General features: G+C 61.5%; 54 protein-coding genes and 4 pseudogenes (1 of these 58 only partly in view). 43 read left to right on the top strand and 15 right to left on the bottom strand.

The genetic code is table 11. The annotated features are described in order from the left end of the window. The 7 genes in view from IB232_RS04295 to murB are tightly spaced (at most 36 nt apart) and all read left to right on the top strand, a layout consistent with a single transcriptional unit that may run on beyond the window. Window positions 1-599 carry the 3' portion of a MotA/TolQ/ExbB proton channel family protein gene (locus IB232_RS04295; protein ID WP_192397325.1) on the top strand. It extends 73 nt beyond the left edge of the window, so 599 of the gene's 672 nt are visible here — the last part of the coding sequence; its start codon lies beyond the left edge, outside the window; its stop codon occupies window positions 597-599. Further along, entirely contained in the window at window positions 596-1,027 is a 432-nt protein-coding gene (locus IB232_RS04290; protein WP_137971805.1) for an ExbD/TolR family protein, read from the top strand. The genes IB232_RS04295 and IB232_RS04290 overlap by 4 nt, the downstream gene beginning before the upstream one ends. Continuing rightward, window positions 1,024-2,028, top strand: coding sequence for a tetraacyldisaccharide 4'-kinase (gene lpxK / locus IB232_RS04285; RefSeq protein ID WP_192397324.1), 1,005 nt, complete (start codon window positions 1,024-1,026; stop codon window positions 2,026-2,028). Before IB232_RS04290 ends, lpxK begins: the two co-directional genes overlap by 4 nt. A gap of 36 nt (window positions 2,029-2,064) precedes the next feature. Beyond that, window positions 2,065-2,250: a Trm112 family protein gene (locus tag IB232_RS04280; RefSeq protein ID WP_192397323.1), complete on the top strand. Its 186-nt coding sequence runs from the start codon at window positions 2,065-2,067 to the stop codon at window positions 2,248-2,250. Further along, window positions 2,251-3,012, top strand: coding sequence for a 3-deoxy-manno-octulosonate cytidylyltransferase (gene kdsB, locus IB232_RS04275; RefSeq protein ID WP_192397322.1), 762 nt, complete (start codon window positions 2,251-2,253; stop codon window positions 3,010-3,012). Continuing rightward, window positions 3,012-3,476, top strand: a complete 465-nt coding sequence (locus tag IB232_RS04270; RefSeq protein WP_192397321.1) for a low molecular weight protein-tyrosine-phosphatase — start codon at window positions 3,012-3,014, stop codon at window positions 3,474-3,476. The genes kdsB and IB232_RS04270 overlap by 1 nt, the downstream gene beginning before the upstream one ends. Further along, a complete protein-coding gene (gene murB / locus IB232_RS04265; RefSeq protein WP_192397320.1) occupies window positions 3,473-4,492 on the top strand; it encodes a UDP-N-acetylmuramate dehydrogenase in 1,020 nt (339 codons plus the stop codon). Before IB232_RS04270 ends, murB begins: the two co-directional genes overlap by 4 nt. Window positions 4,493-4,578: 86 nt before the next feature. On the opposite strand, the gene rne is transcribed toward murB, so the two are convergent. Next, the gene (gene rne, locus IB232_RS04260) at window positions 4,579-7,602 is read right to left on the bottom strand and encodes a ribonuclease E (protein WP_192397319.1); all 3,024 of its coding nucleotides are present in this window, start codon (window positions 7,600-7,602) and stop codon (window positions 4,579-4,581) included. 593 nt (window positions 7,603-8,195) lie between these two features. On the opposite strand from rne, the gene rluC reads away from it, so the two are divergent. From rluC to sppA, 3 genes are read left to right on the top strand one after another with little or no spacing between them, the layout of a single operon-like run. Further along, window positions 8,196-9,149 (top strand): 23S rRNA pseudouridine(955/2504/2580) synthase RluC, encoded by a 954-nt coding sequence (rluC, locus tag IB232_RS04255; RefSeq protein WP_192397318.1) that lies wholly within the window; start codon window positions 8,196-8,198, stop codon window positions 9,147-9,149. After that, window positions 9,142-9,852: an HAD-IA family hydrolase gene (locus IB232_RS04250; protein ID WP_318652231.1), complete on the top strand. Its 711-nt coding sequence runs from the start codon at window positions 9,142-9,144 to the stop codon at window positions 9,850-9,852. Before rluC ends, IB232_RS04250 begins: the two co-directional genes overlap by 8 nt. After that, window positions 9,842-10,822 (top strand): signal peptide peptidase SppA, encoded by a 981-nt coding sequence (gene sppA / locus IB232_RS04245; RefSeq protein WP_192397316.1) that lies wholly within the window; start codon window positions 9,842-9,844, stop codon window positions 10,820-10,822. The genes IB232_RS04250 and sppA overlap by 11 nt, the downstream gene beginning before the upstream one ends. 57 nt (window positions 10,823-10,879) lie before the next feature. Here the strand turns inward: sppA and IB232_RS04240 are convergent, their stop codons facing one another. Beyond that, window positions 10,880-11,458 (bottom strand): Maf family protein, encoded by a 579-nt coding sequence (locus tag IB232_RS04240; protein WP_192397315.1) that lies wholly within the window; start codon window positions 11,456-11,458, stop codon window positions 10,880-10,882. 119 nt (window positions 11,459-11,577) lie between these two features. Here IB232_RS04240 and IB232_RS04235 point away from each other — a divergent pair, with 119 nt between their 5' ends. From IB232_RS04235 to IB232_RS04175, 13 genes are all read left to right on the top strand, one after another. Beyond that, complete coding sequence (locus IB232_RS04235) at window positions 11,578-12,105, top strand: YceD family protein (protein ID WP_192397314.1); 528 nt, start codon at window positions 11,578-11,580, stop codon at window positions 12,103-12,105. A 13-nt stretch (window positions 12,106-12,118) separates the two neighbouring features. Continuing rightward, window positions 12,119-12,301 carry a 50S ribosomal protein L32 gene (rpmF, locus tag IB232_RS04230; RefSeq protein WP_013791824.1) on the top strand — a complete coding sequence of 61 codons (183 nt, stop codon included), beginning with the start codon at window positions 12,119-12,121 and terminating at the stop codon, window positions 12,299-12,301. 3 nt (window positions 12,302-12,304) lie between these two features. Beyond that, on the top strand, window positions 12,305-13,312 hold the full coding sequence (gene plsX / locus IB232_RS04225) for a phosphate acyltransferase PlsX (RefSeq protein ID WP_263863921.1): 1,008 nt from the start codon (window positions 12,305-12,307) through the stop codon (window positions 13,310-13,312). 183 nt (window positions 13,313-13,495) lie between these two features. Continuing rightward, complete coding sequence (fabD, locus tag IB232_RS04220; RefSeq protein ID WP_192397313.1) at window positions 13,496-14,434, top strand: ACP S-malonyltransferase; 939 nt, start codon at window positions 13,496-13,498, stop codon at window positions 14,432-14,434. 16 nt (window positions 14,435-14,450) lie between these two features. After that, the gene (gene fabG / locus IB232_RS04215) at window positions 14,451-15,194 is read left to right on the top strand and encodes a 3-oxoacyl-ACP reductase FabG (protein ID WP_192397312.1); all 744 of its coding nucleotides are present in this window, start codon (window positions 14,451-14,453) and stop codon (window positions 15,192-15,194) included. Between the two features lie 180 nt (window positions 15,195-15,374). Continuing rightward, window positions 15,375-15,608: an acyl carrier protein gene (gene acpP, locus IB232_RS04210; protein ID WP_068826648.1), complete on the top strand. Its 234-nt coding sequence runs from the start codon at window positions 15,375-15,377 to the stop codon at window positions 15,606-15,608. 109 nt (window positions 15,609-15,717) lie between these two features. Next, window positions 15,718-16,962: a beta-ketoacyl-ACP synthase II gene (gene fabF, locus IB232_RS04205; RefSeq protein ID WP_192397311.1), complete on the top strand. Its 1,245-nt coding sequence runs from the start codon at window positions 15,718-15,720 to the stop codon at window positions 16,960-16,962. Continuing rightward, window positions 16,962-17,777 (top strand): aminodeoxychorismate lyase, encoded by an 816-nt coding sequence (pabC, locus tag IB232_RS04200; RefSeq protein WP_192397310.1) that lies wholly within the window; start codon window positions 16,962-16,964, stop codon window positions 17,775-17,777. Before fabF ends, pabC begins: the two co-directional genes overlap by 1 nt. 3 nt (window positions 17,778-17,780) lie before the next feature. Further along, on the top strand, window positions 17,781-18,818 hold the full coding sequence (gene mltG, locus IB232_RS04195) for an endolytic transglycosylase MltG (RefSeq protein ID WP_192397309.1): 1,038 nt from the start codon (window positions 17,781-17,783) through the stop codon (window positions 18,816-18,818). 9 nt (window positions 18,819-18,827) lie between these two features. Beyond that, entirely contained in the window at window positions 18,828-19,460 is a 633-nt protein-coding gene (tmk, locus tag IB232_RS04190) for a dTMP kinase (RefSeq protein WP_192397308.1), read from the top strand. Next, complete coding sequence (locus tag IB232_RS04185) at window positions 19,453-20,439, top strand: DNA polymerase III subunit delta' (protein ID WP_192397307.1); 987 nt, start codon at window positions 19,453-19,455, stop codon at window positions 20,437-20,439. The genes tmk and IB232_RS04185 overlap by 8 nt, the downstream gene beginning before the upstream one ends. A gap of 36 nt (window positions 20,440-20,475) precedes the next feature. Beyond that, a complete protein-coding gene (locus IB232_RS04180; protein ID WP_043310025.1) occupies window positions 20,476-20,832 on the top strand; it encodes a PilZ domain-containing protein in 357 nt (118 codons plus the stop codon). Window positions 20,833-20,904: 72 nt separating this feature from the next. Then, window positions 20,905-21,687 carry a TatD family hydrolase gene (locus IB232_RS04175; RefSeq protein WP_192397306.1) on the top strand — a complete coding sequence of 261 codons (783 nt, stop codon included), beginning with the start codon at window positions 20,905-20,907 and terminating at the stop codon, window positions 21,685-21,687. Between the two features lie 353 nt (window positions 21,688-22,040). On the opposite strand, the gene IB232_RS04170 is transcribed toward IB232_RS04175, so the two are convergent. After that, complete coding sequence (locus IB232_RS04170; protein ID WP_192397305.1) at window positions 22,041-23,174, bottom strand: aminotransferase class V-fold PLP-dependent enzyme; 1,134 nt, start codon at window positions 23,172-23,174, stop codon at window positions 22,041-22,043. Between the two features lie 76 nt (window positions 23,175-23,250). On the opposite strand from IB232_RS04170, the gene IB232_RS04165 reads away from it, so the two are divergent. The 7 genes and pseudogenes from IB232_RS04165 (at window position 23,251) to gmtX (ending at window position 31,388) form a co-directional block, all read left to right on the top strand. Continuing rightward, window positions 23,251-23,889 carry a TetR/AcrR family transcriptional regulator gene (locus tag IB232_RS04165; protein WP_192397304.1) on the top strand — a complete coding sequence of 213 codons (639 nt, stop codon included), beginning with the start codon at window positions 23,251-23,253 and terminating at the stop codon, window positions 23,887-23,889. An 81-nt stretch (window positions 23,890-23,970) separates the two neighbouring features. Continuing rightward, window positions 23,971-24,939 (top strand): GTP 3',8-cyclase MoaA, encoded by a 969-nt coding sequence (locus tag IB232_RS04160; protein ID WP_192397303.1) that lies wholly within the window; start codon window positions 23,971-23,973, stop codon window positions 24,937-24,939. Between the two features lie 138 nt (window positions 24,940-25,077). Then, window positions 25,078-25,197 (top strand): annotated as a pseudogene (locus tag IB232_RS04155) (radical SAM protein); the annotation flags it as partial. A gap of 474 nt (window positions 25,198-25,671) precedes the next feature. Next, a complete protein-coding gene (gene gmtY / locus IB232_RS04150; protein WP_192397302.1) occupies window positions 25,672-27,057 on the top strand; it encodes a gamma-mobile-trio recombinase GmtY in 1,386 nt (461 codons plus the stop codon). Beyond that, window positions 27,057-27,413, top strand: coding sequence for a hypothetical protein (locus IB232_RS04145; RefSeq protein ID WP_192397301.1), 357 nt, complete (start codon window positions 27,057-27,059; stop codon window positions 27,411-27,413). Before gmtY ends, IB232_RS04145 begins: the two co-directional genes overlap by 1 nt. A gap of 5 nt (window positions 27,414-27,418) precedes the next feature. Beyond that, window positions 27,419-30,760: a VPA1269 family protein gene (locus IB232_RS04140; protein WP_192397300.1), complete on the top strand. Its 3,342-nt coding sequence runs from the start codon at window positions 27,419-27,421 to the stop codon at window positions 30,758-30,760. Continuing rightward, window positions 30,753-31,388, top strand: a complete 636-nt coding sequence (gene gmtX / locus IB232_RS04135) for a gamma-mobile-trio protein GmtX (RefSeq protein ID WP_192397299.1) — start codon at window positions 30,753-30,755, stop codon at window positions 31,386-31,388. The genes IB232_RS04140 and gmtX overlap by 8 nt, the downstream gene beginning before the upstream one ends. A gap of 53 nt (window positions 31,389-31,441) precedes the next feature. On the opposite strand, the gene IB232_RS04130 is transcribed toward gmtX, so the two are convergent. Further along, window positions 31,442-31,873 (bottom strand): antitoxin Xre-like helix-turn-helix domain-containing protein, encoded by a 432-nt coding sequence (locus IB232_RS04130; protein WP_192397298.1) that lies wholly within the window; start codon window positions 31,871-31,873, stop codon window positions 31,442-31,444. 81 nt (window positions 31,874-31,954) lie between these two features. Between IB232_RS04130 and IB232_RS23460 the strand changes: the two are divergent. Continuing rightward, window positions 31,955-32,315: pseudogene (locus IB232_RS23460) on the top strand (DNA lesion error-prone repair protein ImuA); the annotation flags it as partial. A 16-nt stretch (window positions 32,316-32,331) separates the two neighbouring features. Next, window positions 32,332-32,439 (top strand): annotated as a pseudogene (locus IB232_RS23865) (hypothetical protein); the annotation flags it as partial. A gap of 54 nt (window positions 32,440-32,493) precedes the next feature. Here IB232_RS23865 and IB232_RS04125 read toward each other — a convergent pair. The 3 genes and pseudogenes from IB232_RS04125 to IB232_RS04115 form a co-directional block, all read right to left on the bottom strand. Continuing rightward, window positions 32,494-32,697, bottom strand: coding sequence for a hypothetical protein (locus IB232_RS04125; protein WP_192397297.1), 204 nt, complete (start codon window positions 32,695-32,697; stop codon window positions 32,494-32,496). A 75-nt stretch (window positions 32,698-32,772) separates the two neighbouring features. Next, window positions 32,773-32,997, bottom strand: coding sequence for a DUF2188 domain-containing protein (locus IB232_RS04120; protein ID WP_192397296.1), 225 nt, complete (start codon window positions 32,995-32,997; stop codon window positions 32,773-32,775). Then, window positions 32,997-33,551, bottom strand: a pseudogene (locus IB232_RS04115) (DNA primase small subunit domain-containing protein); the annotation flags it as partial. The gene IB232_RS04120 and the pseudogene IB232_RS04115, both read right to left, overlap by 1 nt. 269 nt (window positions 33,552-33,820) lie before the next feature. On the opposite strand from IB232_RS04115, the gene IB232_RS04110 reads away from it, so the two are divergent. Beyond that, window positions 33,821-34,303: a hypothetical protein gene (locus tag IB232_RS04110; protein ID WP_192397295.1), complete on the top strand. Its 483-nt coding sequence runs from the start codon at window positions 33,821-33,823 to the stop codon at window positions 34,301-34,303. Between the two features lie 8 nt (window positions 34,304-34,311). Here IB232_RS04110 and IB232_RS04105 read toward each other — a convergent pair whose 3' ends face one another. Continuing rightward, a complete protein-coding gene (locus IB232_RS04105; protein WP_225592147.1) occupies window positions 34,312-35,103 on the bottom strand; it encodes an SOS response-associated peptidase family protein in 792 nt (263 codons plus the stop codon). Between IB232_RS04105 and IB232_RS04100 the strand changes: the two genes are divergently transcribed. Further along, a complete protein-coding gene (locus IB232_RS04100; protein WP_192397294.1) occupies window positions 35,092-38,181 on the top strand; it encodes an error-prone DNA polymerase in 3,090 nt (1,029 codons plus the stop codon). The genes IB232_RS04105 and IB232_RS04100 overlap by 12 nt on opposite strands. 50 nt (window positions 38,182-38,231) lie before the next feature. Here the strand turns inward: IB232_RS04100 and IB232_RS04095 are convergent, their stop codons facing one another. Both IB232_RS04095 and IB232_RS04090 read right to left on the bottom strand, forming a co-directional pair. After that, a complete protein-coding gene (locus tag IB232_RS04095) occupies window positions 38,232-39,428 on the bottom strand; it encodes an amidohydrolase family protein (RefSeq protein WP_225592146.1) in 1,197 nt (398 codons plus the stop codon). Window positions 39,429-39,460: 32 nt separating this feature from the next. Further along, window positions 39,461-40,531: an amidohydrolase family protein gene (locus IB232_RS04090; RefSeq protein WP_192397293.1), complete on the bottom strand. Its 1,071-nt coding sequence runs from the start codon at window positions 40,529-40,531 to the stop codon at window positions 39,461-39,463. 297 nt (window positions 40,532-40,828) lie between these two features. Between IB232_RS04090 and IB232_RS04085 the strand changes: the two genes are divergently transcribed. The 9 genes from IB232_RS04085 (at window position 40,829) to dmpG (ending at window position 51,531) form a co-directional block, all read left to right on the top strand. Further along, window positions 40,829-41,437: a TetR/AcrR family transcriptional regulator gene (locus IB232_RS04085; protein ID WP_192397292.1), complete on the top strand. Its 609-nt coding sequence runs from the start codon at window positions 40,829-40,831 to the stop codon at window positions 41,435-41,437. A 243-nt stretch (window positions 41,438-41,680) separates the two neighbouring features. Then, window positions 41,681-43,537 (top strand): DUF1302 domain-containing protein, encoded by a 1,857-nt coding sequence (locus IB232_RS04080; RefSeq protein ID WP_192397291.1) that lies wholly within the window; start codon window positions 41,681-41,683, stop codon window positions 43,535-43,537. Between the two features lie 14 nt (window positions 43,538-43,551). After that, window positions 43,552-44,919 carry a DUF1329 domain-containing protein gene (locus IB232_RS04075; RefSeq protein ID WP_192397290.1) on the top strand — a complete coding sequence of 456 codons (1,368 nt, stop codon included), beginning with the start codon at window positions 43,552-43,554 and terminating at the stop codon, window positions 44,917-44,919. 186 nt (window positions 44,920-45,105) lie between these two features. Continuing rightward, window positions 45,106-45,975, top strand: coding sequence for an alpha/beta fold hydrolase (locus tag IB232_RS04070; RefSeq protein ID WP_192397289.1), 870 nt, complete (start codon window positions 45,106-45,108; stop codon window positions 45,973-45,975). 15 nt (window positions 45,976-45,990) lie between these two features. Further along, entirely contained in the window at window positions 45,991-46,986 is a 996-nt protein-coding gene (locus IB232_RS04065; RefSeq protein ID WP_192397288.1) for a VOC family protein, read from the top strand. Beyond that, complete coding sequence (locus tag IB232_RS04060) at window positions 46,983-48,722, top strand: bifunctional 3-(3-hydroxy-phenyl)propionate/3-hydroxycinnamic acid hydroxylase (RefSeq protein ID WP_192397287.1); 1,740 nt, start codon at window positions 46,983-46,985, stop codon at window positions 48,720-48,722. Before IB232_RS04065 ends, IB232_RS04060 begins: the two co-directional genes overlap by 4 nt. Next, window positions 48,719-49,510, top strand: coding sequence for a 2-keto-4-pentenoate hydratase (locus IB232_RS04055; protein WP_192397286.1), 792 nt, complete (start codon window positions 48,719-48,721; stop codon window positions 49,508-49,510). The genes IB232_RS04060 and IB232_RS04055 overlap by 4 nt, the downstream gene beginning before the upstream one ends. Before the next feature lie 21 nt (window positions 49,511-49,531). Further along, window positions 49,532-50,473 carry an acetaldehyde dehydrogenase (acetylating) gene (locus IB232_RS04050; protein WP_192397285.1) on the top strand — a complete coding sequence of 314 codons (942 nt, stop codon included), beginning with the start codon at window positions 49,532-49,534 and terminating at the stop codon, window positions 50,471-50,473. Window positions 50,474-50,484: 11 nt separating this feature from the next. Beyond that, window positions 50,485-51,531, top strand: a complete 1,047-nt coding sequence (dmpG, locus tag IB232_RS04045) for a 4-hydroxy-2-oxovalerate aldolase (RefSeq protein WP_192397284.1) — start codon at window positions 50,485-50,487, stop codon at window positions 51,529-51,531. Between the two features lie 279 nt (window positions 51,532-51,810). On the opposite strand, the gene IB232_RS04040 is transcribed toward dmpG, so the two are convergent. The 5 genes from IB232_RS04040 to IB232_RS04020 form a co-directional block, all read right to left on the bottom strand. Then, on the bottom strand, window positions 51,811-52,614 hold the full coding sequence (locus IB232_RS04040) for an acyl-CoA thioesterase (protein WP_192397283.1): 804 nt from the start codon (window positions 52,612-52,614) through the stop codon (window positions 51,811-51,813). Window positions 52,615-52,855: 241 nt separating this feature from the next. Further along, complete coding sequence (locus tag IB232_RS04035; RefSeq protein WP_192397282.1) at window positions 52,856-53,299, bottom strand: DMT family transporter; 444 nt, start codon at window positions 53,297-53,299, stop codon at window positions 52,856-52,858. A gap of 125 nt (window positions 53,300-53,424) precedes the next feature. After that, complete coding sequence (locus tag IB232_RS04030; protein ID WP_318652230.1) at window positions 53,425-54,159, bottom strand: hypothetical protein; 735 nt, start codon at window positions 54,157-54,159, stop codon at window positions 53,425-53,427. A 239-nt stretch (window positions 54,160-54,398) separates the two neighbouring features. Further along, entirely contained in the window at window positions 54,399-55,760 is a 1,362-nt protein-coding gene (locus IB232_RS04025) for a DUF1329 domain-containing protein (protein WP_192397281.1), read from the bottom strand. A gap of 11 nt (window positions 55,761-55,771) precedes the next feature. After that, window positions 55,772-56,334, bottom strand: a 563-nt coding sequence (locus IB232_RS04020; protein ID WP_192397280.1) for a DUF1302 family protein, incomplete at its 5' end; no start/stop codon positions are given.

Here is a 56,334-nt window from a genome sequence, read left to right as displayed (position 1 = left end):
TCACTGCCGAACGTCTCTGGACCCTGCGCGCCAGCCGTATCGCTCCGCCCCATCTGCTGGGCCAGGTGTGGCTGTGGATCAAGGAAAAGAAGCTCACCAACGACAAGCTCAAGGAGCTGCGCGCCAACTCGCCGCTGGGGCAGATTCTCGCCGCCGGCCTGGCCAACTCCAAGCATGGTCGCGAGATCATGAAGGAGTGCATCGAGGAGGCTGCCGGTCGCGTCATCCATGATCTGGAGCGCTACCTTAATACCCTCGGCACCATCGCCGGTGTCGCGCCGCTGCTCGGCCTGCTCGGCACCGTGCTGGGCATGATCGACATCTTCAGCGCCTTCACCGGTTCCAACATGGCCAATGCCTCGGTACTCGCCGGTGGTATCGCCAAAGCCCTGATCACCACTGCGGCCGGCCTGTTCGTGGCCATTCCGGCGCTGTTCTTCCACCGCTTCCTGGTGCGCCGCGTCGACGAACTGGTGGTCGGTATGGAGCAGGAGGCGATCAAGCTGGTGGAAGTGGTGCAGGGCGACCGTGACGTCGACCTGGGCAACGGCAGCGCCCCCGCGCCGAAGGAAGCCCGCAAAGAGGGCAAGAAGGCGTGAAGTTCCGGCGCAAACAGCGGGAGAACAATGTCGAGATCAACCTGGCGTCGTTGATCGACGTGGTGTTCATCCTGCTGCTGTTCTTCGTGGTCACCACCACCTTCACCCGTGAGACCCAGCTCAAGGTCGACTTGCCCGAAGCCGCCAGCGGCACGCCGCCGGAAGACACCGCGCTGAAGCAGATGGAAGTGCTGATCAGTGCCGAGGGCAGCTACTCGCTGAATGGCCAGGCGCTGCTCAAGAGCGATCTGGACGGCCTGATGGCGGCGCTGGGCAAGGAGTCCGGCGGTGACAACAGCCTGCCGCTGTCCATCAGTGCCGACGCCAAGACCCCGCACCAGGCGGTGATCACCGCCATGGACGCCGCCGGCAAGATGGGCTTCTCCCACCTGCGCATCACCACGGTCGAGGCCGAGGCCAAGCCTTGAGCCTGGCCGACCGGCTGACCGCCGCCTGGTACCACGGCCATCCGGCCCTGATCCTGCTGCGCCCGCTGGAGTGGTTGTACCGGCGGGTGGTGCAGGGCAAGCGCCGCGCCTTCCTGGCCGGCGAGGGCGACATCTATCGCGCACCCGTGCCGGTGCTGGTAGTCGGCAACGTCACCGTTGGCGGTACCGGCAAGACCCCCATGATTCTCTGGCTGATCGAGCATTGCCGCGCCCGTGGTTTGCGCGTCGGCGTGGTCAGCCGTGGCTATGGTGCCACGCCGCCGCAGTTGCCCTGGCGAGTGCGGGCCGACGATCCGGCCAGTCACGCCGGCGACGAGCCGCTGCTGATCGTGCAGCGCAGTGGCGTGCCGCTGGTGATCGACCCGCAGCGCGCTCGCGCCGTGCAGGCCCTGCTGGAACAGGAAGAGCTGGATCTGATCCTCAGTGACGACGGCCTGCAGCATTACCGCCTGGCCCGCGATATCGAACTGGTGCTGATCGATGCCGCGCGTGGCCTCGGCAATCGCCGCTGCTTGCCGGCCGGTCCCCTGCGCGAGCCGGCGGAGCGCCTGGCCGAAGTCGATGCCGTGTTGCGCAATGGCGCCGGCTCGGACGCCGAGGAGGGCTACGCCCTGCAGCTGCGGCCGACCGCCTTGGTCAACCTGCTCAGCGGCGAGAGGGTCGGACTTGAGCATTTCGCGCCCGGCCAGCAGGTCCATGCGGTAGCCGGCATCGGCAATCCGCAGCGTTTCTTCAATACCCTCGAAGCGCTAAACTGGCGGCCGATCGCGCATCCCTTCGCCGACCACGCCAGCTACAGCCCCGAGGCCCTGCAATTCAGCCCGCCGCTGCCGCTGCTGATGACCGAGAAGGATGCGGTGAAATGCCGGGCCTTCGCCGCTGCCGACTGGTGGTACTTGGCGGTGGATGCGGCGCCGTCGGCGGCTTTCGTCGCCTGGTTCGATGCGCGCCTGGATCGCCTGCCGTCCGCCCGGCCCTGAGTTTTCGCGTTTTCCCACCTCTCCGAGGATTCCCTGATGGATACCAAACTGCTCGACATCCTGGCCTGTCCGGTATGCAAGGGCCCGCTGCAGCTCTCCGAAGACAAGACCGAGCTGATCAGCAAGGGCGCCGGCCTGGCCTATCCGATTCGCGACGGCATCCCGGTGATGCTGGAGAGTGAAGCGCGCACCCTGACCACAGACGAGCGCCTGGACAAGTAGATGACTGCCTTCACCGTTGTAATCCCCGCCCGCTATGCCTCCAGCCGTCTGCCCGGCAAGCCGCTGCAGGACATCGCCGGCAAGCCCATGGTCCAGCACGTCTGGGAGCAGGCCAAGAAGAGCAGTGCCACCCGTGTGGTGGTGGCTACCGACGATGCGCGCATTCTCGAGGCCTGCCAGGGGTTCGGCGCCGAAGTGCTGATGACCCGCGTCGACCACAACTCCGGCACCGACCGCCTGGCCGAAGTGGCCGCTCAGCTGGGCCTGGCCAACGACGCCATCGTGGTCAACGTGCAGGGCGACGAGCCGCTGATTCCGCCGAGCATCATCGACCAGGTGGCCGCCAACCTGGCCGCCAATCCTCAGGCCGGCATCGCCACCCTGGCCGAGCCGATCGAGGACGTCACCGCGCTGTTCAATCCCAATGTGGTCAAGGTGGTGACGGACAAGACCGGTCTGGCCCTGACCTTCAGTCGCGCGCCGCTGGCCTGGGCCCGCGATGCCTTCGCCAAGAGCCGCGACGTGCTGCCGGAGGGCGTGCCCTATCGCCGCCATATCGGCATCTACGCCTACCGCGCCGGTTTCCTGCATGACTTCGTGTCCTGGGGCCCGTGCTGGCTGGAAGACACCGAGTGCCTGGAGCAGCTGCGCGCGCTCTGGCATGGCGTGCGCATCCACGTGGCCGATGCCCTGGAAGCGCCGGCCGCCGGCGTCGATACCCCGGAAGACCTGGAGCGGGTTCGTCGCCTGCTGGGTGCCTGATGCGCGTTCTGTTCGTCTGCATGGGCAATATCTGCCGCTCGCCGACGGCCGAGGGCGTGTTCCGCCATCGCCTGCTGCAGGCCGGCCTGCATGAGCGGGTGACGGTGGACTCCGCCGGCACCGGCGACTGGCACGTGGGCAAGGCCCCGGATGGCCGCTCCAGCCAGGCGGCCTTGGGCCGCGGTTACGACCTGTCGAGCCTGCGTGCGCGCCAGGTGCAGCGCGAGGACTTCCAGCGTTTCGACCTGATCCTGGCCATGGATCACGACAACCTGGCTCGCCTGCAGGCCTTGCGGCCTAGCGCTGGCGGCGCCGAGCTGGACCTGCTGCTGCGCCGCTATCAGCTGGCGCTGGACGAGGTGCCCGATCCCTATTACGGCGGCGCCGACGGCTTCGAGCAGGTCCTCGACCTGATCGAGCAGGCCAGCGATGCGCTGCTCGCCGAGATCAGGGGGCGCCTGTGAGCCTGCGCTTGCAAGAGGCGGTTTCCCTCAAGCCCTTCAATACCTTCGGTGTCGATGTGCGGGGCCGGCTGTTCGCCGAGGCGCACAGCGACGCCGAAGTGCGCGAGGCCTTGGCCCTGGCCGAGCAGCGTGGCCTGCCGCTGCTGCCGGTTGGTGGTGGCAGCAACCTGCTGCTGACCGGCGATATCGATGCCCTGGTGCTGCGTATGGCCAGTCGCGGCCTGCGCATTGTTGAAGACGATGGCGTGCGAGTGCTGGTCGAGGCTGAGGCCGGCGAGCCCTGGCATCCCTTCGTGCTATGGAGCCTGGAGCAGGGCCTGGCTGGGCTGGAGAATCTCAGCCTGATCCCCGGCACCGTCGGCGCTGCACCGATGCAGAACATCGGCGCCTACGGCGTGGAGATCAAGGATGTGTTCGCCGGGCTGACGGCGCTGGACCGCCACAGTGGCGAGCTGCGTGAGTTCGCGCTGGAGGAGTGCTCCTTTGCCTACCGTGACAGCCTGTTCAAGCAGCAGCCGGGGCGCTGGCTGATCCTGCGCGTGCGTTTCGCCCTGAGTCGCCAGGCACGGTTGCACTTGGACTACGGCCCGGTGCGCCAGCGCCTGCAGGCCGAAGGCATCGAGGCGCCGACGCCCAGCGATGTCAGTCGCGCCATCTGTGCCATCCGCAGCGAGAAGCTGCCGGACCCTGCGCAGCTGGGCAATGCCGGCAGCTTCTTCAAGAATCCGCTGGTGCCGGTTGCGCTGGCCGAGCGCATTCGCGCCGAGCATGCCGACCTGGTCAGTTATCCGGCGAGAGAGGGGCTGGCCAAGTTGGCGGCTGGCTGGCTGATCGAGCGGGCGGGGTGGAAGGGCTTTCGCGAAGGCGATGCCGGCGTGCATCGTCTGCAAGCGCTGGTGCTGGTCAACTATGGTGCTGCGAGCGGCGCCCAGTTGCTGGAACTGGCCAAGCGTATTCAGCGGGATATCCTGCAGCGCTTCGGTGTGGCGCTGGAGATAGAACCCAACGTGCTCTGAGCGCAGTGCTGGCAGCTGGCGGTTGATAGCCGGCCGAAACGAAAAAGGGGATGCCGAAGCATCCCCTTTTTCGTGGACCGCAGATCTTAGATCTGCGGTTTTACCTCTTCTTCCTTGTCCGCCGGTTCGGCAGGCTCGGCGTCGGTGACAACAACCACCGGCTCTTCGCTCGGCACTTCGGCTACCGCTTCGGCCGGGGCGACTTCGCTCGGCGCTTCCATCGCTGGAGCGGCTTCCACTACCGGAGCAGCCTCTTCGACTACCGGAGCAGCCTCGACCACGGCAGGGGCCTCGATTGGGGCGACTTCCACTTGCGGCGCGGCAGCGGCTTCGGCAGCCAGGCGCTCAGCCTCGCGCTGACGGCGGCGTACTTCACGCGGATCGTTCGGTGCGCGACCGCCCGTGCTCTGCGCAGCGGCTGCCGGAGCGGCCTCTACGGGAGCGGGAGCAGCTTCGGCAGCAACGGCCGGAGCCTCGACAACCGGCGCGATCGGAGCTTGTTCCACCGGAGCGGCTTCCACTGCCGGCTCGGCAACGATGGCCGGGGCAGGGGCGGGCTCTTCGATCGCGGTGGCGATCTCGGCTGACGCTTGCTCGGCTGCCGGAGCCTGTTCCGGCTGGGCCAGGGCTTGCCCGGCGGCCACGGTCACGGCAGCGGCGACAGCCACGGCAGCGCTTTCGGCTGCGGTGGTGGTAGCACCTTCGGTGCCGGCCTCGGCAGCTTCCGCATTCTCCTCGGCGTCATCGGCGATCGGGTTGCCGTCGGCATCACGCAGGCGCTCGCGGCGGTTGCTGCGGCGACGCTGACCGCGGGAGCGACGACGCGGACGATCGCCGCCTTCACCGCCGTCCTGATCGTCTTCGGCCTGCTCGCCGTTCAGCAGCACTTCTTCTTCTTCGCTGGCTACTTCGGCCTGCTCGGCGCGCGGTTGACGCTCTTCACGCGGCGGACGCGGCTGGCGTTCTTCGCGCGGCTTGCGCTCGGCACGTTGCTCCTGCTGCTCTTCACCGCCGGTGGCGGCTGCGGCGTCCAGCGGCTCGCGCAGCTCGCGACGGCGCTCTTCGCGCGGCTCGCGGGCTTCACGTGGCTGGCGCTCGCGGCGATTTTCCTGGCCTTCACGCGGCTCACGAGCCTCGCGTGGTTGACGCTCCTCGCGGGGCTGTCGTTCTTCACGGGCTTCACGCGGCTGGCGCTCTTCGCGCGGCTCACGGGCTTCGCGAGGCTGACGCTCTTCACGCGGCTTGCGCTCTTCGCGTTCGCCACGTTCGCCACGTTCGCCACGCTCACCGCGCTCGCGGCTGCCACGACCGTCGCGACGGTTCTGCTGGCGACCGTTGCGGCGCTCGTCACCACGCGGCTTGCGCTCGGCGGGCTTGGCTTCGGCGACCGGCTGCTGCTCTTCTTCCTTACCGGCGAACAGGCTGACCAGACCCTTGACCAGGCCCTTGAACAGGCTCGGCTGCGGAGTTGGGGCGACCGGTGCCAGCGGGGCGGCCGGAGTCGGCGCGGCCGGGCGCGGTGGGGTGGTCTTCAGCGCGGCTTCCTGACGGACCAGGGTGCGGGTGGCGCTGACCGGTTGGGCGTCTTCGACTTCTGCGGCAGCCATCTCGTAGCTGGATTGGCCGCTCATCACTTCCGGGCTGTCGTCGCGCAGGCGCTGGACTTCGAAGTGCGGGGTTTCCAGATGGTCGTTCGGCAGGATCACGATGCGCGCACGGGTGCGCAGCTCGATCTTGGTGATGCTGTTGCGCTTCTCGTTGAGCAGGAAGGCGGCAACCGGGATCGGCACCTGGGCGCGAACCTCGGCGGTGCGGTCCTTCAGGGCCTCTTCCTCGATCAGGCGCAGGATGGCCAGCGACAGGGACTCGACGTCGCGGATGATGCCTTGGCCGTTGCAGCGCGGGCAGACGATGCCGCTGGTCTCGCCCAAGGACGGACGCAGGCGCTGGCGGGACATTTCCAGCAGGCCGAAGCGCGAGATGCGGCCGACCTGGACGCGGGCGCGGTCGGCTTCGAGGCACTCGCGCACGCGGTCTTCGACGGCGCGCTGGTTCTTGGCCGGGGTCATGTCGATGAAGTCGATGACGATCAGGCCGCCGATGTCGCGCAGACGCAACTGGCGGGCGATTTCCTCGGCCGCTTCCAGGTTGGTCTGCAGGGCGGTTTCTTCGATGTCGCCGCCTTTGGTCGCACGCGCCGAGTTGATGTCGATGGACACCAGGGCTTCGGTCGGGTCGATGACGATGGAACCGCCGGACGGCAGCTTCACTTCGCGCTGGAAGGCGGTCTCGATCTGGCTCTCGATCTGGAAGCGGTTGAACAGCGGCACGCTGTCTTCGTACAGCTTGATCTTGCTGGCGTACTGCGGCATGACCTGCTGGATGAAGGCGAGGGCTTCTTCCTGGGCTTCGATGCTGTCCACCAACACTTCGCCGATGTCCTGGCGCAGGTAGTCGCGGATGGCGCGGATGATGACGTTGGATTCCTGGTAGATCAGGAATGGCGCGGCGCGGCCCTGGGAGGCTTCCTTGATCGCGGTCCACAGCTGGATCAGGTAGTCCAGGTCGAGCTGCAGTTCGTCGCTGGAACGGCCGAGGCCGGCGGTGCGTACGATCAGGCCCATGTCACCCGGGGCGTTGAGGCCGTTCAGCGCTTCACGCAGTTCATTGCGCTCTTCGCCTTCGATGCGGCGGGAGATGCCACCGGCGCGCGGGTTGTTGGGCATCAGGACCAGATAGCGGCCGGCGAGGCTGATGAAGGTGGTCAGGGCGGCGCCCTTGTTGCCACGCTCTTCCTTCTCGACCTGGACGATGACTTCCTGGCCTTCTTTCAGTACTTCCTTGATGTTGACGCGGCCGCCTTCGGGCGACTTGCTGAAGTACTCGCGGGAGATTTCCTTGAGGGGCAGGAAGCCATGGCGCTCGGCGCCGAAATCGACGAAGGCCGCCTCGAGGCTGGGCTCGACGCGGGTGATGCGGCCCTTGTAGATGTTGGCTTTCTTCTGCTCACGGGCGCCGGATTCGATATCCAGGTCGTAGAGCTTCTGGCCATCTACCAGAGCGACACGCAACTCTTCGGGCTGAGTTGCGTTGATCAGCATTCTTTTCATGTTGTACCAATGGTTTCCGGGGCTGCCGGAAACGGCGTTTGGCACACACGACTCTCACGGTCGGTGTCAGGGTGCGTCGCCGGTGTGGTCGTAAATCACTCCGGTGTCCAGCGGTCAGGCCAACGGGGCCGGGCCGCGACAACGCTCCTGTTGCTGTGGTGACAGAAGCACTCAGTCAGGGGAGGAATCAGCCGGTCGGTGCGGACGAATGTGAAGCGTCTGGGTAATGCCTGTAGCTACGCTGTCCGACGGTTGTGCATCTCCACCCTACACGTATCGCTGAAATCGGGTGCCGCTCGCTGAATCCGTAGCGGGTTTGCATTACCGCAGGCTGGGCCTGCGCGTCTGTCGAGCCTGGTCGCGACTTCAATGCGCTCAAGGCTCTTGTGGCTCAAGGCTTTGTTTCCGGAAAAAATCGCGCTCTGTGCGGCGAGATTCCCGTCGGACGGCCTCACGTCCTGAAAGGGTTGCGCTCGGCAGGGGATGGTAGGTTGTCGATCATCCGCTGACCGGGCCGCTTTTGGCGGCGTTCGCGACTATAGCAGCAATGATTAAGTGCTTCAATTCCATAAAAAATTGTTATGATTCCCAGCATGACTACTGACAATTCTCCAACCTCCGGCGTCCAGCTGCTTGAGGTTGCGCCGGAGCATGCCGGCCAGCGTATCGATAATTTTTTGCTTGCCCGCCTCAAGGGCGTGCCGAAAACCCTCATCTATCGCATCCTGCGCAAGGGTGAGGTGCGGGTGAACAAGGGTAGGATCAAGCCCGAATACAAGCTGCAGGCCGGCGACATCGTGCGGGTGCCGCCGCTGCGTCTGGCCGAGCGTGACGAGCCGGCGCCGTTAGCGCAGAGCCTGTTGGAGCGCCTGGAGGCGGCCATCGTCTACGAGGACAAGGCGCTGATCGTGCTGAACAAGCCGGCCGGCATCGCCGTGCATGGCGGCAGCGGCCTGAACTATGGGGTGATCGAGGCGTTCCGCCAGCTGCGCCCGGACGCCAAGGATATCGAGCTGGTCCATCGCCTGGATCGTGACACTTCCGGCCTGCTGATGATTGCCAAGAAGCGCAGCATGCTGCGCCACCTGCACGAGGCCCTGCGCGGCGATGGCGTGGACAAGCGCTATATGGCTCTGGTGCGCGGTAGCTGGCCGACCTCGAAGAAAAAGGTCAGTGCGCCTCTGCTGAAGAACAATTTGCGCTCGGGCGAGCGTATGGTCGAGGTTAACCCCGAAGGTAAGGAGGCGCTCACCGAATTTCGCGTGCTGCGTCGTTTCGGCGAGTTCGCCACTCTGGTCGAAGCTAGTCCGATCACCGGGCGTACCCATCAGATTCGCGTGCATGCCAAGCATGCCGGGCATTGCATTGCCGGCGACTCCAAGTACGGCGAAGACGAGTTCACGCGCGAAGTGCGTGAGCTGGGCGGCAAGCGGCTGTTTCTGCATGCCTATCAGCTGAAGATCGAACTGCCGGACGGCCAGCGCCTGGAGTTGGAGGCGGCGGTCGATGATATGTGGGGTGCGACCCTGGAGCGCCTCGGTGTCTGACTCCCGGTCGTCCAGCTATCAGCTGCTGATCTTCGACTGGGATGGCACGCTGGTCGATTCCATCGGGCGTATCGTCGAATCCATGCATCGCGCCGCCGATTCCTGTGGACTGCCGCAACTCAGTGATGAGGCGGTCAAGGGCATCATCGGTCTGGGTCTGCCAGAGGCGATCCAGACGCTTTACCCCGAGCTGGGCGAGGCGGCGCTGGTCGAGCGCTTCCGTGTTGGCTATGGCGAGCATTACATGGCCCTGGAAAACGAGCCCTCGGCACTGTTTCCCGGGGTTGAGGAGTCGCTGCAGGCGTTCCGCGAGCAGGGCTATCAGCTGGCCGTGGCTACCGGCAAGAGCCGCCGGGGCTTGCACCGTATCCTGGAGGGCCGTGGCTGGCTGGAGTATTTCGATGTCACGCGCTGCGCCGACGAAACGGCAAGCAAGCCGCATCCGCGCATGCTCCATGAGATCCTGGCCCATTGCGCCGTAGCGCCTGAAAGAGCGTTGATGGTGGGTGACTCGGTCTTCGACCTGCAGATGGCGCGCAATGCCGGTGTCGATTCGGTTGCCGTAGGCTTTGGGGCGCAGCCGCTGGAGAGCCTGCTCGGCCATGGGCCGCGGCTGGCGATCAATGAGTTTCCCGAATTGCGTGCCTGGCTGGAAGGGCGCGCACCCGTTAGGACTGTCGAGGTAGGCGAGTATGTCGGATGAGTGGAAAGCGTCGACCACCGCTGGTGGTGACGAGAAGGCTTGGAAGCTGCTGGAAAAGACTCTGCAGGCCGGAGTGGTGGAGCAGCGTCGTGCTAGGCGCTGGGGCATCTTCTTCAAGCTGCTGGCATTCGTTTACCTGTTCGGTGCGCTGGCGCTGTTCGCGCCGGGCCTGAAGCTGGACAAGACAGCATCCTCGGCCGAGCACCACACGGCGCTGATCGAGGTGCGCGGCATGATCATGGCCGACGAGGAGGCCAGTGCCGACAATATCGTTAGCAGCCTACGCGCGGCCTTCGAGGACAAGAAGACCAAGGGCATCGTCCTGCGCATCAATAGTCCGGGCGGCAGTCCTGTGCAGTCCGGCTATATCTACGACGAGATCAAGCGCCTGCGTGGCGAGCACCCGGACACTAAGGTCTACGCGGTGATCAGCGATCTGGGTGCCTCCGGCGCCTATTACATCGCCAGTGCTGCCGATCAGATCTACGCCGACAAGGCCAGCCTGGTGGGTTCCATCGGTGTCACCGCGGCCACCTTCGGCTTCGTCGGGGTAATGGAAAAGGTCGGCGTCGATCGCCGCGTCTACACCTCGGGCGAGCACAAGGCCTTCCTTGACCCGTTCCAGCCGCCGAAAGCGGAAGAAACCCGCTTCTGGCAGAGCGTGCTGGAAACTACCCATAAGCAGTTCATCGGCAGCGTGAAGAAGGGGCGCGGCGAGCGGCTCAAGGTCGATCAGCATCCGGAGCTGTTCTCCGGTCTGATCTGGTCTGGTGAGCAGGCGCTGGAGTTGGGGCTGGTCGATGCGTTGGGCAGTAGCAGCTATGTGGCGCGCGAAGTGATCGGCGCCAAGGATATCGTCGACTTCACTCGCGAAGAGAATCCCTTCGATCGCTTCACCAAGAAGCTCGGCACCAGCGTGGCCGAGCGCCTGGCGCTGTGGATGGGCTTCCAGGGGCCGACTCTGCGCTGAGTTCTGCTGAAGGTGAGCAGGTCCGACCTTGGTCGGGCCTCTTCCTTTATATAGGAGTCAGGGAATGGCGACGCCTTGCCTGTCCAGCATCTGTACCAGGCGAATCAAGGGTAGGCCGATGAGGCTGGTGCCGTCTTCGCCCTCGGTGGCGCGGAACAGGCTGACGCCCAGGCCTTCGGCCTTGAAGCTGCCGGCACAGTCGTAGGGCTGCTCGGCCTCCAGGTAGCGGGTGATCTGTTCCTCGCTCAAATGGCGGAAGTGCACGGTGAAGGGTACGGCGTCCACCTGGCATTCGCCGGTGGAGCTGTCGAGCAGGGCCAGGCCGGTGAGAAAGGTCACGCTGCGGCCGCTGGCTGCCAGCAACTGGCTGCGGGCGCGGCTGAAGTCATGGGGTTTGCCGAGGATCTGTCGGTCGAGCACGGCAACCTGGTCCGAGCCGATGATCAAATGTGCGGGATGCAGTTCGCTCAGGGCCCTTGCCTTGGCTTCGGACAGTCGGCGTACCAGTGCTTCCGCGTTTTCTCCGGGGTGTGCCGTTTCGTCTGTGGCCGGCGAGGCCCAGGTGAAGGGCTGACGCAGGCGGGTCAGCAGCTCGCGGCGATAGGACGAGCTAGAGGCAAGTACCAGCGGCAGCATGATCGATCTCCTGAACGGGATTGCGACAGTCGGGCGCGATTCTAGCGGTCGTGGTGGCCGACGGACAGGGCGGAAAATCCTTTGACAGGGGTGGGGTGCATCCATAGAATACCGCGCCTATGTCGAATGGGCCGATTCCACCTCACGTTGATCCGCGCAAACTCGCCGATCGCGCTGCCACCCTGGAAGGGGAGGTGCCGCTGGCCAGTTTCGAGCGACTGTGCGACTCGCTGGAAGATAATTCCGGTAAGGTGCGCGCGAAGCTGGTCTTCGAACGTGGCGAGCGTCGAGCTGTGAGTATTCACAGTGAGCTCGAGGTTGAGGTCAAGATGGTTTGCCAGCGTTGTCTGGAACTGGTCGCTCTGCCGATCCGCAGCGAGTGTCATTACGCGGTGGTGAAGGAAGGTGCGGATACCCAGTCGCTGCCCAAGGGCTATGACGTGCTGGAAGTGGGTGAAGATCCATTGGATCTGCTGACGCTGGTCGAAGATGAGCTGTTGCTCGCTCTGCCCATCGTTCCAGCCCATGCCCCTGAGGATTGCCAGCAGCCGGCCGGTGCCAACGAGCCCGAGTCGAGCGAGGACGAGGTATCGCGGTCCAACCCGTTCAGTGTTTTGGCGCAGTTAAAGCGTGACCCAAACGTTTAGGAGTTATTGAGTTATGGCTGTTCAGCAGAACAAAAAATCCCGCTCTGCCCGCGACATGCGTCGTTCCCACGATGCCCTCGAGGCCAACGCCCTGTCCGTCGAGAAGAGCACCGGTGAAGTTCACCTGCGTCACCACGTATCGCCGGAAGGTGTCTACCGTGGCCGTAAAGTGATCGACAAGGGCGCCGACGAGTAATCCTTGTCCGCTCCGATCGCTATCGATGCAATGGGTGGGGACTTCGGTCCCCATCGCATTGTTCCAGCCTGCGTCGCCAGTCTGGCTGAATTCCCCTCGCTACACCTGGTCCTTGTCGGCCAAGCCTCCGTCCTCGAAGAATTGATCGCTCGTCATCCGGGTGTAGATCGCGCACGCCTGCAGGTCGAGCATGCCAGTGAAGTGATCGGCATGGATGAACGTCCCACCCATGCCCTGCGCGGCAAGCCCGATGCTTCCATGCGTGTGATGCTGGAGCTGGTGCGCAGTGGTCGGGCCAAGGCCTGCGTCAGTGCCGGCAATACCGGCGCGCTGATGGCGCTTTCTCTTTATGTGCTCAAACCGCTGCCGGGTATCGATCGGCCGGCGATGGTCACGGCCGTGCCGACGGCCAAGGGTGTCTGCCATCTGCTCGACCTGGGTGCCAATGTCGACTGCAGCGCCGAGCAGCTCTATCAGTTCGCCGTGATGGGGGCGGTGGTCGCCGAAGCGCAGGGCATGCAGCGCCCGCGAGTGGCGCTGCTCAATGTGGGCACCGAGAACATCAAGGGCAATCAACAGGTCAAGCTGGCCGCCAGTCTGCTGCAGCAGGCGGACGGGCTGAATTACATCGGCTTCGTCGAGGGTGATGGCCTGTATCGCGGTGAGGCCGACGTGGTGGTGTGCGACGGCTTCGTCGGCAACATCTTGCTCAAGTCCAGCGAGGGCCTGGTGTCGATGATCTCTGATCGCATCGAGGCGCTGTTCAACGAAGGTTTCGTTTCCAAGCTGGCCGGCGCCGTGGCCATGCCCTTGCTCAAGCGCCTGCGTGGCGAGCTGGCGCCGGCACGGCACAACGGCGCGAGTTTTCTCGGCCTGCAGGGCATCGTGGTGAAGAGCCATGGCTCGGCGACTGTGGAGGGCTTCCAGAGCGCCATTCGTCGGGCCGTGATCGAGGTGCGCGAGAGCCTGCCGCAGCGCCTGCACGGTCGTCTCGAGGACCTGCTGCTCTGACAGGCGGCAGGTCGATGTGTCTTGCCGCTGCGCAGCCCCGTCTCCTGAACTCCTGGTGTTCGCCGCTCTCCAAGGCTGAACGCTGCGGAGCCGGCCTGTGACCGCCGCCGCGGCCGCTCCATCCAATCTTCTCGACTCGGCATTGCCGTGTCGTCTCCTCCGACTAGATAAGGGAAAGTTTCGATGTCTGCCTCCCTCGCATTTGTCTTCCCTGGCCAGGGCTCGCAATCGCTCGGCATGCTCGCCGAACTCGGTGCCCAACAGACACTGGTGCGCGACACCTTTGGCGAAGCCTCCGAGGCGCTCGGCTACGACCTCTGGGCGCTGACCCAGCAAGGCCCGGAAGAGCGTCTGAACGAAACCGACAAGACTCAGCCGGCCATTCTCACTGCCTCCATCGCCCTGTGGCGCCTGTGGCAGGCCGAGGGCGGTGCGCGTCCGGCCTTCGTCGCCGGCCACAGCCTGGGTGAATATTCCGCGTTGGTCGCGGCAGGCGCCATCGGCTTCCGTGATGCGGTCAAGCTGGTCGAATTGCGTGGTCAGTTGATGCAGCAGGCCGTGCCGGCCGGACAGGGCGGCATGGCCGCTATCCTCGGTCTGGAAGATGCCGATGTCCTGGCCGCCTGCGCCGAAGCGGCGCAGGGCGAAGTGGTCAGCGCCGTCAACTTCAACGCCCCGGGCCAGGTGGTGATCGCCGGTGCCGCGGCTGCCGTCGAGCGTGCCATCGAGGCCTGCAAGGCTCGTGGCGCCAAGCGCGCCATGCCGCTGCCGGTCAGCGTGCCGTCGCACTGTGAGTTGATGCGTCCGGCTGCCGAGAAGTTCGCCGATGCGGTCAACGGCCTGGCCTGGCAGGCGCCGCAGATTCCGCTGGTGCAGAATGTCAGCGCCGCCGTGCCGGCCGATCTCGACGTGCTCAAGCGCGACCTGCTGGCCCAGCTGTACAGCCCGGTGCGCTGGGTGGAAAGCGTGACCTACCTGGCAGCGCAAGGCGTCTCCGAGCTGGTCGAATGTGGCCCCGGCAAAGTGCTGGCGGGTCTCAACAAGCGTTGCGTCAAAGGTATCAATACCCACAATCTGGAAACCCCGGACGCCTTCGCCGCCGTGCGTGCGGCGCTGGTCTGAGTACAAGGAGAGCATCATGAGTCTGCAAGGCAAGGTTGCGTTGGTTACCGGCGCCAGCCGCGGTATCGGCCAGGCCATCGCGTTCGAGCTGGGGCGCCAGGGCGCTACCGTGATCGGCACCGCCACCAGCGAGGCGGGTGCTGCCCGTATCGGTGAGGCGCTCAAGGAACAGGGCCTGCTGGGCGCCGGCATGCTGCTGGACGTTTCCAGCGATGAGTCGGTGAATGCCGTGCTGGAGCAGATCCAGAAGGATTTCGGCGCCGTTGCCATTCTGGTCAACAACGCCGGCATCACCCGCGACAACCTGATGCTGCGGATGAAGGACGAGGAGTGGTTCGACGTCATCAACACCAACCTCAACAGCCTGTTCCGCCTGTCCAAGGCCGTGCTGCGCGGGATGACCAAGGCGCGCTGGGGGCGCATCATCAGCATTGGTTCGGTGGTAGGCGCCATGGGTAACGCCGGGCAGGTCAATTACGCGGCTGCCAAGGCCGGTCTGGAAGGTTTCAGCCGAGCCCTCGCCCGTGAAGTAGGTTCGCGCTCGATCACCGTCAACTCGGTGGCGCCCGGTTTCATCGATACCGACATGACCCGCGAACTGCCGGAGGCCCAGCGCGAGGCGCTGCTGACCCAGATTCCGCTGGGCCGTCTGGGCCAGGCCGAGGAGATCGCCAAGGTGGTCGGTTTCCTCGCCTCCGACGGCGCAGCCTACGTCACCGGTGCTACCGTTCCGGTGAATGGCGGCATGTACATGAGCTGAATGTGACTCGGACCTTCGGGAAACTGTCATAAAAGCCGTCTAAAGTCCGTTACAAAAGTGCAACCGGCGGAAGACGGCAGTTCGGAAGGGGCCGGGGTTCCGGCTTGAAACTTAGAAAACCCTTTCTATACACTGCAGCCCAGCTGCACGGAATTTTTCCACTAGGAGTGAAAACTAGACATGAGCACCATCGAAGAACGCGTCAAGAAAATCGTCGCCGAGCAACTGGGCGTTAAAGAAGATGAAGTGACCAACAGCGCTTCCTTCGTAGAAGACCTGGGTGCCGACTCCCTTGACACCGTTGAGCTGGTGATGGCTCTGGAAGAGGAATTCGAGACCGAAATCCCGGACGAGCAGGCTGAGAAGATCACCACCGTTCAGGAAGCCATCGATTACGTTACCGCGCACGCCTAAGCGCCCGTAATCGCCGGTTTTCGGCCCAGGAAAAGCCGCACTGCCCTACAAGGCGTGCGGTTTTTCTTTATCGGGCCAGCAAGTTTCAACGAGAAAAGAGGATTGTGCAGTGTCGCGTAGACGCGTCGTGGTTACCGGTATGGGCATGTTGTCGCCGCTGGGCACTGATGTTGCCAGCAGCTGGCAGGGCATCCTGGCCGGTCGCAGTGGGATCAGCCTGATCGAGCATATGGATCTGACGGCCTTCTCTACCCGTTTTGGCGGCTCAGTGAAGGGCTTCAATGTCGAGGAATATCTGTCAGCCAAGGAAGCGCGCAAGCTCGACCTGTTCATCCAGTACGGTCTGGCGGCCAGCTTCCAGGCAATGCGCGACTCCGGTCTGGAAGTTACCGACGCCAACCGTGAGCGCATCGGCGTGGCCATGGGTTCCGGTATCGGCGGCCTGACCAACATCGAGAACAACTGCAAATCCCTGTTCGAGCAGGGGCCGCGGCGCATGTCGCCGTTCTTCGTGCCCGGCTCGATCATCAACATGATTTCCGGTTTCCTGTCGATCCATCTGGGTCTGCAGGGGCCGAACTACGCCATCGCCACCGCCTGCACCACCGGCACCCATTGCATCGGCATGGCCGCGCGCAACATCGCTTATGGCGAGGCCGATGTGATGGTCGCCGGCGGCGCCGAGATGGCCACTTGCGGCCTGGGTATGGGCGGCTTCGGCGCGGCACGCGCGCTGTCCACCCGCAACGATGATCCGAGCAAGGCCAGCCGTCCGTGGGACAAGGGCCGAGATGGCTTCGTGCTGTCCGACGGCGCCGGTGCCCTGGTGCTGGAAGAGCTGGAACACGCGAAGGCGCGTGGCGCGACCATCTACGCCGAGCTGGTCGGCTTCGGCATGAGCGGCGACGCCTACCACATGACCTCGCCGCCTGAAGACGGTGCCGGTGCTGCGCGCTGCATGAGCAACGCCCTGCGCGATGCCGGTCTGAACCTGGATCAGGTGCAGTACATCAATGCCCACGGCACCTCCACCTCGGCCGGCGACAAGGCCGAGGCGAGTGCGGTGAAATCGGTGTTCGGTGAGCATGCGCACAAGCTGTCGGTCAGCTCCACCAAGTCAATGATCGGCCACCTGCTGGGCGCCGCCGGCGCGGTGGAGGCGATCTTCAGCGTGCTGGCCCTGCGCGACCAAGTGGCGCCGCCGACCATCAACCTGGATGAGCCGGACGAAGGCTGCGACCTCGACTTCGTCGCCCACCAGGCCAAGCCGCTGGCGATCGACGCAGTGTTGTCCAACTCCTTCGGCTTCGGCGGCACCAACGGTTCGCTGGTGTTCCGTCGCTTCAACGGCTGATGCTGAGCTGGGTCGATGGCCGCGCGGCCACGGATCTGCCGCTGAGCGACCGTGGCCTGGCCTATGGCGACGGCCTGTTCGAGACCATCGCCGTGCGTGGCAGCCGCGCCAGGCTGCTGTCGCGCCATCTGGCGCGCCTGGGTGAGGGCGCGCAGCGCCTGTCCATCGATCTCGACCTGCCCTCGTTGGAAGCCGAGTTGTCGGCCTTCTTTGCCGCGCTGGGCGAGGGTATCGCCAAGCTGATGGTCACCCGTGGCGACGGCTTGCGTGGCTACGCCCCGCCACAGCCTTCCAGCCCGCGCCGCATTCTGCTCGGAAACCCGCTGCCCAGCTATCCGGCGAGCAATGCCGAGCAAGGCGTACGCCTGTTTCCCTGCATCACGCGCCTGGCCGAGCAGCCCTTGCTGGCCGGGCTCAAGCACCTCAATCGCCTGGAACAGGTGCTGGCCCGTGGCGAGTGGCAGGATGCCGTCTTCGCCGAAGGCCTGATGCGTGATGTGTCGGGACGGGTGATCGAGGGCGTGTTCAGTAACCTGTTCCTGATCAAGGATGGCGTGCTGCTGACTGCCGAACTGTCGCGCTGCGGGGTGGCGGGTGTGATGCGCGCCGAAGTGCTGGAGCAGGCCGCGTGTCAGGGCATCCCTTGCGAGGTGCGCGATATCGCCTTCGACGAGCTGCTGGCGGCCGACGAGGTATTCGTTTGCAACAGCCTCTACGGCATCTGGCCGGTACGCGAACTGGCGGCCAGTGTCTGGCCGGCCGGCCCGCTCACCCGTAAACTGCAGGCCCTTATCCGCAGTCTTCTGGATTCCTGATTCGTGATTCGCAAGTTGATGCTGTTGCTGGTCACCGGCCTGGCGTTGCTCGTGCTGGCCTTGGCTCTGGCCGGCTGGCGCCTGCACAGTGCGCTGAACCAGCCGCTCAAGCTGGAGAGCGAGCGCCTGATCGAAGTGGTGCCCGGCGATACTCCCGGAGGTTTGCTCAATCGCCTGGAAGGCGAGGGCGTGCTGGACGGCGCCTTCTGGTTGCGCCTGTACTGGCGCTTCAACCTGCCGAATCAGGCGCTGCACAGCGGTGAATATCGCCTGAGCCCGCAGCAGAGCGTGCGCGATCTGCTCGGCCTGTGGCGTCGGGGTGAGGTGGTGCAGTACAGCCTGACCCTGGTCGAGGGCTGGAGCTTCCGCCAGGTGCGCGCCGCGCTCACGCGCCAGGAGGCGCTGCAGCAGAGCCTGGCCGGGCTCGACGACAGGGCGCTGATGGAGCGGCTGGGCCTGCCCGGCGTGAGCCCCGAGGGGCGCTTCTTCCCCGACACCTATCGCTACGTGCGTGGAATGAGTGACCTCGATCTGCTCAAGCAGGCCCGTGCCCGCCTGGACCAGGTGCTGGACGAGGAGTGGAGCAAGCGTGCCCAGGGCCTGCCGTATCGCAAGCCCTATGACGCGCTGGTGATGGCCTCGATGGTGGAGAAGGAAACCGGAGTGGCCGAGGAGCGCGGGCAGATCGCCGGAGTGTTCGTCCGCCGCCTGCGCAGCGGCATGCGCTTGCAGACCGACCCGACCGTGATCTTCGGCCTGGGCGAGCTGTACAACGGCAACCTGACCCGCGCCCACCTGCTGCAGCCGACCCCCTACAACACCTACATGATCGACGGCATGCCGCCGACGCCTATCGCCCTGGCTGGCCGCGAGGCGATCCATGCCGCGCTCAACCCGGTGCCGGGCAAGAGCCTGTACTTCGTCGCCCGTGGCGACGGCAGCCATGTATTCTCGGAAACCCTGGAGCAGCACAATCGTGCCGTGCGCGAGTACCAGCTCAAGCGCCGCAACGATTACCGCTCCAGCCCCGCGCCCAGATAAGGAAACCCCGTGAGCGGTCTGTTCATCACCCTGGAAGGCCCGGAAGGGGCCGGCAAGAGCACCAACCGCGAGTACCTCGCCGAGCGTCTGCGCGAGCATGGCATCGAGGTGGTCCTGAGCCGCGAGCCCGGCGGCACACCGCTGGCCGAGCGCATCCGCGAACTGCTGCTGGATCCCAGCGACGAGAAGATGGACAGCGATACCGAGCTGCTGCTGGTGTTCGCTGCCCGCGCCCAGCACCTGGCACGGGTCATCTGTCCGGCACTGGCGCGCGGCGCCGTGGTGCTCTGCGATCGCTTCACCGATGCCACCTATGCCTACCAGGGCGGCGGTCGCGGCCTGGGCGATGGGCGCATCGCCGAGTTGGAGCGTTTCGTCCAGGGCGAGCTGCGCCCGCACCTGACGCTGGTGTTCGACCTACCGGTGGAGATCGGCCTGTCCCGTGCCGCCGCCCGTGGCCGGCTGGATCGTTTCGAGCAGGAGGGCCTGGACTTCTTCGAGGCCGTGCGGCAGACCTACCTGCAGCGCGCCAATGCTGCGCCAGCGCGTTACCGCGTGCTGGATGCCGCGCAGTCGCTGGAGGCGGTGCAAAGCTCCATCGACAAGTTGCTGCCGGAAATCCTGGAGCGCTGCCGTGGCTGAAGCCTACCCCTGGCAGGCGCAGCTCTGGCAGCAGCTGGCGAACCGCCCGCAGCATGCTCACGCCTACCTGCTGCATGGCCCCGCCGGCATCGGCAAGCGTGACCTGGCCGAGCGCCTGATGGCGCGCCTGCTGTGCCAGCGACCGAATGGTGCCGATGCCTGCGGCCAGTGCAAGGCCTGCCACCTGCTGGCCGCCGGAACCCATCCGGACGTGTTCGTGCTGGAGCCGGAAGAGGCGGACAAGGCGATCAAGGTCGACCAGGTGCGCGAGCTGGTCAGCTTCGTGGTGCAGACCGCACAGCTCGGCGGGCGCAAGGTGGTGCTGCTGGAGCCGGTGGAGGCGATGAATCTCAACTCCGCCAACGCCCTGCTCAAGAGCCTCGAGGAACCCTCGGGCAACACCGTGCTGTTGCTGGTCAGCCATCAGCCCAGCCGCCTGCTGCCGACCGTGAAGAGCCGCTGCGTGCAGCAGGCCTGCCCGCTGCCGAGCCAGGCCGAAAGCCTGACCTGGCTGGCCCAGGCCCTGCCGGACTGCAGCGACGAGCAGCGCCGCGAATTGCTGACCCTGGCCGGCGGCTCGCCTCTGATGGCGCGCCGCCTGCAAGGGCAGGGCGTGCTGGAGCAGCGGGCTCTGGTGGTAGAAGGCGTGAAGAAATTGCTCAAGCAGCAGGCCAGCCCCACCCAACTGGCCGAGGCCTGGAAGAGCCTGCCGATGACCATGCTGTTCGACTGGTTCTGCGACTGGGCGCAGTTGATGCTGCGCTACCAGTTGAGCCGCGACGAGGAGGGCCTGGGTCTGGCCGACATGCGCAAGGTCGTGCAGTACCTGGCGGACAAGACTCCCCAGCACAAGCTGCTGGCCATGCAGGATTGGCTGCTGCAGCAGCGCCAGAAGGTACTTGGCAAGGCCAACCTGAACGGTGCTCTGCTTCTCGAAGCCCTGTTGGTGCAGTGGGCAAGCCTGCCCGGGCCGGGCTAGAATCGAAAAATTGGATAAAGTTGCCAGGAATAGTGCATGAGCTTGCCACCGAACCTAGGACCGCGTAACGGGATCCTGTCCCTGACCATCAAGGACAAGTCCGTGCTGTACGCCGCCTACATGCCCTTCATTCGCAACGGCGGGCTGTTCATCCCGACCGCCAAGAGCTACAAGCTGGGCGACGAGGTGTTCATGCTGCTCAACCTGATGGACGAGCCGGAGAAGATTCCGGTAGCCGGCAAGGTGGTGTGGATCACCCCGAAGGGCGCCCAGGGCAACCGCGCCGCCGGCGTCGGCGTGCAGTTCAACGATGGCGACAACACCGCCCGCAACAAGATCGAGACTTACCTGGCCGGTGCCCTTAAGTCGGATCGCCCGACCCACACCATGTAAGTCGAGTGATCGAGCTTCAAGGCAGAGGCGCCCGGAATGGGCGCTTCGTCATTTCAGAGACAGAGAAATCCCATGCTGGTTGATTCCCACTGCCACCTCGACCGCCTCGACCTGGCGGCCCACGATGGTTCCCTCGATGCGGCGCTGGACGCAGCCCGTGCCCGCGGCGTGCAGCACTTCCTGTGCATCGGCGTCAGCGCCGCCAATGCCGGGGCGGTCAAGGCCCTGGCCGAGCGTTACGCCGATGTCGACTGCTCGGTGGGCGTGCACCCGTTGGACCTGGAGAAGGGCGAGGCACCGGCGCTGGACTGGCTACTGGGCGAGCTGAACCATCCCAATGTGGTGGCCATCGGCGAGACGGGGCTGGACTACCACTACGAACCCGAAGCGGCCGAATTGCAGCGGCAGTCCTTCAACCTGCATCTCGAGGCGGCGACGATCACCGGCAAGCCGGTGATCGTGCATACCCGCGAGGCGCGTGCCGACACCCTGGCATTGCTGCGCGAGGCGGCATTACCCCAGGCCGGCGTATTGCACTGCTTCACGGAAGACTGGGAGATGGCCAAGGCGGCCTTGGATATCGGCTTCTATATCTCGCTGTCCGGCATCGTCACCTTCCGCAATGCCGATGCCCTGCGCGAAGTGGCGCGCAAGGTGCCTGCTGATCGCCTGCTGGTGGAGACCGACTCGCCCTACCTGGCGCCGATTCCCCATCGCGGCAAGCCCAATCTGCCGCAGTACGTGCGCGAAGTGGCGGAGTTCCTGGCCATGGTGCGTGGCGAGTCGTTCGAGGCCCTGGCCGAGCAGACTACCGCCAACTTCAAGCGCCTGTTCCCCCTGGCGCGCGTGGCCTGACACGATCTGCTGCGCGTCGGCCTGGCGTTGTTGGCAAACGGCTCGGGTGCTCATTTACTGAATGTAAACTCCGCGCCCTCGGCCCTCGGCCCTCTGCCGCCTAGCCGGGCTCTAGCTCGCGAGATCGTGAAAAATTGCAGACAAAAAAAACCCGGGTTCTGGGGGATGAATCCGGGTCAAGACCATTAGGAGTAAAACAAAGGTACGCGATCCACGGTACCTCGACTGGCGGGACACTTGGGGGGAGATGTCGCACACCAGTAGTTCCAGTATTAGCCAGGATTCCCCATCGTCCAGATTGGTCGCGACGGTTTCTTAAACGTATTTGGAATACCGCCGCGGCTGCTGAGCACTCAGCCTTGTCGCAGCTGGCTCAGCACCGTCAGGCTTTGTTCGATCAACTCCGGATCGGTGTAGAAGTGCGGGGATAAACGGATGCCCTTGCCCCGTTGCGCACAGATCACCTGCTGTTCCCGGAGTTTGGCGAACAGCGCCTGGTTGTCCCAGCCATCCCAGCTGAAGGTCAGGATGCCGGCGCGGCGGGCCGGGTTCAGCGGGCTGTGCAGCTGAATGCCAGCGATTCGCTGCAGGCCCTCCTGCAGCTGCAGCACGCGCTCCTCGATGCTTGCCGCCACCTGATCCATACCGACTTCTTCCAGCAGCGACAGGCTGGCCTCCAGCGCCATGGCGCCGAGCATGTTCGGGCTGCCGCACTCGAAGCGCCGGGCGCTGCGCGCTGGCTGCCATTCCGTACGGTCGTAATCGCCGGCATGTTCCAGCATGTGCCAGCCGTATTCGTGCAGGGCCAGTTGCTCGCGCAAGTCGCTGCGGCAGTAGAAGACGCCCAGTCCTTCAGGACCTAGCATCCACTTGTGCCCGTCGGCCATGGCGAAGGCGCAGTCGCAGGCCTGCACGTCCAGCGGTTGGGCGCCGAGCTGTTGGATGGCGTCGACGCACAGCAGCACGCCCTTGTCGCGGCATCCGGCGCCGAGGCGTGGCAGGTCCAGGCGCAGGCCGCTGGCGAACTGCACCGAACTGATCGACATCAATCGCGTGCGCGGTCCGCAGGCGGCCAGTAGCGTCCCTTCCGGGTCGCTGCCGCCCAGGTTGACCTGCACCACCTCAACGCCGCGAGGCTTCAAGGCCTCCCAGACGATGCGGTTGGAGGGGAACTCCTCGTCACTGATCACCACCTGGTCGCCGGCGCGCCAGTCCAGGCCGAAGGCGACGAAGGACAGGGCCTCCGAAGTGTTCTTCACCAGCGCGATATCCGCCGTGCTGGAGGCGTTGAGCAGGCGCATCAGGCGTTCGCGCAGGCGCTTTTCCACCTTCAGCCAGTCGGGATAGTTGCGCGCGCCGAAGCTGATGTTCTCCTCGGCGAAGCGCCGCACGGCATCGCTGGCGCGCTTCGGCCAGGGGGCCACGGCGGCGTGGTTGAGATAGCGCAAGCCGGGAGCTAGAGGAAATTCGTCGTTTAAATTGAGCATTGGGCCGATGATCCGTGCATTTTCGCGCTGAACAGGCATAATGACGCGCCTCGATTTTTCATCCTGTAGTCACTTTATGAACAAAGAACCTCGCAAAGTCCGTGAATTCCGTCGTCGTGAACAGGAAATTCTCGATACCGCGCTCAAGCTCTTCCTTGAACAGGGTGAAGACAGCGTAACTGTCGAGATGATCGCCGATGCGGTCGGAATCGGCAAAGGCACCATCTACAAGCACTTCAAGTCCAAGGCCGAGGTCTACCTGCGCCTGATGCTGGACTACGAGCGCGACCTCAACGCCCTGTTCCACTCCGAAGACGTGGCCCGCGACAAGGAAGCCCTGTCCCGCGCCTACTTCGAGTTCCGCATGCGTGATCCGCAGCGCTACCGCCTGTTCGACCGCCTGGAAGAGAAGGTGGTCAAGGGCAACCAGGTGCCGGAGATGGTCGAGCAGCTGCACCAGATCCGTACCTCCAACTTCGAACGCCTGACGCTGCTGATCAAGGGCCGCATCGAAGAGGGCAAGCTGGAAGACGTACCGCCTTACTTCCACTACTGCGCCGCCTGGGCACTGGTTCACGGCGCCGTGGCGCTGTACCACTCGCCGTTCTGGAGCAGCGTGCTGGAGGATCAGGATGGCTTCTTCCAGTTCCTCATGGACATCGGCGTGCGCATGGGCAACAAGCGCAAGCGCGACGGCGAAGCGCCGGCTGCCTGATGCCATTCAGCCCGCCAATGATGCGTTCTGCGCAGTCGGCGGCGGGCATATACTCCGGATTGAACACTGCCGGAGTTCTCCATGATCGTTGACCACCAGGGTCGGCGCTTCCGCAACCTGCGCATCAGCCTGACCGCCGCGTGCAACTACGCCTGCACCTACTGCGTGCCGGACGGAAAGCGCCTGGTGGCGGCCCAGGACGAGCTGCCCGCCGAGGCCATGGTGCGTGGCGTGGCCTACCTGATCGAGGCGGCCGGTATCGAGCGCCTGCGCATCACCGGTGGCGAGCCGCTGGTCAGTCCCAAGCTCGAACACTTCCTCCGTGAAACCAGCCAGCTCGGCCTGCAGGACATCAGCCTGACCACCAATGGCCAGCTATTGTCGCGCAAGCTGCCGCTGCTGCTGGAGTGCGGCCTCAAGCGGATCAACGTGTCGCTGGACACCCTCGACCCCGACGACTTCAAGCGCATCGCCCGTGGTGGCGACCTCCCGACCGTGCTGCAGGGCCTGGAAGAGGCGCGCGCGGCCGGGCTGAAGATCAAGGTCAACATGGTGCCGCTGCGCGGGCAGAACCACGAGCAGGTGCTGCCGATGCTCGACTACTGCCTGGAACGTGGCTTCGAGCTGCGTTTCATCGAGCTGATGCGCATGGGCCACCTGGCCCGCGAAGGGGCGAGCTTCCAGCAGCAGTTCTACGGCATGCCCGACCTGCTGGCGGCGATTGCCGAGCGCTACGAATTCGCCCAGGCGCCGGCGCCGCTGGATGCCACCGCGCTGCGTTACGAGATTCCCGGTCACGGCTTCTTCGGCGTGATCGCCAACGAGAGCGTACCGTTCTGCCGAACCTGCTCGCGCCTGCGCCTGTCCTCCACCGGCTGGCTGCACGGCTGCCTGTCGTCGAGCAACCGCCACTATGTCGGCGACCTGCTCGACAAGCCCCGTCACCAGGCCCTGCCGGCGCTGCAGCGACTGTTGGTGCGAGCACTTGCCGACAAGCAGGACATCGCCTTTGCCGGCGGTGTCACCGTCATGAAAATCATCGGCGGCTGATGATCTGCTGCGCGTCGGCCATGCGTTGTTGAAAGCAGACTCGGCATGCTCATTTACCGCCTGTAAACTCCGCTGCCTCGCCTGCTTTCGCCTAGCCTGGCTCTAGCTCGCAAGATCATCAACCGAAAGTCTTAAGCCATGTCTGCCGAATTCCCCATCGCCTATATCGAGCCGGTGTTCCGTCCGCCGAGCGAAGCCCATTCCCTGATCCTGCCGGTGACCAACGGCTGCTCGTGGAACAACTGTACGTTCTGTGATTAGTTACCCTAGGATTCAGTCCCAGATCTTGAGGATTCACTTCATTTCTCTTCGACTTCGGATCAGTTTCTTGGCTCGCGTGGCTCCTTGCCCCTCACTTGCCTTGTCGTAGTTACCCCGGAAACGTCCCTGATTTCCTGAACTGCTCGAGCACGCATTCGTTGGCGTTGCCTACCTGAACCGCTGAGTGTCGATTTGGCGTGCAGGGTTTGGCTTAGTCACACATATGGGAGTGGTCGTCACAGGTAGTTTTGCTGGGCATTGAGTAAATACATCGGGTTGAGGTGCTTCCCGATGTGCTTTTCAAGACGATGGCTCTGGTGATCAACAAGCTAGAGACCTCGCATGGACAAGTCCTTCGACCCCCTCAATCTCATTTGCAGCGTCCGCTGCCCACGCTACCCCGGCCAAGAGATGTTTGGAGTGCCCTCCAGGCAGGCGGGGCCTCTCGTGAAAAGTATGGGCCGGTGACCCATGCCCACAATCCTTGAGTCGTCCCACCGGGAGTTCAGATCTTTTGTGGTCGGTGCGACTGGCATACAGCATGTCCTGCCAATCGTCGTGACTGAGCATGGGGTTCTGGATCAGTTTGCTCGATACACGTATTTGAATCACCGAAAGAGCCGTTCTTGGCAGGAGTCCTCGGTTTTTGCAGTGCGGCTGCTGTTGGAGTTCATGGAGGCCAACCATGGTTGTTATGACGATCCGCGCACGCTGTTCACTGAATTCTCCGATGCATTGTTCACGGGTACTGTCTCGAACATCGGCGATCCTTCTGGTCTGTGGTGGCAGCCCAGGCAGCCGAATGACGCTGATAAGCTGATCGGCCACATTACGCAGTTCACTGATTGGCTGGCGCTCGTCAATGAGGACGCCAAGCTTCAGCTCAATCCCTGGCGACAAGCCACTCGGCATGAAGAACGACTGAACTGGGCTGCGTATTCTCATCGTAGGGACAACGCATTCCTGTCACACCTTTGGCGCTCCAAACCGCAAACGAGCCAGTCCAGAGTAGCGCGCTCAAGAACGCTGCCGGTTGAGCGGCAAACGCCCGCTAAGGCATTTCCAGAGGAATATTTTGAACTGTTGGTATCCGAGGGTTTCCGCAGGCGGACGCGAGATTCACGAGGGCCGGTAGACCTTCGCAATGTCCTGATCTCCTGCCTGATGGAATACGGTGGAGTGAGGCTGTCCGAAGCGTTGTCTCTATGGAGCGATGACGTAAGCGTAGAGGACGGGGAGATCATCGTCCGTATTCATCACCCTGAGTACGGGCTGGCACCTGGCGGCAAAACCAACCGTGCTGATTACCTGCAAAACCAGTACGGGCTGCAACCCCGCAATCGGCTGGTGAAGGCGACAGATCCGCTGTTTCTCGGCTGGAAGAACGGACTGATTACTGACCCGCATCGACTCTGCTTTGAGGTGTTCTTCTATCCCGGTGATTTTGGTCAGGTATTTGCCGGCCTGTGGCGTGACTACCACCTGAAGCAGCGGGTGAAGCCGAAGGCTGGCGAAGCTCATCCCTATGCCTTCACCAACAGGGATGGCCAGCCCTATTCGCACCGCATGTTTCGCAAGGCCCACAAGTTAGCCACTGAGCGGATAGGTTTGGATTATTACAAGATGGCGGGTACTACCCCTCATGGCCACCGACATGCGTTTGGTCAGCGGTTGGCACGTCATGGAGCTTCGCAACTCACGATCAGGAACGCCATGCACCACGTTTCGCTCGAATCAAGTCTGATTTATACGCAGCCTACGGCGAAACAGATGCGTGAAGAACTCCAGGATTTGGAGTGCCGAATGCGGTTGCGGCATGCAGAGGCCGACTGCTTAGCGATCAAGGACGGAAACTAATGCCCGCCAAGAAGAATTTTCATACCTACAGCGAGGCCCAAGCGGCCGCTCAGGCGCTGGGCATCAAGATTAGTTCTGAACTCAAAAAGCACATCCGAGAAGTCGCTTGGCTACCGCCCAGCCCCAATCAGGCCCATGCCGACGCCGGCTGGATCGACGGGTACAACCTCCTCGCCAATGTGCGGCCCGACCTCTACCCGACCTACGCGGCCCAGGTAGCAGTCCAGGCGCTGGGCATATCGAGTCTGATCTGTACGCAGCCTACGGCGAAGCAGATGCGGCAAGATCTCCACGATTTGGGGTGCCGAATGCGGTTGCGGCAGGCAGAGGCCGACTGCTTAGTGATCAAGGACTGAAACTAATGCCAACCAAGAAGAATTTATACACCTATCCCGAGGCTCAAGCCGCCGCTCAGGCGTTGGGCATTAAGAACAATCCTGACTACAAAAAGCGCTACCGCGAAGACCCGAGGCTGCCGGCCAACCCCCAGACAGCTTATGCCGACGCGGGCTGGATCGACTGGTACGAATTCCTTGGCAATGAACGGCCCGACCTCTACCCGACCTACGCTGAGGCCCAGGCCGCCGCTCAGGCGTTGGGAATTAAAAACAATTCTGACTACCTAAAGCGCTTCTGCGAAGACCCGAGGCTGCCGGCCTGCCCCAATAAGTTCTATGCCGACGCAGGCTGGATCGACTGGTACAACTTCCTCGGCAATGAACGGCCCGACCTCTACACGACCTACGATGAGGCCCAGGCGGCTGCCCATGCGCTGGGTATTAAGAACCAGCCTGACTACTGCAAGCGCTACCGCGAAGACCCGAGGCTGCCGTCCAACCCCAATCTGTTCTATGCCGACGCCGGCTGGATCGACTGGTACGACTTCCTCGGCAATAAACGGCCCGACCTCTACCCAACCTACGATGAGGCCCAGGCGGCAGCCCAGGCGCTGGGTATTAAGAACCAGCCTGACTACTACAAGCTCTACCAGGAAGACCCGAGGTTACCGTCCAGCCCATCTCAGTTCTATGCCGACGCCGGCTGGATCGACTGGTACGACTTCCTCGGCAATGAACGGCCCGACCTCTACTCGACCTACGTTGAGGCCCAGGCCGCCGCTCAGGCGTTGGGCATTAAGAGCGAGCCTGACTACAACAAGCGCTACCGCGAAGACCCGAAGCTGCCGGCCTGCCCCGGTAACGTCTATGCCGACACCGGCTGGATCGACTGGTACGACTTCCTCGCCAATGAAAACCCTAGCGCTGCGCTAGCGGATTACCCGCTTATGTGGGCAAATGTTGAGCGGTGGCTAAAGACTCAAACGAACATCGCCGGAAAGAAATCCGCGATCAAGGCTTTTCTTGGCGGTTTCAATCAGGTTCAGAGGTTGCCCGACAACCCCAGGCACCTGCTGCTGCGGGCGAATCCATTCCCTACTGAGGCCTATCAGCTGTTCATTGAGGCCCAGGCCGATTCCCTGAAAAGGCCTTTCCACAGTGCTATCACGGCCTTTTTCGGCTGGCTTTTGGATGAGTACTGCACCGATGCCGACGCGCACGAGCGCATTGTTCTTGCGGAGTACCGGAACCCCTTTCAGACTGTGCTGGCCGGCTTTGCTGATAGCTTGCAGGCCTACCGGCCCAACCAGTCCACCAAGCCGCCGCTCGGTTATGAATACATCCTCCGGGCGCGCAATTTCCTCGTGCCGAACGGCGAACAGGTATTGCAGACACGGCCCAGCCTGACGGATTTGTTGCACCTAAAAGACTTCTTTACGACCCGCGCCGACTGGATTTATGTGGACGAGTCGTTGATCGATCGCGACGATCCGAACTGCATCTGGCGCGAGGTCAAGGTTGACCGCCAGATGAATGACAAGCGCAAAGTGGTAGTCGGCTTTCAGGTTTGGTCGCCTGTTCGCTTCGTGGCGCTCTACACGCTGCTGCGTTTTCCGCTGCGCGGCCAACAGATTCTCTGGCTAGACAGCGGCGAGGCGGATGACGAGATTGCCGTTCTTGATGCTGAGCATGGCGGTGTTCGCTGGGAGAAGAACACCACCTCTCTTGCTGGAAAAGGGAGCAAGAAACGTCGCCCGCAAGCTGCTGTGCAGCGTGGCGAGAACGACGCCCCGAAGCTCTATGTGACTACCAACAAGACCGGACGCAAGGAAGGCGGCTACGAAGTTCTGTGGATTCCTGATGATCTGCTCTATTGGTTTATTCTTCTGCGCGACTGGCAAGCCAAGTACAACCCGCTGAAAGAGCCGACGCGCTGGTCTGACATCAAACTTCGCGCCGAAACCAATGAGAAGATTTTGCAGGCGCGTGGCACCCAATGCTTTCTGTTCCGCACGGACGCCTCGGGTCAGCCGGCGTTCACCACAACTGCTTTCACCCACACCTTGCCAGCATTGCTCTACGCGATTCAGCGCTCCGGCGAAAACCTTGCCAGCAAAAGCCCCAACTTCAAAGCAAACAATCAGCGCTATCTCAGTCCCTACACACCGCACAGCCTGCGCGTCAGCCTGATTACGGCGTTCATCGCAGACGGCGACGCGCCCATTCACCTGATCTCTAAGCTCGTCGGCCATGCCTCGTTGGTTATGACGATCTACTACATCAAGCTGAACCACGATCAGATGCGCCGCACAATGGGTGAGACTGAAAAGCGCACCGCTCAGATCGCCACGCAGCGCCATGCCGAAACGGTAAGGACGCAGGGATTAAAGCCGCTTCTCAATCAACTGATTGCAACAAACGGTAATCGCTCGCTGCTCGAATCTGACGTGCCCAACTCGGCCTGCATGGTGTTCGATTGCGGCATCTGCCCAATGGCAGGCGCCGCATGCCATATCGGCGGCGAGTCTATCGCTGAGAGAAAGAGTGAAAGTCTCTATGCACCTGTCGAGGCAGGCTACCTCGGTAAGAGGAACTGTCCGCGCTGCCGCTTTTTCGTTACCGGGGTTCCGTTCCTCGGTGGGCTGGTGGCACTGGCCAACGAAATCGCATTAGAGATTCACGCGGAAAGTGCACGTTTTCAAAAGTACACAGAAGAGGTTGAACTTTTGGAACAGGCATTTTACGACCTGTGCCAGGCGAGTCAGCTAGACACCCAACAGGAGCAGGCAGAGCTTAAGCGGTCGAGAGCAACCCAAGAGCAGAGCGCCGGGAAGCTCGATGGCCTGCTGGCTGACTATGTAGCCGCCAATCACTACGTTCAGGGCTGCCTGAAACTCATCAATGAAGGAGAGCAGAGCGGCGAAGGTGAGAATGGCGTCAGACTGATCGCTGGTAGCGATCTTGCCGAGGTTGGTGTCGCCTTTGAAGATTCCAAGACGAACTACCATTTGCTGGCCGAAATCTGCCAGAACGCGACCATCTATTGTTCGGCTAACCCATCGCGTGCCGTACCTCTGATCGCCCAGGCCATCGACCGTATGGCCGAGAACAACGGCTTGGCACCGGTCATGTTCAAGCTCGACGACGAACAGAAGCTGGTCGTTGCCAACGAGATGAACCGAATTCTCCTTCAGCGTTTGGGTTCCTGGGAAAAGATCGACGACCTGTTCTCGGGCGACCTGATGCTGCTCGACATTGACACTCACGAGCCGAAGCTGAAGCGCATTTCGACCGAGATCGAACAGATTCTCTCCAATCCCACTCGCGTGCGCCAGTTGGCCCACGAGGCTTATATCAGTGATTGACCAATTTGTTTCGCCGCAGGACACCTACGCGCGGCTGATGAGCGAGGCTAGCGATAGCCGTCGAAAGCGCAGCCTGGAAGCCATCAACGAAGCGTGCCGGCTGCTGCATGAGCGGCATTCCTCGGACTTCTCTTACAAGACCATCATCACCCTTGGCAAAGACCGTGGGCTGCCGGTTCCCGGCGAAAAGGCCATAGTCAATTCGACTGGCGCGCATTACCGGGAGCTGATCCAGTCTTGGAGACTCACGTCGCTGCCCAAGGCCAGTAAGACAAAGGCTGATCCAAATGATTGGATCGATCACATCCAAGACCCAGTGCTGCGCATGAGTGTGAGACTGCTCGCTAAAGAATTGCGGGCGCTTAAGGCCAAGGAGTCGCGTAAGGCTAAGCACAGTGGCGCACCGATCATCCTGGGAAGCGCAGCGTTGTCAGCCCTTACCACTCGGGCGCTCTTCAATGCTGCTGAGTTGGCAGCATTGAAAGCTGCGATTGATCCGGCGTCGCTTGGTCTAGTGGGGCTGTCGATTGGCAGCAGGGGCGAATTAATGGATGTGAAAGGAAGGGCGATTCACAGGCCTGGCTTCCGAGATGCGATTGAGAAAATTCTAGCAGTGCAGGTGGAGTGATTACGGACGTCTAGGTTATCGGGGCGTCCGGAATCATGAAGCCACAACAGTTGCTAGATCGGAGATACAGGACTTGAAGCATCACCGTGAAGAAATCGGAGCGCATCGATCTTTTCGAACGTCTCATGCAGAGATCGCAAGTCACCTTTAGCCATGACCTCAAGTGGCGAGTTCCCGTTGAAGAACTCGTTGTGATTGGCCATCGCGGGGAAGCCGTAAACGTTTTCAGGGTTGGCGAAGACAGCACGTAGCACTGCGTGAATGTTCAGCACCAGGCTGATTCGCTGCAACTGCTCGGGGTTTAGAGGAACAGACCACTCTGGTCCCTGTCGCTTCGCGCTCGCGTAAGTCCTTTGCGAAATACTCAGGATGTGACAAGCCTGCTCTGACGAGCCTTTCCACTTGTCTAGGACATTCAGCGCTGCGCGCAGCCCGATAACGCCTTGCTCTCTCGTAACATTGTGGAATGGCACATCTGCTGCCATGATCAAGTCTCGAATGACGTCCTTAAGGACAGTGTCGGCCTAAGTCAATCTGTTGATCAAGCAACCTAACCCTTGCTGTGGCTCATGCTGACCAGTCCTCCACGCCTGCCATATCCCCAAGCATGGATCGGCGCCGGTATCGAGCTGCGTCATCTCAGCATCGTCCAGGCAGAAGGTCGTGATGCCTTATGGGCGACCGAGCAGTGTCTGCGCTCAGGCAGCTGTGTGGCCGTTCTGCCTTGGCCTCAGAAGGCTGATGATCGAGCATTGCGCCGCCTGCAGGTGGCCGCAGAGACAGGTCAGAAACTGGCGTTTGCCTACCGCCGGCAGGAGGAGCCCATGAACGCCTCACCTGCTGCTCGTTGGCTGGCAAATCGATGCTAAGCCAGCCCAGCTGCGGATCCTCAAATACCATGGTGGCCTGCCATCGGCGCGGCCAATCCCGTCTACCTGGCGTTGTCAGCCTGTGCTATCCAAGTTGCCCGTTGCTGGAAGTCCACTCGAGCTTTGGTCTGTTCGGCCCGTGGCCAGTCTTCGAGGCGCGTCTGCGCAGGGAGAGCACGGCAGGCGTGCTACTGCGGAGCTAAGCGTTCGCTCTCAACCAGGCCAGTGAGTTGGTCTTAGAACTTACCTTCGCCTGTTTTTGACCGGATCTCAGCTGCTTCTTTTTCCTTCTGCTTGGTCGATGTCGGAGTAATCAATTTATCGATGGCCTCGGTGGCAGGGTTCGGTGTTTCAAGCTTCCCGGAACCCCCATTGGATCCACGCTGAGACTGCTGCGAGCTTTCGGGTACCGGCGTTTTATCGTGATTTGTGTTGCTCATGATTTTTCTCCTGAGGCTAAGGATGCGCCGCGTCGCAGAGCATTCGGCAGCGCCGCTAGTGCGTCGGCAGCGAGTTCAACCTTCGCTGTCGCGGGGATCAGCCTGGCGCGGATAAGTGCGCTCTTCCTCGATGGAACCGTCGGCCCGGTGGATCTTCACCGAGGCCTTCTTGCCGGCGAAATGCATGGGAATGAGCAGAAGCATTTCGTCTTTGGTACGCGCCTGCTTGATGGGCTTCGTGCTGCCTTCCTCGTGCAAAACCCATTCGTTGTCTTTGGGCACCAGGTGATAACTGTTCATCATCGAGTCCTCTTGATTAGGCCGATGCGCTCACGCATCTCTTTGGTGATCGTCTGCTTGGTTTTCTGGTAGCCGTTCCATGGATCATCGCTACCCAGCTCGGTAAGCCGCTCGTGCAGGTTGTGGATGTTCCAGGTGTTCGCGCCTTTGAGCTCAACCACTTCTTCCCGAAAGATCGGAACCGATACGGGTAACCCTTCTCGTGTTCGAGCCGAGTAGGCGCATATGGTTGTGGCGCCCTGGCTGTTGCGCAGATAGTCGATGAAGATCCGACCAATCCGATTCTTGGGGCCGGACACGGCAGAGAAGCGATCCGGCAGGAGCTTCGCCATATGCTTGACGATGGCCTGGCTGAACTCTTTCACATCGTCCCAGCTGGCCTTTGGCGTAAGCGGCACGACGATGTGGATGCCTTTGCCGCCACTCGTCTTCAGGTAGGAGGTCAAGCCAAGCTCATCGAGCACGGTGAGTGTTAGTTGGGTCGCTTCCACCATGCGCTTCCAGGGCAGCGCCGGGTCAGGGTCGAGGTCTAGTACAAATCGGGGGCGAGACAAACGGCAGTGTCTTTCCCGTTCGGCTTTCCGCGTGATCACCCTGGGCTTCTTCGGTAGCCTGCCATTGCCTGTTCGCTGATCTTGTCGTGCAACTGCTGTCGATCTTGGGCGCGCGAATGAGTGCCGATGGGGCATCAGTGTTGACACCGATTCGAATGTTCACCCAAACGACCGCCTCTGGCCGGAGGCTGCCTTCGATTCGCTCATTTCTCGAAGATGTTCTAGTGTTGAGATCGGCCAGGACGGCTACCGATCAGAAGGGACTTTCTATGCACTACGTCAAGCTGCTACTCACTGCACTCGCCTCGGCTCTCTGTGCGACTTACATCGTGCTTTGGTTTGTAAAACCAGCCCCGCTCGAAATCACCACAATCCCGCCACTGATCTTCAAAGAAGACCGGGGCGAGCTCGTTGTCTGGGGCGGCTGGAAGACCGTCGAGGGCTATCAGACTCCAGGAACGAACGCAGTCGAGATCCGCTGCAATCGCACCTCTGGCACCTGCAATGAGGCGTTCGCCTCTATCCTGCATCACACCGATGGGGAAGACCTCGAGGCGCAGGTGTTTAACTACAAGGTGAGTACATGGGAGGCGGGCAAGCTTGAGGCTGTCGCAGAGCGCGCGATGGGCGAGTGTTTGGAGCGCCACCTGGTCATCCACCTCCCCGATAGGTCCGCTGCTCTCAGCTGGTCTCCAGCGTCTGGTTGCGAGGGCGACAGAGGCCGAGCGGTTTTGGTCGGCGACCCACTGTAGACCTGGCCTCAGTGGGAAGGGGGCGCCAGAGGCTCGATGAGGCCGGGCCCCTCGTTCCGGTAGTTACCCACCGCTTTACCCACTGCATACCATTGAAACGCGTCCACCGGCAGGGCATGGTCGTGAAGCATGCGGCCAGCTTCGTCGAGACTGATGTCTGAGATCCACGTTCTCGCGCTTACCGCATCAAACACCACGGGACGCCGGTCATGAACATCGAGCATTCCGCCCTCTGAGTCAGCGGTAATTATCCGGAATCCGTCATCCGGCTTGGGCTCCTGACCAGGCTCTGAAAACTGGCCAATCGCAGGCAGGAAAAGCGGCTCGCTGTCCTGACGGCGGATGTAGTACGGCTGCTTCGTCTTCTCACCCTCGACCGGGCACCACTCGTACCACCCATCTACGCAGAGCAGTGCTCGGTGAGGCCAGACATCTCGGTAGTAGCAGCTGCTGGCAACTTTTTCGCGCGTTGCGTTGAAGTCGTTGCGGACCGGCTTTTCTGCCCACGCCGGCAGCCAGCGCCATAGCTCAGGGGTCCACAGATATCCTTGAGCCAAGCTGCGGAGCAGGCCCACCCGCGAGTGGGGAGATACGTTGTACCGATTGATCGGCTCCATTGAGGGCGGTAGCAGTAGCTGTCCTTGAAGTGCCAGCGAGGCAAGGTACTTCTGCTCCGCTCGGATCTGAGCAAGTCGTCCGCACATCGCGTTTCCTCTTGTCGGCTCCTCATTGACCATAGCAGGGATGACGACCAAAACTGTATATCCATACAGTATTTGTTGTCGATCATGAAAGACCAAGGACAGTCACCGTTTGAGTATGCGGAGCTGCACTGCCTCAGCAATTTCAGCTTCCAGCGAGGCGCCTCAAGTGCTGAAGAGCTTTTCCTCAAGGCTTGCCGTCTCGGCTATCGGGCTCTCGCTATTACAGATGAGTGCTCGTTGGCCGGAATCGTTCGAGCCTGGCAGGCATCCAAAGCTAGCGGCGTTCCGCTGATCACAGGTACTGAGGTCAGGCTAGTCGAGGGAATCCAGCTGGTTCTTTTGGCTTCCAGCCTTTCTGGTTACCAGCGGATCTGCGCCCTCATAACCCAGGGACGGAGGCGCTCGACCAAGGGCACATACGAACTGCGGCAGTCGGATTTTTCAGGCACCACGGAAGGCATCCTCGCGCTCTGGGTGCCCGGCTCCAGCGGGGACGAGGAACACGGCCGTTGGGTCGCATCGCTGTTCCCTGACCGCTGTTGGATCGCGGTCGAGCTGCATCGCGGCCCCGATGACGCTGGGAAGCTTGCTGACCTTTCCGACCTGGGCAAGCGCCTGGATATTCCGCTCGTAGCGGCGGGCGATGTGCATATGCATGCAAGAGGGCGCCGAGCGCTGCAGGACACCCTCACTGCGATCCGTAATCACTGCACTGTCGCCGAAGCTGGCCAGTACCTATACCCCAATGGCGAGCGCCATCTCAGGTCAATCGCCTCCCTGGCCAACCTCTATCCGGCGCAGCTCCTGGAAGAGACCATCCGGATCGCTGAGCGCTGTAAATTCGACCTGAGCGAGCTGCGTTACGAGTACCCACACGAAGTCGTGCCAGAGGGGAAAACAGCAGCGGCCTGGCTCCGGGAGCTGACATACGAGGGCGCCCGATGGCGCTGGCCTGAAGGCATGTCGGAGAAAGCCCGGACTCAAGTCGAGGCGGAGCTGAGCTTGATCGAAGAGCTCAAGTACGAGAGCTACTTCCTCACCGTCCATGACATCGTCCGCTTTGCTCGCAGCAAAGAAATCCTCTGCCAGGGACGAGGCTCTGCTGCCAATTCCGCCGTCTGCTTCGCCCTGGGTATCACCGAGCTCGATCCCACCCGAATGAGCATGCTGTTCGAGCGCTTCATCTCGAAGGAGCGCAATGAGCCGCCTGACATCGATGTGGACTTCGAGCATGAGCGTCGCGAGGAGGTGATCCAGTACATCTTCGAGCGGTACGGTCGTGAGCGCGCAGCCCTGACCGCAGTCGCCAGCACATACCACTTTGCTGGCGCCATCCGCGATGTCGGCAAAGCGCTCGGCCTGCCACCAGACCAACTGACTGCGCTCTCGAGTTGCTGCGGCAGATGGAGTGATCGCCTTCCTCCTCCGGAACGGCTGTTGGAGGCTGGCTTCGATCCGGAAAGCCCTGAGCTGAAGCGAATCCTTGTGCTCACTGGCGAGCTGGTTGGCTTCCCGCGTCACCTGTCCCAACACCCTGGTGGGTTCGTGATATCTGAGCATCCGCTGTTGACTCTGGTGCCGGTCGAGAACGCCGCCATGAAGGACAGGACGATCATTCAGTGGGACAAGGACGACATCGATGCCCTTGGGCTCATGAAAGTCGATGTGCTGGCCCTAGGCATGCTGAGTGCGATACGTCGATGCCTGGATCTGCTGCGCTCGTACGAGAGGTGTGATCTCACCCTCGCGACTATCCCAGCAGAGGATTCAGAGACCTACGAGATGATCAGCCGGGCGGACACCCTGGGCGTGTTCCAGATTGAGTCGCGGGCACAGATGGCGATGCTGCCCCGTTTGAAGCCAAAGACCTTCTACGACCTGGTCATCGAGGTGGCCATCGTGCGGCCAGGGCCCATCGTGGGGCAGATGGTTCATCCCTACCTGCGCCGACGCAATGGCGAGGAGGAAGTGACTTATCCCAGTGAGGAGCTGCGTGAGGTCTTCGCACGCACCTTGGGTGTGCCCCTGTTCCAGGAGCAGGTTATGCGGCTGGCCATCGTCGCAGCCGGTTACACGCCAGGGGAGGCTGATCAGCTCCGCCGCTCGATGGCAGCCTGGAAGCGTCATGGTGGTCTGGAGCCCCATCAGCAACGCCTGCGTGAAGGGATGCTTGAGCGTGGTTACACAGCGGAGTTTGCCGAGCGCATCTTCGAGCAGATCAAGGGCTTCGGCAGCTATGGGTTTCCCGAGTCGCATGCTGCCAGTTTCGCGCTGCTCACCTACGCCAGTTGCTGGCTTAAGTGCCACGAGCCCTCAGCGTATGCGTGCGCACTCATCAACAGCTGGCCGATGGGTTTCTACTCGCCCGACCAGGTGCTCCAGGATGCGCGCCGGCATGGCATTGAGGTTCGTCCAGTCGACGTCGCTGTGAGCGATTGGGATTGCACCCTGGAGGAGGCTGGCCGGCAGCTGCCAGCAATCCGTCTGGGACTCCGAATGATCCGTGGTCTGCCCGAGGAAGTAGGGCGGCGAATTGAGGTTGAACGGGCGAGGAAGCCATTCCAAGACGTGAGCGATTTCTGTTTGAGAGCAGGCCTGGACACAAAGGCCCGCGAGCTGCTGGCCGATGCCAATGCGCTAAAGAAGCTCGCCAGCAACCGTCATCAAGCACGCTGGGAAATCGCTGCTGTACAGCGACCGCTGCCGCTATTCGGTGGTGGCGTCGACGAGCAAGCTGTGGCGATTCCGACCCCAACTGTGGTCGAGGACATGCACGCCGACTACGCACGAACGGGAACCACGCTTGGCCCACACCCCCTTTCTTTGCTTCGTGAAACCCTGCGTGCGATGCGAGCGAAGAGCTCCCGTGACCTGGGCAATGTAGAGGACGGAAAACACGTAACCGTGATCGGCATCGTCACCGGCAGACAGCGCCCGTCAACTGCATCGGGCGTTACGTTTGTCACCCTGGAAGACGAGTTCGGAATGGTTAACGTCGTGGTCTGGCGTGACCTCGCCGAGCGTTACAGGCCGGCGCTAATGGGTTCGAAGTTGCTTCAGGTGAAAGGCAAGCTAGAGGATCAATCCGGCGTGAGGCATCTGATTGCGGGGCACCTCAAAGACCGGAGTGATCTGCTTGATGGGCTGGATGTGAGAAGCAGAAACTTTCATTAGCCGAACCGCCTTTTAGGCGGCCGCTATCGGCCAAGAGCGGACATTGCTTGTCACTCCCTCAGCTTCTGAGCAATCGAGCGAAGTGGCGACAGTACCTGCCGCTTGGTCTCACTGGTAAATGACTCCTGCTCGAAAACTGGCAATGCAGCTACAGATTCGTCTGGCTGCTTGTAGGTTGGGAACAGGCTAAGTGCGTTGCTGCGTTCGACGCGTGAAGCTTCGCCAGCGCTCCAGAAGTTGGATGCAACCAACTCCTTGATCTGTTGCTGGCCCTGGGCGCCAGAAGCGAATGGAGCATCGGTGCCGAACAGCAGTCGGCTTGGGTCGACCAATTCGCGCAACGTGGCCATCGATGAGCGAGAAATCGATGTGGCTGTATCCAGGTAGAAGCGTCTCAGGTAAGTCAGCACACCTTGAGTCGCTGTGTCCCTGTACTCGATCATGGTATTCGCCAGGGAGGCCCGCCATGCGACATAGGGCAGGAAGCCTCCGGCATGAGCAAGAATCCAGCGGATCTTGTGAAAGCGCTCCATCGTGCCCGACAGGATCAGATTCAGCCCCGCCCGAGTGATGTCGCAAGGGTATTCGATCACGCTCAATGGAGTGGCCAGGCCGAGTGGGTCAGTGGCCGGAACATTGGGGTGGATGAAGACGATGGCGCTGCGCTCGTTCAGCTCGTGCATCAGCTCCTCGAACAGTGGATCGCCCAGGAACTTCCCATCGTTGCTGGCCATCAGGACCACGCCGTCTGCCTTCAAGGTGTCGAGCGCATAGATGGCTTCGACACATGCCTGCTGGGTGTAAGGCAATGGCAGATGCGCAAAAAAGCCTATTCGGCTCTTGTAGCGATCGGCCAATTCACGTGAGAACTCGTTGCTGCCGCGAGAGAAGGCGGCCAGCTCAGCCTCACCAACCTGGATGCCAGGCAGAACCGCCGAGGTGATTGCGGTCTGCACTCCCTCAGTTTGCATGGATGCGATGAACTGCTCAGGCGACCAATCGGGAAGTTCCTGCCCGGCAAGTGTTCTCGTGTTGCGACGCGCGAGAAGGTCTCGCATGGCAGGAGGCACGATATGGCGATGCACATCGATCACACCGGACTTCTCGACTGCAGCGATGGCCGCCGCGTCTTCACGAGGATCAGCGTTCTTCACAAGGCTCATTTCTGGTTCGCTTTTCATGTTCGATGCGAGCACCCCTGCGCCCACGAGCGCGCCGGCGCCCGCGACGAATGTACGACGTTTCATGACCACCTCTTGTTCTTGTACTTAAACCCACATCAGCGGTTGCGCATGGACTCGACCAACGATGACATCGGCCCGGTCATCGCTCGTCGCAAGCGTCCTGCTACGGACTCGCTCTCATAAATGGGGAGAGCGGCGACGGCTTCGACGGAATGGCGGTACTGAGGGAAGAGCTCGAGGGCATGGCCTCGGGCGAGGCCGTACTTGATCGACTCGGGGAATAGATCGGAGTCATCCAGGGTGCGGCATTGCAGTGCCGAAGCGGGAGCCGGCGCGAATGGGAAGTCGCTGCCGAACAGTATGTGTGAAGGATCGACCAGCTCCTTCAGGGCCACCATGGAGTAGCGCGACGGCGACAGCGCGGTATCGAAATAGAAACGCTCGATGTAGTGCTGAACACCCTGTGGTGCGTGCCGCTCTAGGTCGGGGATATTCACCGTGTTCAGTCGCCCGGCCACAAACGGCAGGAATCCACCGGCATGAGCCAGAATCCAACGGGTATTGGGGTACTTCTCCTGGGTTCCGGTCAGAATCAGGTTGATCGCCGCACGCGTGGTGTCGCAGAGAAACTCGATGAGAAAACCCGGCATGTTGAGGCCGATGTTGACGCTGGTTTCATGCAAGTTGGGGTGCACGAAGACCACTGCTCGACGGCGATCCAACTCGCTCATCAGTTCATCGAACAGTGGGTCGCCAAGGAAATGCCCGTCAGTGCTACCCAGCAGAACTACACCGTCGGCTTTCAGCACATCCAGGGCGTAGACGGCTTCGCTGCAGGCTTGTGCAGTGAAGGGCATGGGTAGCACCGCGAAGAAGCCGAAACGCCCCGGGTACTGCGCCATCATCTCTGCGGAGTATTCATTGCAGCGCCTGGCTAGGTCGACTGCCTGAGCTACTCCATCACCGAAGTGAACGCCTGGCGCAGAGAGGGAGGTGATCGCCGTTTGGATGCCGTTGGCATCCATAACGGCGATGGATTTCTCCGGTGTCCATTTGGGAAGCAGGGCGCCCGCGACCTTCTCAATCCCCTTGGCTTGCATGGTTTTGACGAATGCAGGGGGGATTACATGGTGGTGGACGTCTATGCGCCCTTGCTTGATAGCCATGTGGATACCTCGGCGAGCATGGAATTCGAGTCGGCCAGCGACTCACCGCTAACACATTCGCTCCATGATGATCACTAGTGTTCATATAGGTCAAGGGTAGAAAACAGATGAAAGTGCATGTGGTCAGCGCCTGAGCACTACTGCAACTCCTCTAAAAATCGCTGTACTACCTGTTATAGACGCATCCTGATGTCCTTCTTGGCGGTATGTGAACAAAAAATAAGCGAATCACCGGTTGCTTTATGGTGAGCAGAGGTGTTCACTTGTGCGCAGTCGACGTTTCAAAGGTTTAAATCCGTGAGCATCATTCAAAAGCGCATTCATGAGGCTGCCCTCCAACTGTTTGCCCAGAAGGAGCTAGTGGACGTTAACGTCAGCGAGCTGGCACAGAAGGCTGGGCTCGCGCGTAACACCATCTACAAGAATCTCGAATCCATCGAAACGTTGTTCGAGACGGTAGCCACTGAGCTGGCATCCGAGATGAACGAGCGCGTTGGAAGGAGCGCGGCCCCTGGTCTAGACCCGGCGCAACGGGTGTCCAACGGCATTCGCTTCTATATTCGCCGAGCCCATGAGGAGCGCCATTGGGGCAGCTTCCTCGTCCGCTACGGCGCTTCGCACGTATCGATGCAGGCCTTGTGGGATGGCCCTCCAGTGAGAGACGTGTTGGAAGGCCTCGCCTGCCAGCGCTACAGCTTCCGCCAAGACCAACTCCTGTCTGCCATTGGCCTCATCGCCGGTGCGGTTCTGCTGGCCATCAGTCTCGTCCTGCAAGGACACAAGACATGGCGTGATGCAGGAGCAGATACCGCGGAGTTTGTCCTTCGCGGACTGGGCGTACCGGCAGACGAAGCTCGAGCATTTGCCACTGCTCCACTCCCAGAGCTACCCACTCTGAACGACTGATAAACCCGGTTCTGCAAAGCGCACCACGAGATGCGCAGGAGGAGCTTATTGCCTGAAAAAAGTGAACTCGCAGCTTAGGCCAGTCAGGCACTTCTGCTAAGCAAGCGCCCGCTAGTGCGCAGGGCGTAGTACCCACCCATTCCAAACATACGGACTTCATCGAACCCCCGATGACCCGTACGGGCCGGCTCGTCCCGAAAAAGGGCCAGCGTCGCAATACAAGAACAACAAGAGGTAGTGAAGATGTTCAAGCAACCCCAATGGCGGCCAGCACGCCTTGCCAGTGCCATCAGCCTTGCAACCTTGTTTTCCACGTCGGCCCAAGCCATCGACTTTTCTGTCGGCGAGATCGATGGCCAGCTGGACTCCACCCTCTCAATCGGTGCCAGCTGGTCGCTGCGCAACCCAGATCCCGATCTGCTCGGCAGCAGCGTTACCGACGATGGTCGACGCAACTTCGAAAAGGGCGAGACGTTCTCCAAGGTATTCAAGGGAATCCACGATCTTCAGTTGAGCTACGGCGAGACTGGCGTCTTCCTCCGCGGTAAGTACTGGTACGACTTCGAGCTGAAGGACGAGAGTCGCCCGTTCAAGGACATCGACGATCACGGCCGCAAGACCGGTGCCCAGTCCAGTGGCATACAGTTGCTCGACGCCTTCGCCTATCACAACTACACCGTTGCCGACCTGCCAGGCACCGTACGCGTTGGCAAACAGGTCGTCAGCTGGGGCGAGAGCACCTTTATCCAAGGCGGTATCAACAGCATCAACCCAGTGGACGTGGCCGCGTTCCGCCGCCCTGGATCGGAGATCAAGGAAGCGCTGATCCCGGTCAACATGGTCTACCTATCGCAGAACTTCACCGACAACCTGACCGCCGAGATGTTCTACCAGCTGGAGTGGGACCAGAGCGTCATCGACAACTGCGGCACCTTCTTCGCTCCCAATGATGCTATCGCCGACGGCTGTACTGGCCTTGTGGCCGGCCCAGTGCTGGACCAGAACGCCCTGGCGCAATCCGCATTGTCGCCCTTCGGCGTCGACTTGACCGGTGAAGGTATTCGCGTCCCCCGCGCCGGTGACAACGACGCCCGCGACAACGGTCAATGGGGCACGGCACTGCGCTGGTTTGCCCCAGAGCTAGACAGCGAATTCGCTGCCTACTTCATGAACTATCACAGCCGCATGCCATTCATCAGTGGCATTAGCAGCCCGCACATGGCTGATCTCGGTTTTGGCAGCCAGGCCTGCGCCAATATCGGCATCAACAATCCGGCGCTGTGCAATGTCGTCCTCGGTAGCGCCCAGGGCCAGGCACTGACCCAGGCTTATCGCCTGGGGACGTCGAAGTACTTCGCCGACTATCCAGAAGACATCCAGCTGTACGGGCTGAGTTTCAGCACCATCCTCGCCACTGGCACCACCCTCGCCGGCGAGATCAGCTACCGGCCGAACATGCCGATCCAGATCAGCCCGGTCGACATCATCTCCGCTGCTTCGGGTGACCCAGGCGCCTCGCCGGTGTTGTCTTCCGGCTACTTCACGGCAGCCAACAGCGCAGTACTCAAGGGATACCAGCGCAAGGAAGTGACCCAGGCGCAGGTAACTGCCACGCACTTCTTCGACCAAGTGATGGGCGCTGACCGCCTGACTCTGGTAGGCGAGGCGGGTCTGGTGCATGTCAGCGGCATGGGCGGCGACGGTCTGCGCTACGGTCGCAGCACCACCTTCGGCATGGGAGAGCTGGCCGACAACAGCGTCTGCACCAACCAGATCAACACCAGAACCCCTCAGTACTGCACCGACGACGGCTTCACCACGAGCAACGCCTGGGGTTACCGGGTTCGAGCGATCTGGGAGTACAGCAACCTGATCGACGGTATCGAGCTCAAGCCCAGTCTGGCCTGGTCCCATGACGTCAACGGTTACGGACCGGAGCCCGGCTTCAACGAAGGCTCCAAGGCCATCAGCCTCGGTCTGGATGCCGTTTACCTCAACACCTACACCGCCAGCCTTGCCTACACCGACTACTTCGGTGGCGATTACAACGCGAACGCAGATCGCGACTACGTCGCCCTGAGCTTCGCCGTGTCGTTCTAAGTGGAGTACCAACAATGAACAACAAGACCCTCTCGGCGTACTCGCTCGCCCTTGCCTATGCCCTATACAGCAGCGCTAGCTGGGCGGCCGTCAGCGCCGACCAGGCCAATCAGCTCGGCACCACTTTGACCCCGTTAGGCGCAGAGATGGCCGGTAATGCCGACGGCAGCATCCCGGCCTGGACCGGTGGCCTGACCAAGGATGCTGGTGTCGTTAGCGCCACTGGTTTTCCCAGCGACCCATTCGCCGATGAGCAACCACTATTCACCATCACCGCGCAGAACGTTGCGCAGTACCAAGACAAGCTGACTCCCGGACAGCAGGCGATGCTCAAACGCTATGCCGCCAGCTATCAGATTCCGGTTTACCCGAGCCATCGCAGCGTCGGTCTGCCGGACGAGGTCTACAAGGCCGCCAAAAGCAACGCGACCAAAACCAGCATGGTTGAGGGCGGCAACGGACTGTCCGATTTTTCCACGGCCATCCCCTTCCCGATCCCTCAGAACGGCCTGGAAGTCGTGTGGAATCACATCACCCGCTACCGCGGTGGCAGCGCCAAACGGAACCATGTACAGGCCACGCCGCTGGCTAGCGGCAAGTTTGTTCCGGTGTACTTCAAGCAGCAGTTCACCTTCCGCGACCGGATCAAGGATTTCAATCCGGCTAACCCCGGTAACGTCCTGTTCTACTACAAGCAGTTGGTCACCGCGCCAGCGCGCCAGGCCGGCGATGTGGTGCTTGTGCACGAGACCCTGAACCAGGTGAAAGAGCCGCGGATGGCCTGGATCTACAACGCCGGCCAGCGTCGCGTGCGCCGCGCTCCGCAAATTTCCTACGACGGGCCTTACCCGGCCTCCGAGGGGCAGCGGGTCGCCGACAACCTGGACATGTACAACGGGGCACCTGACCGTTACGACTGGAAGCTGGTGGGCAAGCGCGAGATCTACATCCCTTACAACAGCTTCAAGCTGGACTCGCCAACGCTGAAGTACAGCGACATCGTCCAGCCCGGCCACCTGAACCCGACTCACACTCGCTATGAGCTGCACCGCGTATGGCAGGTCGAGGGCACCTTGAAGAAGGGTGAGCGCCACATCTACGCCAAGCGAGTGTTCTTCATTGATGAAGACTCCTGGCAGATCGCCCTGGCCGATCACTACGACTCGCGAGGCTCACTCTGGCGAACCGCCGAGGGGCACCTGACGCCGCGCTACGACATACAGGTTCCCTGGCTGGGGGTGGAAGCGCTGTATGACCTGATTAATGGCCGCTACATCGTCTCCGGCATGCGTAACGAAGAGAAGGATCCGATCGAGTTCGGCTTCTCCTCCCTGTCCTCTGAGTACACCCCAGCTGCTTTGCGCAACGCAGGCATTCGCTGATTCCAGTTACTCCAGTCGAAGGCGTTCCGCCCGAGACCCTCGCCGCCCCTTCGGGGCGGCTTTTTTAAAAGAAACGCTTACCGCAGCCGAAAGATCAATTTAGTCCTCAAATGAACACTTGTGCTCATTTATGAGCAGTTGTAGATTTGTAGGGCACAACAACAAGCAGGTATTTCTGGAGCGCACATGACCAGCAACGCAGCCATTCCAGGTCTTACATCCCGTCACGTCAGCGTTGGCCGGCGGCAGATATTTATCAGCGAGGTTGGCCAGGGCCATCCTCTACTCATGCTGCACGGTGGCGGTGCAGGCGCATCTGGGATGTCCAACTACTCGCGCAACATCGAAGCACTGGCCAAGCAGTTCCGTGTTCTGGTGGTGGATATGCCCGGCTATGGCCAGTCGACCAAAGGTTTGGACCGGAGCGACTCCTTCGGCGATCTGGCCAAAAGCATGCTCGGCCTGCTCGATGTGCTGCAGATCAAGTCTGCCCACGTGGTTGGCAACTCCCTCGGCGGAGCCTGCGCATTGCGTATGGCCCTGGAGGCACCGTCGCGCGTTTCGGCCCTCGTACTGATGGGGCCGGGAGGTATCAACACAACGCGCAGTCTGCCCACCAAGGGGCTGAATCAACTGCTCGACTACTACAACGGTGAAGGCCCGACGCTGGAGAAGATCACCCGCTTCATCCGCGAATACCTGGTTTATGACGGCAGCCTGGTGACCGACGCCATGATCACCGAGCGCTACCGCTCCAGCATCGATCCGGAAGTGGTTGCTGCTCCGCCGCTGCGCCGCCCGCCAGGCCTGAAAGCCGCATTGCGCATGGACTTCACCCGCGACGCACGCCTCGACCAGTGCCAGGTGCCGACACTGGTTCTGTGGGGTGCAGACGACAAGGTCAATCGTCCCAGCGGCGGGGAGACACTGCGCAAGCGCATGCCCAACTGCGACCTGTACCTGTTCAGCAAAACTGGGCACTGGGTGCAGTGGGAGCGTGCAAGCGAATTCAACGCTGTCACTGCTGGCTTCCTCGCCTGCCATACCCCGGCCTAAGCACGCGGAGTACCTATGAAACAGGACATCTTCGGCGCCAGCAGTATGGGCTATGTGGTTATCGAGTCGATCCAGCTGGAGCGCTGGCAGGCACTGTTGCAAAACGGTATCGGTCTTCACCTGGAGCAGGTGGATGGCCCGCTGCTGGCGTTTCGCATGGACCACCATCAACGCCGCATCATCGTCAAACATGGGCCGGCGGAGGACTTTGCCGCTGTCGGCTGGCAACTGAAAGACCAAGACACGCTGAACATTGTTCTCCAGCGACTGAAGACGCGCGGTATCGCTGTCCACGAGGGCAGCGCAGGCGAAGCTGCAGAACGAGGCGTGGTGCGTTTCTGGCGAGTGATGGGGCCTAAGCGCATGGCCATCGAGCTGTTCATCGAGCCGCTTACCACCGACGAGCCTCTGAGCATGCTCAGTGAAGGCTTCATCACCGGTGACGCTGGTATGGGCCACCTGGCGATCACCAGCCGTCGCGGCAAGGACATGCGCCGCTTCTGGCAGGAAATCTTCGATGCCCGGCAGAGCGACACCATCGTCGAGCAGCTGGCCGGCGTGACCGTCGACATCGAATTCTTCCGCGTCAATCCGCGCCACCACTCGATCGCGATCGCCCAGGTTCGTGGCCTTGCGCTCGACCCGATCCGCACCAAGGCCCAGCACATGAACCTGCTGACCACCTCGGTCGGCGGGCTGACCGACGCCTTCATGCGTTGCCGCCAGTTGGGCTTCGAGATGGCTCATGAAATCGGCGAACACCCCAACGACCGCGAGCAGTCGTTCTACGTCCTCACTCCCTCCGGCTTCGAGCTGGAGCTGGGCTGGAACGCCCTGGAAGTCGACGAGGCTAGCTGGCAGATCGCGACTTACCAGGGCATCAGCCTGTGGGGCCACAAGCCACAAAAGCTTGGTACCTGGAACAAGCTCAAGACCAACCTGAGCAACTTCGGCCAAGGTCTGCGCTCGCTGCGCAGGGCCGAGTACTCCCCGCTGCAGGAACAGCCATGAACAATTCTGAAATCGTCGACGTTGTCATCGCCGGCCTCGGTCCAACCGGCGCCACCTTGGCCCATTTGCTCGGCAAGCGCGGTCTCTCGGTCATCGTGCTGGAGCGTGAGCCTGTGTTCTACGGAAATGCCCGTGCGGTCTACACCGACGACGAGTGCATGCGCGTGATGCAGGCTGCGGGCGTGGCCAAGGACCTGGCGAGTGACATGCAGATCGATACACCCGCGCAATGGACATTCCCGGATGGGCGGGTAATCGGTCGCTACTGGCAACTCAAGCGCAGCTTCGGCTGGCCGGTGATCAATTTCCTCTACCAGCCCTGGCTGGAGACCAAGCTCAGTGATCTGCTGGCCAATCACCCAACGGTGAAAGTGGTGCGTGGGCGCGAACTGGTGGACTTCGAGCAGAATGGCGAGCTTGTCACGCTCACACACCAGGCCACGCAAAACTGCCGCTTCGGCGATGGTGACGGTAGCCGCGTTGATCTTGAAGTAGATCCGGCACCGATGACTCTCAAGGCGCGCTACCTGGTCGGCGCGGACGGCGGGCGTAGCACGGTGCGCGAGAAGCTCGGCATCGGTATGGATGGCAAGAACTTCCCCGAGCCCTGGCTGGTGGTCGATCTGGAGATGAAGGACGGGGAAGACGCGCTGCGCCACATTCCTTACTTTAACTTCATCTGCGACCCCGACTGCCCTGTAGTCAGCTGCCCGCAGCCTGGGCGCTTCCATCGCTTCGAGTTCATGCTGATGCCCGGCCAGACCAAGGAGTACATGGAGGACCCGGCCACCGTCCGCCAACTGCTAAGCCGCTATGTCGACCCCGACAAGTTCGAGGTCAAGCGCAAGCTGGTCTACACCTTCAACGCCCTGGTTGCCCGTGAGTGGCGCCAGGGTCGGGTACTGCTGGCCGGCGATGCGGCGCACATGACCCCTCAGTTTATGGGCCAGGGCATGAGTTCAGGCGTTCGCGATGCCTACAACTTGGCCTGGAAGTTGGAAGCCGTGCTGCGTGGCAAGGCCGCCGACAAGTTGCTCGATACCTACGGCTCCGAGCGGTACCACCATGCCAAGGCGATGATCGACATCTCGGTGATGATGAAAGACTTCGTCTCGATGTCGAACCCGTTCAAGACCGCGCTGCGCAATTTCGTGGTCAGGGCCATGAACGCCACTCCGGTGGTGGGCAAATGGCTGCGCGAGGGGGGCTTCAAGCCCACCCCGACCTACAAGCCCGGTTCGTACCTGGGCCTGCCTAGAAGCGGTCGCCGCGACGTTGCGGGCACTTTGCTGCCCCAGCCGGAGGTACGCACGTTCAAGGGTAAGCGCGTGCCGCTCGACGAAGTACTGGGTGAGGATTTCGCGCTGCTTGGCCTGGAGAACAATCCCCGGGTTTCCCTTTCGGCCGAGTCTCAGCAGTTCCTAGCTGCGCTAAATACTCGCTACGTCACGCTGTTCCCCTTCGGCGGCCGCCCGCAGGGCATGGACGTGCAACGTTTCAGCCCCGCGGATTTGATCGAGGTCGAGGAGCCGGGTGAGGACCTGGTGCGTTGGTTCAAGCGCGCTGGGCGCGGCCGAGACCTGGTAGCCGTGGTGCGCCCGGACAAGTTTGTCTTCGCCCTGTTGCCGGCCGAGCAACTGGACGCTGCGCTGGGCGAACTCAAACGTCAGCTCGGCTGGCAGCCGAACCTGGTTTCCGGCCAAGCGAATCTCCCCGACATGAGGAAGAGCGCATGAGCCTCGATGCCCTGATGAAACTGGAGCAGGCTGCCGACGCATTGACGCAGGCGCGACAGCTGCGAGAGCCCTGCGCTCAGATTTCAGCGACCTTCGGTATCACCACCCTGGCCGGCGCTTATGCCGTACAAGAGATCAATACCCAGCGCGCCCTGGAACAGGGGCGGCGGCTCGTTGGACGGAAGGTTGGTCTGACGTCCACCGCGGTGCAGCAGCAGTTGGGTGTCGACCAGCCAGACTTCGGCATGTTGTTCGCCGACATGGAGATCGCCGACGGCGATGGGGTCGATTGCAGCCGCCTCATCCAGCCCAAGGCAGAGGGCGAGATCGCCTTCGTGCTCGGTCGTGACCTGCCCAATGCCGACACCACGCTGGCCGAGCTGATGAGCGCGGTGGAGTACCTGCTCCCGGCGATTGAGATCGTCGACTCCGCAATCGCCGACTGGAAAATCACCCTGGTTGATACGGTGGCCGACAACGCCTCGTCCGCCCTCTATGTGCTGGGCAAGCAACCCACCCGCTTGTCCGCATTGGATCTGCGCCTCGAGGGCATGTTGCTGGAGAAAAACCGCAGCCAGGCCTCAATCGGCGTTGGAGCGGCTTGTCTAGGGAATCCGCTGAACGCCTGCCTCTGGCTGGCTCGCACCATGGCTGAGTTCGGCCGCCCGTTGCTAGCGGGTGACGTCCTGCTCTCGGGCGCCCTAGGCCCCATGACTATGGTCGACCCCGGCGATCACCTACACCTACGTCTGACTCGCCTGGGCGAAGTCAGCTGCCGCTTCTACTGAGCCACGGGCCTGGAGAACTGAATGAGCACCAAGAAATTGAAAGTAGCCATCGTTGGTTCCGGCAACATCGGCACCGACCTGATGATCAAGGTTATGCGCAATGCGCAGCATCTGGAAATGGGCGCCATGGTCGGCATCGACCCAGCCTCGGACGGCCTGGCCCGGGCGGCACGCATGGGCGTCGCTACTACCCACGAAGGCGTCGAAGGTCTATGCCGACTGCCTGTTTTTCAGGAAATCGATTTCGTATTCGATGCCACCAGTGCCGGCGCACATGTCTGGAATTCAGGTTATCTGCGTGCAGTTAAACCTGGCATCCGCCTGATCGATCTGACCCCGGCAGCAATTGGCCCGTACTGCGTGCCAGTGGTGAACCTGGAACAGAATCTCGACCAGCTCAACGTCAACATGGTCACTTGCGGGGGGCAGGCCACCATACCCATGGTCGCTGCAGTATCGCGGGTGGCTAAAGTCCACTACGCCGAGATCATCGCCTCCATCGCCAGCAAGTCTGCCGGCCCCGGTACTCGCGCCAATATCGACGAGTTCACCGAGACCACCAGCAAAGCGATCGAGGTAATCGGTGGAGCAGCTAAGGGTAAGGCCATCATCATCATGAACCCGGCCGAGCCGCCGCTGATTATGCGCGACACCGTGTTCGTGCTCTCCGAGGCTGCCGACCAAGCCAAGGTCGAAGCAAGCATCAAGGAGATGGCTGCCGCGGTGCAGGCCTACGTTCCCGGCTACCGACTGAAGCAGGAGGTGCAGTTCGATCTCATCCCTGAATCCGAACCGCTGAACATCCCCGGTCACGGCCAGTTCTCCGGGCTGAAGACCTCGGTGTTCCTCGAAGTCGAAGGCGCCGCCCACTACCTGCCGGCCTACGCCGGAAACCTCGACATCATGACCTCCGCCGCGCTTGCCACCGCCGAGCGAATGGCCCAATCCATGCTCAACGGCTGAGGAGCGAGCAAATGACTTTCGATCCGAGCAAGAAGCTGTATATCTCCGATGTCACCCTGCGCGACGGCAGCCATGCGATCCGACACCAGTACCGCCTGGAAGACGTGCGCGCCATCGCCCGTGCCCTAGACAAGGCTAAGGTCGACTCCATCGAGGTGGCCCATGGCGATGGCCTGCAGGGCTCCTCGTTCAACTATGGTTTCGGTCGCCATTCCGATCTCGAGTACATAGAGGCTGTAGCCAGCGAGATTAGCCATGCCACGATCGCCACGTTGCTGCTGCCCGGCATCGGTTCCGTGCATGACCTGAAGAATGCATATGAGGCCGGCGCTCGCACGGTGCGCGTCGCCACCCACTGCACTGAGGCGGACGTATCGAAGCAGCACATCGAATACGCCCGCGAGCTAGGGATGGATACTGTAGGGTTCTTGATGATGAGCCATATGGTTCCGCCCGAAGAGCTGGCCCGCCAAGGCAAGCTTATGGAGAGCTACGGGGCGCAGTGCATCTACATGGCTGACTCCGGCGGCGCGATGAACATGAATGACATCCGCGACCGCATGCGCGCATTCAAGGCGGTTCTCAATCCGGAAACACAGACTGGGATGCATGCCCACCACAATCTAAGCCTCGGGGTGGCCAACTCCATCGTCGCGGTGGAAGAAGGCTGCGACCGCATCGATGCCAGTCTGGCCGGCATGGGTGCCGGCGCCGGCAACGCACCGCTGGAGGTATTTATCGCTGCTGCCGAGCGTATGGGGTGGAATCACGGCACAGACCTCTACACCCTGTTGGACGCAGCCGACGACATCGTCCGTCCTCTGCAGGATCGCCCCGTGCGCGTCGACCGCGAAACCCTCGGTCTCGGCTACGCCGGCGTGTACTCCAGCTTCCTGCGCCATGCAGAAGTCGCTGCTGCCAAATACGGTCTCAAGACCCTGGATATCCTGGTTGAGCTAGGAATGCGGCGCATGGTCGGCGGCCAGGAAGACATGATCGTCGACGTCGCCCTAGATTTGCTTAAGCGATCAGGTTCAAGCCAAGTGCTCCCCACCTGATTGGGGCAGGACTAGGTAGGTTTAGCCCGCTGGGAATGCCGCGATTGGGCTCGTGACCGATAGTTCGGAATGCTCATAGAGATCAGCACAACCACGGGAATTTCCGAGCAACGGGATAGTGGATTTAATCTGCTATCCCGCTTTTTTAGACATAGATGCTGCTTCTCAACGGCCGCTTCTGGCCGCTCTGAGCCTGTCGCATCAGATAGCTGCCATTCGACTAACGGGGCCGGTCGTATCTCTAGAGTTCACGCCCTAGAGACGACAATTGCCTCACATTTAGCCCTTGAAATAGACCATTTGATGAGTGGTCACCAATAGCTCACCATCAGCCCCCCACAGCTCCGCCGACTGGTCGAAAAAGCCGCGATGGAATCGGTTGGCGCGTGCCACGCCCAGCAGGGCACGATCCCCCTGGCGTGCCAGCGACTCGGCGTCCGCGTGGAAATAAGTGGTCAGAGACACTGTGCCCGCTGGCATCATCTGCTGACGACGCACGAATACTCGCGGAAAGAAAACATCACTGATCGCCATCAAAGACAAGAAATCCAGCGGGCGAGGCGGCTCATCACGTACCCACAGGCGGGTTGTTGCCCCTAAGGGTTCGCTACCGGGCTGCAGACCGCCATCAATGACATGGAGTGCGTAGTTCTTGGCCCACCCCGGATACATCCGCGTGTCCAGGCGTGTGACCTGAGTCACCGCAGGCACCTCGGGCATGACCAGATCTGTCGCCTGCCAGCCAGACTCCGGGCGCTGCGCAGTCATCGCCGTCGCAGTCACCACTGTCTTTCCTAGCTGGTTTAGCGCTAACACCCAGTGCTGCGTTGTTCGGGTTGCACGTGCGAGTTGCACTGTCACATCAAACTCGGCATCAGCGACAACACCGGCGAAATTCACCGTCATGGCAACTGGTTGCCCCAGGCATCCTGGATTGGTCAGAACGCCATTGAGCAAGGTTGCGGCAATAATGCCGCCGAATGGCCCCACCATGTTGGCATAGCTACCGCCGAAATGGCCGCGTAACAGGCCCTCCTGGATAGAGCTCAGTGCGATGGCGGCATCCAACGAATGCAGTGACATATCAGGTTTCTCGTCTGTTGGTATGAGGATTCAGCAGTTGAGTTTCGAGTGCAGAGAATAAGCCGCGCAATCCCGGTCACGCACATCGGGTGTGACCAGCGCCCGCGCAAGTAGAACGCCACCGAAGATCTGGCTCAGCAAGCCCAGGCCAGATTGTCATCCTGCAAGACCGCACTGATGCGCTGTTGCTAGGTCATCCGCATCCTTTCTTACCAATAGCGGACATTGCCGATGTCTCTTTCTAGCCCCGTCGAATGAGCCAAACGCCACTAACGATGAGCACCAAACCCGCAGCCTTGCCAACCGTGATAGGTGACGCACGAAAGCCAGCCCATCCGTTGTGATCGAGCAGTAGAGCCATCCCTAGCTGGCCAGCCAACACCAGGGCCATGAAGAGCACCGCCCCAATGCGAGGCCCGCAGAACGCTGCGGTAGCAATGAAAAAGGCGCCGAGTAGCCCGCCTCCCCATTGCCACCAACTCATCTCTCTAAGGGCAAGCCAGGTGGGCAAATCCCGATTCACCCAAGCCAGCAGCAGTAAGGCCGCGGCACCAACTGAGAATGAAACCAGTGATGCTGCGAGTACCCCAGGGAGGGTTCTCGCAACCAGCCCGTTTATGCCTGCTTGCAGGGTAAGCATGGAACCTGCGAGCAATGGCATAACAAGCAGCAACCAGTTGGGCATGGTGTTCTCCAAAACTAGGCTCTGTGGTTTGTAGGGAGATGCTGGCTTCGACTTCCACTTGGTCACTTATCAATGCGTACAGGGAAATCTCGGGCGACAGGATGGAACGCCCCGTACAGATGCTCTTAGTCCGAGAGCGGGGCAAAAGCCGCCTCGATCCAGTTAGAAAACTCGCTCGCAAGATGCCAGCGATGGGCAGAAACAGCCCCAGGAATGATCATCGTGGGGAACTCGACAGTCAGCTTGGCTCGGAAGCCGAGCCCTTCATTACGAAACTGGTGGCGCACGCCACCAATCACTAGTCCGTTTTCTGCCTTAGCTACGCCTGCCGCTTGATAGGGATACGCAGGATCGGGGGGTGAACGAAGGCTGGAAAGATCCTGATAGTCGATCATGAACCTGCCTACTAACGGGGAGCCTCCTGTGGTCTCAATCACCTCCTGAGCACCGTTAGCGTTCGTTTGAATCACATAGTGATCAGGAGAGGCAGCGAGCATCGCCAGTTCGTCATTCAGCTCTGTACGCTTGAGGAACCAATCGACGAATTCGCTTGCAGAGCCTCGATCAACTAGTAGCTCGGTGACGCTGAAGCGACGACGGCCATATGAAATCCGGGCAACAAAATTTGCCACAGGCTGAGACATAGCAAGCTCATGTTGAAGGAGCTGCCGAATTCCATTCGATCCCAATGCAATTTTTCGATCCAAAACCTGATTTCTCAGGGTCACCAGATCCTCATTGCCAGTGGGTTTCCCACCAAGTCTTTTGAGTACAACTAGCGCCCGTCGCCGCTCCCAGTCCAACACTTGCCCACGAGGAATCTCGCGACCGCCAATGAAGGTTCTGATGTTGATAGTCACGATAGATAGCTCCTGCAGTAACCAACGCACACGCGCCAGTGATCCGGCCAGCTCACTGTTTCGCAGCTGAGTGGGCTGCGTAGAGAGGACTGGCATGCGATAAAAAAAGCCGCCGAAGCGGCTAAGGGTCTCGGGCTTTCGCCGTCGACGGGAGTGGTGCCTACGCACAGGCAGGTCACATAGGCACCGGTCGATCAATGGGCTCTGAACGCCACGACAATGGCGGCTCAGAGCGAGCCTTACCGAATGCCCATGGTGCGCAGCGTCGCTGGCAGGAAATCTTTCTTCGACGCCTTGAAGGTGAAGTCATAAGGCTTGCTGCTTTCGTTGATCATTCCGGATGCGATGTAGCGCCCAGCGATCAGGTCATAGAGGGCTTCGGGCGTCGGATAGCTGATCTGCGCATCGTAGAAATACTGAAGATGCGACTCTCCAACACGCCATAGGGCACCCCTGTTGTCGTAGTGATCCGCCAGCGAGATGGCCCAGGTGTCCTCGTCGATATAGATATGGCGCTTGCCGTAGATGTGGCGCTCTCCTGGCTTGAGGGTTGCCACCACCTCCCAAACGCGATGCAGCTCATAGCGTGTGAACTCGGGATTCAGGTGCCCCGGCATGAGCAGATCTTTGATCTTGATCTTCGGAGAAGCGGCGAGATAACTGTTGTACGGGATGTACATCTCGCGCTTACCGACCAGCTTCCACTCGTAGCGATCCGGGGAACCGTTGAAGTGCTCTAGCCCATCGGCTGTCCGCATGCCGTCAGAGGCCGTGCCTGGACCGTCGTAGGAGACCTGCGGTGCTCGGCGAACGCGACGCTGGCCCGAGTTATAGAGCCAGGCAAGTCTGGGCTCTTTCACTTGATTGAGCGTCTCGTGTACCAGAAGAACGTTGCCTGCCAGGCGGGCCGGGGCATTGATCTTGGAGTTGTAGTAGTAGAGGAGATTGCTTGCGCTTTGCGGGTCGAAGTCCGTTACCCGATCTGCCAGCGCATACCTCTCATCGGCATCCACTTGGACATAGGCGCCATTGGCCTGTGGCACAGCCAGAGACGTCTGCCGTAACGAAGTGTTGCCGCGATAGCGGGCGATATGGTTCCAGACCGCCTCCAGGCCATTCTGCGGGATCGGGAAAGGAACCGCCGTCTTGAAGCCCTCAATGCCATTGCCATTCTCAACGAGCTTGGTGGTGACGGCGTTCTTCCGAATGTCTTGCGCTACCTCGTCAGGCACCCCTGCAGAACGATGAGTCACGTACACCGGCATCTTGTAGGTGTCGGGGTAACGCTTGAACAGGGCGACTTGACCGGGACTGAGCTTGTCCTGGTACTGGGCGTAGTTCTGCGCATTGATGACAAAGAGGGGTTTTTCGCTTGAGAACGGATTGTCGCGAAAGCCGTTCTGTATGTCGCCGGCATCCTTCGGTAAGCCGCCTTGCCACTCAGGAATCGAGCCGTCAGCATTGCCTGCTTTCTCGGCACCTAGCGGAGTCAATGAGCTTCCCAGCCGAGCAGCTTGTTCTTCTGGAACAGCGGCAAAAGCAGGGGTGGAAAGAGCGCAGCAGAGCGCCACACTCGATGCGAGTCTGGTTAGAGTGATCATCAGTTTGACCTTTAAAAATTGGCGCCGACGGTGACGGACAGGAAGTCGCGGTCAACCAGGGAGTTGTAATCGCCACCGAAGAAGTCGGTATAGGTGATCGAGGCGGTGTAGGTACTCAGGTAGTCGGCGTTCAGACCGATGCTGACGGCCTTGGCACCTTCGTTGAAGTTGGGGCCATAGCCATCCACGTCATGCGACCAGGCGACAGTCGGGGTCAGGTTGATACCAGCGATGACGTTGGTGTACTCAAGGTTGGCGCGAAGTCGATAGCCCCAAGAGTTCTGGGTGTAGAAACCGTCGTCGTTGCAGTTTTCCACCTGAGGGTTGAGCAACGTTTCGCAGATGCTTGATCCCAGCAGCGAGGGCTGCGTGTATTCGCCAGAGCCAAATACCGAGTCACGCCCGAAGCGGGCCTCATCACCACTGCCTTCACCGATATCGGCAATATGGTTGTAGCCCACCTCGCCGATTACAGTAAGACGCGTTGCCTTCAGCACCTGGTCAAAGGTCTGCGTCAGCGACACCTGCGCCTGAGTCACTGGCTTGCGCTGATAGCCCTGGATGTACTCGTTGG

This window comes from Pseudomonas sp. PDM15 (genome assembly GCF_014851565.1).
In the GTDB taxonomy this organism is placed as follows: Bacteria; Pseudomonadota; Gammaproteobacteria; order Pseudomonadales; family Pseudomonadaceae; genus Aquipseudomonas.
Note: the sequence above shows the minus strand (reverse complement) of the source record. Positions and strands in the feature narration are given on the sequence as shown.

What these genes read in the sequence shown, in the direction of transcription:
- IB232_RS04280 (WP_192397323.1), top strand. Translation starts at nt 2,065, where the DNA reads ATGGATACCAAACTGCTCGACATCCTGGCCTGTCCGGTATGCAAGGGC.
- kdsB (WP_192397322.1), top strand. Translation starts at nt 2,251, where the DNA reads ATGACTGCCTTCACCGTTGTAATCCCCGCCCGCTATGCCTCCAGCCGT.
- IB232_RS04270 (WP_192397321.1), top strand. Translation starts at nt 3,012, where the DNA reads ATGCGCGTTCTGTTCGTCTGCATGGGCAATATCTGCCGCTCGCCGACG.
- rne (WP_192397319.1), bottom strand. Translation starts at nt 7,602, where the DNA reads ATGAAAAGAATGCTGATCAACGCAACTCAGCCCGAAGAGTTGCGTGTC.
- rluC (WP_192397318.1), top strand. Translation starts at nt 8,196, where the DNA reads ATGACTACTGACAATTCTCCAACCTCCGGCGTCCAGCTGCTTGAGGTT.
- sppA (WP_192397316.1), top strand. Translation starts at nt 9,842, where the DNA reads ATGTCGGATGAGTGGAAAGCGTCGACCACCGCTGGTGGTGACGAGAAG.
- IB232_RS04240 (WP_192397315.1), bottom strand. Translation starts at nt 11,458, where the DNA reads ATGCTGCCGCTGGTACTTGCCTCTAGCTCGTCCTATCGCCGCGAGCTG.
- IB232_RS04235 (WP_192397314.1), top strand. Translation starts at nt 11,578, where the DNA reads ATGTCGAATGGGCCGATTCCACCTCACGTTGATCCGCGCAAACTCGCC.
- rpmF (WP_013791824.1), top strand. Translation starts at nt 12,119, where the DNA reads ATGGCTGTTCAGCAGAACAAAAAATCCCGCTCTGCCCGCGACATGCGT.
- fabD (WP_192397313.1), top strand. Translation starts at nt 13,496, where the DNA reads ATGTCTGCCTCCCTCGCATTTGTCTTCCCTGGCCAGGGCTCGCAATCG.
- fabG (WP_192397312.1), top strand. Translation starts at nt 14,451, where the DNA reads ATGAGTCTGCAAGGCAAGGTTGCGTTGGTTACCGGCGCCAGCCGCGGT.
- acpP (WP_068826648.1), top strand. Translation starts at nt 15,375, where the DNA reads ATGAGCACCATCGAAGAACGCGTCAAGAAAATCGTCGCCGAGCAACTG.
- pabC (WP_192397310.1), top strand. Translation starts at nt 16,962, where the DNA reads ATGCTGAGCTGGGTCGATGGCCGCGCGGCCACGGATCTGCCGCTGAGC.
- IB232_RS04180 (WP_043310025.1), top strand. Translation starts at nt 20,476, where the DNA reads ATGAGCTTGCCACCGAACCTAGGACCGCGTAACGGGATCCTGTCCCTG.
- IB232_RS04175 (WP_192397306.1), top strand. Translation starts at nt 20,905, where the DNA reads ATGCTGGTTGATTCCCACTGCCACCTCGACCGCCTCGACCTGGCGGCC.
- IB232_RS04170 (WP_192397305.1), bottom strand. Translation starts at nt 23,174, where the DNA reads ATGCTCAATTTAAACGACGAATTTCCTCTAGCTCCCGGCTTGCGCTAT.
- IB232_RS04165 (WP_192397304.1), top strand. Translation starts at nt 23,251, where the DNA reads ATGAACAAAGAACCTCGCAAAGTCCGTGAATTCCGTCGTCGTGAACAG.
- IB232_RS04160 (WP_192397303.1), top strand. Translation starts at nt 23,971, where the DNA reads ATGATCGTTGACCACCAGGGTCGGCGCTTCCGCAACCTGCGCATCAGC.
- gmtY (WP_192397302.1), top strand. Translation starts at nt 25,672, where the DNA reads ATGCCCACAATCCTTGAGTCGTCCCACCGGGAGTTCAGATCTTTTGTG.
- IB232_RS04145 (WP_192397301.1), top strand. Translation starts at nt 27,057, where the DNA reads ATGCCCGCCAAGAAGAATTTTCATACCTACAGCGAGGCCCAAGCGGCC.
- IB232_RS04140 (WP_192397300.1), top strand. Translation starts at nt 27,419, where the DNA reads ATGCCAACCAAGAAGAATTTATACACCTATCCCGAGGCTCAAGCCGCC.
- IB232_RS04130 (WP_192397298.1), bottom strand. Translation starts at nt 31,873, where the DNA reads ATGGCAGCAGATGTGCCATTCCACAATGTTACGAGAGAGCAAGGCGTT.
- IB232_RS04125 (WP_192397297.1), bottom strand. Translation starts at nt 32,697, where the DNA reads ATGAGCAACACAAATCACGATAAAACGCCGGTACCCGAAAGCTCGCAG.
- IB232_RS04120 (WP_192397296.1), bottom strand. Translation starts at nt 32,997, where the DNA reads ATGAACAGTTATCACCTGGTGCCCAAAGACAACGAATGGGTTTTGCAC.
- IB232_RS04110 (WP_192397295.1), top strand. Translation starts at nt 33,821, where the DNA reads ATGCACTACGTCAAGCTGCTACTCACTGCACTCGCCTCGGCTCTCTGT.
- IB232_RS04100 (WP_192397294.1), top strand. Translation starts at nt 35,092, where the DNA reads ATGAAAGACCAAGGACAGTCACCGTTTGAGTATGCGGAGCTGCACTGC.
- IB232_RS04095 (WP_225592146.1), bottom strand. Translation starts at nt 39,428, where the DNA reads ATGAAACGTCGTACATTCGTCGCGGGCGCCGGCGCGCTCGTGGGCGCA.
- IB232_RS04090 (WP_192397293.1), bottom strand. Translation starts at nt 40,531, where the DNA reads ATGGCTATCAAGCAAGGGCGCATAGACGTCCACCACCATGTAATCCCC.
- IB232_RS04080 (WP_192397291.1), top strand. Translation starts at nt 41,681, where the DNA reads ATGTTCAAGCAACCCCAATGGCGGCCAGCACGCCTTGCCAGTGCCATC.
- IB232_RS04075 (WP_192397290.1), top strand. Translation starts at nt 43,552, where the DNA reads ATGAACAACAAGACCCTCTCGGCGTACTCGCTCGCCCTTGCCTATGCC.
- IB232_RS04070 (WP_192397289.1), top strand. Translation starts at nt 45,106, where the DNA reads ATGACCAGCAACGCAGCCATTCCAGGTCTTACATCCCGTCACGTCAGC.
- IB232_RS04065 (WP_192397288.1), top strand. Translation starts at nt 45,991, where the DNA reads ATGAAACAGGACATCTTCGGCGCCAGCAGTATGGGCTATGTGGTTATC.
- IB232_RS04060 (WP_192397287.1), top strand. Translation starts at nt 46,983, where the DNA reads ATGAACAATTCTGAAATCGTCGACGTTGTCATCGCCGGCCTCGGTCCA.
- IB232_RS04055 (WP_192397286.1), top strand. Translation starts at nt 48,719, where the DNA reads ATGAGCCTCGATGCCCTGATGAAACTGGAGCAGGCTGCCGACGCATTG.
- IB232_RS04050 (WP_192397285.1), top strand. Translation starts at nt 49,532, where the DNA reads ATGAGCACCAAGAAATTGAAAGTAGCCATCGTTGGTTCCGGCAACATC.
- dmpG (WP_192397284.1), top strand. Translation starts at nt 50,485, where the DNA reads ATGACTTTCGATCCGAGCAAGAAGCTGTATATCTCCGATGTCACCCTG.
- IB232_RS04040 (WP_192397283.1), bottom strand. Translation starts at nt 52,614, where the DNA reads ATGTCACTGCATTCGTTGGATGCCGCCATCGCACTGAGCTCTATCCAG.
- IB232_RS04035 (WP_192397282.1), bottom strand. Translation starts at nt 53,299, where the DNA reads ATGCCCAACTGGTTGCTGCTTGTTATGCCATTGCTCGCAGGTTCCATG.
- IB232_RS04025 (WP_192397281.1), bottom strand. Translation starts at nt 55,760, where the DNA reads ATGATCACTCTAACCAGACTCGCATCGAGTGTGGCGCTCTGCTGCGCT.